At 72.6% G+C, this 56,836-nt stretch carries 50 protein-coding genes (1 of these 50 cut by a window edge); 20 read left to right on the forward strand and 30 right to left on the reverse strand.

What is annotated here, in order from left to right:
- Positions 1 to 320: 320 nt before the first annotated feature.
- From ACZ6R6_RS18460 to ACZ6R6_RS18475, 4 genes are all read left to right on the forward strand, one after another.
- Positions 321 to 746 (forward strand): MerR family transcriptional regulator, encoded by a 426-nt coding sequence (locus ACZ6R6_RS18460; protein ID WP_470094792.1) that lies wholly within the window; start codon positions 321 to 323, stop codon positions 744 to 746.
- Positions 747 to 1,363: 617 nt separating this feature from the next.
- A complete protein-coding gene (locus ACZ6R6_RS18465) occupies positions 1,364 to 3,187 on the forward strand; it encodes an alpha/beta hydrolase (protein ID WP_470094794.1) in 1,824 nt (607 codons plus the stop codon).
- Between the two features lie 194 nt (positions 3,188 to 3,381).
- Positions 3,382 to 3,888 carry an SRPBCC domain-containing protein gene (locus ACZ6R6_RS18470; protein WP_470094796.1) on the forward strand — a complete coding sequence of 169 codons (507 nt, stop codon included), beginning with the start codon at positions 3,382 to 3,384 and terminating at the stop codon, positions 3,886 to 3,888.
- Entirely contained in the window at positions 3,885 to 4,052 is a 168-nt protein-coding gene (locus tag ACZ6R6_RS18475) for a YdeI/OmpD-associated family protein (RefSeq protein WP_470094902.1), read from the forward strand. The genes ACZ6R6_RS18470 and ACZ6R6_RS18475 overlap by 4 nt, the downstream gene beginning before the upstream one ends.
- 187 nt (positions 4,053 to 4,239) lie before the next feature.
- Here ACZ6R6_RS18475 and pip read toward each other — a convergent pair whose 3' ends face one another.
- Complete coding sequence (pip, locus tag ACZ6R6_RS18480; RefSeq protein WP_470094798.1) at positions 4,240 to 5,199, reverse strand: prolyl aminopeptidase; 960 nt, start codon at positions 5,197 to 5,199, stop codon at positions 4,240 to 4,242.
- A 51-nt stretch (positions 5,200 to 5,250) separates the two neighbouring features.
- On the opposite strand from pip, the gene ACZ6R6_RS18485 reads away from it, so the two are divergent.
- Positions 5,251 to 6,549 (forward strand): MFS transporter, encoded by a 1,299-nt coding sequence (locus ACZ6R6_RS18485; protein WP_470094800.1) that lies wholly within the window; start codon positions 5,251 to 5,253, stop codon positions 6,547 to 6,549.
- 215 nt (positions 6,550 to 6,764) lie between these two features.
- On the forward strand, positions 6,765 to 7,433 hold the full coding sequence (locus ACZ6R6_RS18490) for an HAD family hydrolase (protein WP_470094802.1): 669 nt from the start codon (positions 6,765 to 6,767) through the stop codon (positions 7,431 to 7,433).
- A gap of 25 nt (positions 7,434 to 7,458) precedes the next feature.
- Here ACZ6R6_RS18490 and ACZ6R6_RS18495 read toward each other — a convergent pair whose 3' ends face one another.
- Entirely contained in the window at positions 7,459 to 7,608 is a 150-nt protein-coding gene (locus ACZ6R6_RS18495) for a hypothetical protein (RefSeq protein ID WP_470094804.1), read from the reverse strand.
- Positions 7,609 to 7,615: 7 nt separating this feature from the next.
- Between ACZ6R6_RS18495 and ACZ6R6_RS18500 the strand changes: the two genes are divergently transcribed.
- Positions 7,616 to 7,801, forward strand: coding sequence for a hypothetical protein (locus ACZ6R6_RS18500; RefSeq protein ID WP_470094806.1), 186 nt, complete (start codon positions 7,616 to 7,618; stop codon positions 7,799 to 7,801).
- On the opposite strand, the gene ACZ6R6_RS18505 is transcribed toward ACZ6R6_RS18500, so the two are convergent.
- The 3 genes from ACZ6R6_RS18505 to ACZ6R6_RS18515 form a co-directional block, all read right to left on the reverse strand.
- Entirely contained in the window at positions 7,795 to 9,060 is a 1,266-nt protein-coding gene (locus ACZ6R6_RS18505) for a serine hydrolase domain-containing protein (RefSeq protein WP_470094807.1), read from the reverse strand. The genes ACZ6R6_RS18500 and ACZ6R6_RS18505 overlap by 7 nt on opposite strands.
- A 195-nt stretch (positions 9,061 to 9,255) precedes the next feature.
- On the reverse strand, positions 9,256 to 10,356 hold the full coding sequence (locus ACZ6R6_RS18510; RefSeq protein ID WP_470094809.1) for a serine hydrolase domain-containing protein: 1,101 nt from the start codon (positions 10,354 to 10,356) through the stop codon (positions 9,256 to 9,258).
- A 72-nt stretch (positions 10,357 to 10,428) separates the two neighbouring features.
- Complete coding sequence (locus tag ACZ6R6_RS18515; protein WP_470094811.1) at positions 10,429 to 11,100, reverse strand: DUF4097 family beta strand repeat-containing protein; 672 nt, start codon at positions 11,098 to 11,100, stop codon at positions 10,429 to 10,431.
- A gap of 243 nt (positions 11,101 to 11,343) precedes the next feature.
- Between ACZ6R6_RS18515 and ACZ6R6_RS18520 the strand changes: the two genes are divergently transcribed.
- From ACZ6R6_RS18520 to ACZ6R6_RS18530, 3 genes are all read left to right on the forward strand, one after another.
- A complete protein-coding gene (locus ACZ6R6_RS18520) occupies positions 11,344 to 12,078 on the forward strand; it encodes a GbsR/MarR family transcriptional regulator (RefSeq protein ID WP_470094813.1) in 735 nt (244 codons plus the stop codon).
- Between the two features lie 350 nt (positions 12,079 to 12,428).
- Positions 12,429 to 12,932, forward strand: a complete 504-nt coding sequence (locus ACZ6R6_RS18525; RefSeq protein ID WP_470094815.1) for a hypothetical protein — start codon at positions 12,429 to 12,431, stop codon at positions 12,930 to 12,932.
- 84 nt (positions 12,933 to 13,016) lie between these two features.
- Positions 13,017 to 13,256, forward strand: a complete 240-nt coding sequence (locus tag ACZ6R6_RS18530) for an ATP-binding protein (RefSeq protein ID WP_470094817.1) — start codon at positions 13,017 to 13,019, stop codon at positions 13,254 to 13,256.
- 82 nt (positions 13,257 to 13,338) lie between these two features.
- On the opposite strand, the gene ACZ6R6_RS18535 is transcribed toward ACZ6R6_RS18530, so the two are convergent.
- Both ACZ6R6_RS18535 and ACZ6R6_RS18540 read right to left on the reverse strand, forming a co-directional pair.
- Positions 13,339 to 14,076, reverse strand: coding sequence for a hypothetical protein (locus tag ACZ6R6_RS18535; protein ID WP_470094819.1), 738 nt, complete (start codon positions 14,074 to 14,076; stop codon positions 13,339 to 13,341).
- On the reverse strand, positions 14,073 to 14,786 hold the full coding sequence (locus ACZ6R6_RS18540) for an ABC transporter ATP-binding protein (protein WP_470094821.1): 714 nt from the start codon (positions 14,784 to 14,786) through the stop codon (positions 14,073 to 14,075). The genes ACZ6R6_RS18535 and ACZ6R6_RS18540 overlap by 4 nt, the downstream gene beginning before the upstream one ends.
- A gap of 138 nt (positions 14,787 to 14,924) precedes the next feature.
- On the opposite strand from ACZ6R6_RS18540, the gene ACZ6R6_RS18545 reads away from it, so the two are divergent.
- The 3 genes from ACZ6R6_RS18545 to ACZ6R6_RS18555 all read left to right on the forward strand — a co-directional run bounded on the left by ACZ6R6_RS18545 (position 14,925) and on the right by ACZ6R6_RS18555 (position 18,021).
- A complete protein-coding gene (locus ACZ6R6_RS18545; RefSeq protein ID WP_470094823.1) occupies positions 14,925 to 16,106 on the forward strand; it encodes a sensor histidine kinase in 1,182 nt (393 codons plus the stop codon).
- A gap of 3 nt (positions 16,107 to 16,109) precedes the next feature.
- Positions 16,110 to 16,748: a response regulator gene (locus tag ACZ6R6_RS18550; protein ID WP_470094825.1), complete on the forward strand. Its 639-nt coding sequence runs from the start codon at positions 16,110 to 16,112 to the stop codon at positions 16,746 to 16,748.
- Positions 16,749 to 17,334: 586 nt separating this feature from the next.
- Positions 17,335 to 18,021 (forward strand): HAD family hydrolase, encoded by a 687-nt coding sequence (locus ACZ6R6_RS18555; protein ID WP_470094827.1) that lies wholly within the window; start codon positions 17,335 to 17,337, stop codon positions 18,019 to 18,021.
- A 69-nt stretch (positions 18,022 to 18,090) separates the two neighbouring features.
- Here the strand turns inward: ACZ6R6_RS18555 and ACZ6R6_RS18560 are convergent, their stop codons facing one another.
- The gene (locus tag ACZ6R6_RS18560; RefSeq protein ID WP_470094829.1) at positions 18,091 to 18,981 is read right to left on the reverse strand and encodes an NAD(P)-dependent oxidoreductase; all 891 of its coding nucleotides are present in this window, start codon (positions 18,979 to 18,981) and stop codon (positions 18,091 to 18,093) included.
- 267 nt (positions 18,982 to 19,248) lie between these two features.
- Between ACZ6R6_RS18560 and ACZ6R6_RS18565 the strand changes: the two genes are divergently transcribed.
- A complete protein-coding gene (locus ACZ6R6_RS18565) occupies positions 19,249 to 20,274 on the forward strand; it encodes a GlxA family transcriptional regulator (RefSeq protein ID WP_470094831.1) in 1,026 nt (341 codons plus the stop codon).
- 30 nt (positions 20,275 to 20,304) lie between these two features.
- Here ACZ6R6_RS18565 and ACZ6R6_RS18570 read toward each other — a convergent pair whose 3' ends face one another.
- The 8 genes from ACZ6R6_RS18570 to ACZ6R6_RS18605 all read right to left on the reverse strand — a co-directional run bounded on the left by ACZ6R6_RS18570 (position 20,305) and on the right by ACZ6R6_RS18605 (position 29,872).
- A complete protein-coding gene (locus tag ACZ6R6_RS18570) occupies positions 20,305 to 21,417 on the reverse strand; it encodes an NAD(P)/FAD-dependent oxidoreductase (RefSeq protein ID WP_470094833.1) in 1,113 nt (370 codons plus the stop codon).
- A gap of 167 nt (positions 21,418 to 21,584) precedes the next feature.
- The gene (locus ACZ6R6_RS18575; protein WP_470094835.1) at positions 21,585 to 23,234 is read right to left on the reverse strand and encodes a GTPase; all 1,650 of its coding nucleotides are present in this window, start codon (positions 23,232 to 23,234) and stop codon (positions 21,585 to 21,587) included.
- Positions 23,231 to 25,120, reverse strand: coding sequence for an ABC transporter (locus ACZ6R6_RS18580; protein WP_470094837.1), 1,890 nt, complete (start codon positions 25,118 to 25,120; stop codon positions 23,231 to 23,233). Before ACZ6R6_RS18580 ends, ACZ6R6_RS18575 begins: the two co-directional genes overlap by 4 nt.
- A 260-nt stretch (positions 25,121 to 25,380) precedes the next feature.
- Positions 25,381 to 26,085, reverse strand: coding sequence for a response regulator transcription factor (locus tag ACZ6R6_RS18585; RefSeq protein ID WP_470094839.1), 705 nt, complete (start codon positions 26,083 to 26,085; stop codon positions 25,381 to 25,383).
- A 65-nt stretch (positions 26,086 to 26,150) separates the two neighbouring features.
- Positions 26,151 to 26,732: a hypothetical protein gene (locus tag ACZ6R6_RS18590; protein WP_470094841.1), complete on the reverse strand. Its 582-nt coding sequence runs from the start codon at positions 26,730 to 26,732 to the stop codon at positions 26,151 to 26,153.
- Positions 26,733 to 26,760: 28 nt separating this feature from the next.
- The gene (locus ACZ6R6_RS18595; protein WP_470094843.1) at positions 26,761 to 28,005 is read right to left on the reverse strand and encodes an ABC transporter permease; all 1,245 of its coding nucleotides are present in this window, start codon (positions 28,003 to 28,005) and stop codon (positions 26,761 to 26,763) included.
- Complete coding sequence (locus ACZ6R6_RS18600) at positions 28,002 to 28,733, reverse strand: ABC transporter ATP-binding protein (RefSeq protein ID WP_470094845.1); 732 nt, start codon at positions 28,731 to 28,733, stop codon at positions 28,002 to 28,004. The genes ACZ6R6_RS18595 and ACZ6R6_RS18600 overlap by 4 nt, the downstream gene beginning before the upstream one ends.
- Positions 28,730 to 29,872, reverse strand: a complete 1,143-nt coding sequence (locus ACZ6R6_RS18605; RefSeq protein ID WP_470094847.1) for an efflux RND transporter periplasmic adaptor subunit — start codon at positions 29,870 to 29,872, stop codon at positions 28,730 to 28,732. The genes ACZ6R6_RS18600 and ACZ6R6_RS18605 overlap by 4 nt, the downstream gene beginning before the upstream one ends.
- Before the next feature lie 149 nt (positions 29,873 to 30,021).
- On the opposite strand from ACZ6R6_RS18605, the gene ACZ6R6_RS18610 reads away from it, so the two are divergent.
- Entirely contained in the window at positions 30,022 to 31,923 is a 1,902-nt protein-coding gene (locus ACZ6R6_RS18610; RefSeq protein ID WP_470094849.1) for an efflux RND transporter periplasmic adaptor subunit, read from the forward strand.
- A 119-nt stretch (positions 31,924 to 32,042) separates the two neighbouring features.
- Here the strand turns inward: ACZ6R6_RS18610 and ACZ6R6_RS18615 are convergent, their stop codons facing one another.
- From ACZ6R6_RS18615 to lhgO, 3 genes are read right to left on the reverse strand one after another with little or no spacing between them, the layout of a single operon-like run.
- Positions 32,043 to 33,431, reverse strand: coding sequence for a sensor histidine kinase (locus ACZ6R6_RS18615; protein ID WP_470094851.1), 1,389 nt, complete (start codon positions 33,429 to 33,431; stop codon positions 32,043 to 32,045).
- On the reverse strand, positions 33,428 to 34,135 hold the full coding sequence (locus ACZ6R6_RS18620) for a response regulator transcription factor (RefSeq protein WP_306862973.1): 708 nt from the start codon (positions 34,133 to 34,135) through the stop codon (positions 33,428 to 33,430). The genes ACZ6R6_RS18615 and ACZ6R6_RS18620 overlap by 4 nt, the downstream gene beginning before the upstream one ends.
- A gap of 35 nt (positions 34,136 to 34,170) precedes the next feature.
- Complete coding sequence (lhgO, locus tag ACZ6R6_RS18625; protein WP_470094853.1) at positions 34,171 to 35,361, reverse strand: L-2-hydroxyglutarate oxidase; 1,191 nt, start codon at positions 35,359 to 35,361, stop codon at positions 34,171 to 34,173.
- Between the two features lie 406 nt (positions 35,362 to 35,767).
- On the opposite strand from lhgO, the gene ACZ6R6_RS18630 reads away from it, so the two are divergent.
- Positions 35,768 to 36,733 (forward strand): hypothetical protein, encoded by a 966-nt coding sequence (locus tag ACZ6R6_RS18630; RefSeq protein WP_470094855.1) that lies wholly within the window; start codon positions 35,768 to 35,770, stop codon positions 36,731 to 36,733.
- Here the strand turns inward: ACZ6R6_RS18630 and ACZ6R6_RS18635 are convergent.
- Complete coding sequence (locus ACZ6R6_RS18635) at positions 36,717 to 40,565, reverse strand: SCO7613 C-terminal domain-containing membrane protein (RefSeq protein ID WP_470094857.1); 3,849 nt, start codon at positions 40,563 to 40,565, stop codon at positions 36,717 to 36,719. The genes ACZ6R6_RS18630 and ACZ6R6_RS18635 overlap by 17 nt on opposite strands.
- 81 nt (positions 40,566 to 40,646) lie before the next feature.
- Complete coding sequence (locus tag ACZ6R6_RS18640; protein ID WP_470094859.1) at positions 40,647 to 41,663, reverse strand: hypothetical protein; 1,017 nt, start codon at positions 41,661 to 41,663, stop codon at positions 40,647 to 40,649.
- A gap of 290 nt (positions 41,664 to 41,953) precedes the next feature.
- On the opposite strand from ACZ6R6_RS18640, the gene ACZ6R6_RS18645 reads away from it, so the two are divergent.
- Entirely contained in the window at positions 41,954 to 42,922 is a 969-nt protein-coding gene (locus ACZ6R6_RS18645) for an aldo/keto reductase (RefSeq protein ID WP_306862959.1), read from the forward strand.
- A gap of 262 nt (positions 42,923 to 43,184) precedes the next feature.
- On the opposite strand, the gene ACZ6R6_RS18650 is transcribed toward ACZ6R6_RS18645, so the two are convergent.
- The 5 genes from ACZ6R6_RS18650 to ACZ6R6_RS18670 form a co-directional block, all read right to left on the reverse strand.
- Positions 43,185 to 44,090: a LysR family transcriptional regulator gene (locus ACZ6R6_RS18650; protein WP_470094861.1), complete on the reverse strand. Its 906-nt coding sequence runs from the start codon at positions 44,088 to 44,090 to the stop codon at positions 43,185 to 43,187.
- 124 nt (positions 44,091 to 44,214) lie between these two features.
- Positions 44,215 to 44,787: an RNA 2',3'-cyclic phosphodiesterase gene (thpR, locus tag ACZ6R6_RS18655; RefSeq protein WP_470094863.1), complete on the reverse strand. Its 573-nt coding sequence runs from the start codon at positions 44,785 to 44,787 to the stop codon at positions 44,215 to 44,217.
- Positions 44,744 to 45,985: an MFS transporter gene (locus ACZ6R6_RS18660; RefSeq protein WP_470094904.1), complete on the reverse strand. Its 1,242-nt coding sequence runs from the start codon at positions 45,983 to 45,985 to the stop codon at positions 44,744 to 44,746. The genes thpR and ACZ6R6_RS18660 overlap by 44 nt, the downstream gene beginning before the upstream one ends.
- Positions 45,986 to 46,230: 245 nt before the next feature.
- On the reverse strand, positions 46,231 to 46,692 hold the full coding sequence (locus ACZ6R6_RS18665) for a MarR family winged helix-turn-helix transcriptional regulator (RefSeq protein ID WP_470094865.1): 462 nt from the start codon (positions 46,690 to 46,692) through the stop codon (positions 46,231 to 46,233).
- A gap of 349 nt (positions 46,693 to 47,041) precedes the next feature.
- Positions 47,042 to 48,505 carry an NCS2 family permease gene (locus ACZ6R6_RS18670; RefSeq protein ID WP_470094867.1) on the reverse strand — a complete coding sequence of 488 codons (1,464 nt, stop codon included), beginning with the start codon at positions 48,503 to 48,505 and terminating at the stop codon, positions 47,042 to 47,044.
- A gap of 130 nt (positions 48,506 to 48,635) precedes the next feature.
- Between ACZ6R6_RS18670 and ACZ6R6_RS18675 the strand changes: the two genes are divergently transcribed.
- Positions 48,636 to 48,923 carry a DUF2530 domain-containing protein gene (locus tag ACZ6R6_RS18675; RefSeq protein ID WP_470094868.1) on the forward strand — a complete coding sequence of 96 codons (288 nt, stop codon included), beginning with the start codon at positions 48,636 to 48,638 and terminating at the stop codon, positions 48,921 to 48,923.
- Positions 48,924 to 49,051: 128 nt separating this feature from the next.
- On the opposite strand, the gene ACZ6R6_RS18680 is transcribed toward ACZ6R6_RS18675, so the two are convergent.
- Together ACZ6R6_RS18680 and ACZ6R6_RS18685 are read right to left on the reverse strand one after the other, a co-directional pair.
- Positions 49,052 to 52,138, reverse strand: a complete 3,087-nt coding sequence (locus tag ACZ6R6_RS18680; RefSeq protein WP_470094870.1) for a sacsin N-terminal ATP-binding-like domain-containing protein — start codon at positions 52,136 to 52,138, stop codon at positions 49,052 to 49,054.
- A 93-nt stretch (positions 52,139 to 52,231) separates the two neighbouring features.
- Positions 52,232 to 53,050, reverse strand: a complete 819-nt coding sequence (locus tag ACZ6R6_RS18685; RefSeq protein WP_470094872.1) for a DUF3027 domain-containing protein — start codon at positions 53,048 to 53,050, stop codon at positions 52,232 to 52,234.
- 410 nt (positions 53,051 to 53,460) lie between these two features.
- On the opposite strand from ACZ6R6_RS18685, the gene ACZ6R6_RS18690 reads away from it, so the two are divergent.
- A complete protein-coding gene (locus ACZ6R6_RS18690) occupies positions 53,461 to 55,032 on the forward strand; it encodes an MFS transporter (RefSeq protein ID WP_470094874.1) in 1,572 nt (523 codons plus the stop codon).
- A 42-nt stretch (positions 55,033 to 55,074) separates the two neighbouring features.
- Here the strand turns inward: ACZ6R6_RS18690 and ACZ6R6_RS18695 are convergent, their stop codons facing one another.
- Positions 55,075 to 55,473 (reverse strand): cold-shock protein, encoded by a 399-nt coding sequence (locus ACZ6R6_RS18695; protein WP_470094876.1) that lies wholly within the window; start codon positions 55,471 to 55,473, stop codon positions 55,075 to 55,077.
- Positions 55,474 to 55,601: 128 nt separating this feature from the next.
- On the reverse strand, positions 55,602 to 56,231 hold the full coding sequence (locus ACZ6R6_RS18700) for an HAD family hydrolase (RefSeq protein WP_470094878.1): 630 nt from the start codon (positions 56,229 to 56,231) through the stop codon (positions 55,602 to 55,604).
- 229 nt (positions 56,232 to 56,460) lie between these two features.
- On the opposite strand from ACZ6R6_RS18700, the gene ACZ6R6_RS18705 reads away from it, so the two are divergent.
- Positions 56,461 to 56,836: the 5' portion of a TetR/AcrR family transcriptional regulator gene (locus ACZ6R6_RS18705; RefSeq protein WP_306862930.1), read on the forward strand. Its footprint extends 248 nt past the window's final position; the window shows 376 of its 624 coding nt (coding positions 1-376); it begins with the start codon at positions 56,461 to 56,463; the stop codon falls past the right edge of the window.

Below are 56,836 nucleotides of genomic sequence, written 5' to 3' on the forward strand. Positions count from 1 at the left end.
AGGTGAAGGGTCCCGGCCGTGGACGCGCTGCCACGTGGTGAAGAACTAGCAGGGATAAACGAAAGGAGTGTTGAACGCCATCAGGATCGCCCGTTGCCGGCTGAAGTTCGCCGCACGGGTACCGCAGCTCCACGGATTGGACGGTGGTCTACGGTCACGCATTCGCGATCCCCGCATCCCCGCCCCTACCGGGCGGCCTCATGCGGAAGCAAGTAAGTCGGCCAAATGGCCGATAGATGGTGTTGAACCTCGCGGGCCCCGGCGCATCATGGCGCCGGGGCCCCTATTGGCATTCGGGAAGGTATATGGATCAAGCACCGATGGCGTCGGCCGTCCGATCGAGCTCCGCGCTCCGAGACACCGCCGACAGAGTCCACCCGGCCGAGAGGCCCCCCGCCGCCTCCGGTGGCACCCCAGGTCACCGATTCGACGACGAGGACTACCCCGCCTACAGCATGGGCCGGGCCGCCGAAATGCTCGGCGTCACCCCGGCGTTCCTGCGCAGCCTGGGCACCGCCAAACTGATCGAGCCGCAGCGCTCCGACGGCGGTCACCGGCGCTACTCCCGCTACCAGCTCCGCCTGGCCGCCCGCGCGCGGGAGCTCGTCGACCAGGGCACCGCCCTGGAGGCCGCCTGCCGCATCATCATCCTGGAAGACCAGCTCGCCGAGGCTCTGCGCATCAACGCCGAGCTGCAGCAGTCCCGCGACCAGCGGCCTGAGAACGCCGGCCGCCGCTCGGCGTGAGGGCCGGCGATCAGGGCCCTCGTCGGCGATCCAGTGGTCCGCGGCCCCCTGCCCCACAGCGGCAGGGCGGTCGCGCCTGGTGGCGGGGGTCGGAGTGCATCGGAAACGTACGCCAAGCCCGTTCGCGTAGCCGGTTCCGGCTTGCCGCGATCAACGTGACCGGGCCCGGCCCCGGATCGCGCAGCACGCGCAGCGGAAGGCCGGCCAGACACAGCACCGCGCCGTGGCCGAAGCGCCGGCGGGCACCGTCGACCGTTTCGAGTTCGACCTCCATCCCTCGCACCCGGACGATCGCGTCGTGCCACGCGGCCGCGTCGTAGTCACGGACCTCACCACAGGCCAGGACCACCTCGCGCCGCCGGAATCCCGCGCTCACGGCAGGACCAGGGGCAGACCGAACGCGGCGAAGTGACGCGGTTCGAACAGCGTGATCACGGCGATCCGGCCGTCGTCGACCCGCGGCACGTCCAGCACCTGGGCGCGGAACCGTCCGGCCGGGTTCCTGGTCCCGTCCGCCGTGGGGTGTTCGCGTAGTGCACCGGCGTGGCGTGAACGATCATAAGACGGACACCACTGCGAAAAGGAATCGGACTGAGCCTCCCTAGAAGGAACCCCCCATGTCCTTGAGGAACACCACCGGCCTCGCCGCGCTCATTGCCGCCGGCACCCTGGCATTCGCCGTACCCGTCCCCGCCGCCGCGCAGAGCGCGCCGGCGCTGGAGGATCATCCGTGCCCCGTGACGGTTCCGAAGGACACCCGGTGCGGGTATCTGGTGGTTCCCGAGCGGCGTGACCTGCCGGACGGGCCGAAGACCAGAGTGGGCTTCGCCGTGCACCGCTCGACCGCCGCGGACCGCAAGCCGGATCCCGTCGTCTACACCAGTGGAGGCCCCGCCTCGGCGTCGATCCAGCTCACCGGTTACCTCGCCGAGATGTTCCGGGACCGCGACGTGATCGCGCTGGAACAGCGTGGCAGCAGGTGGTCCGAACCGCGCCTCGACTGCCCGGAGACGGTCCGCGCGATGCTGGACACGCTCAGGAGCACCGGCCAGGCCGCCGAGGAGACAGGTGTGATCGCCGCCGGTGCGGCGGCGTGCCGGGAGCGGCTCGGCGTGGACCTCCGAGGTTACAGAACCGGGGAGATCGCCGCCGATGCGGTGGACCTGAGGCGGGCGCTGGGATACGCGCGGTGGAACCTGTTCGGGGTGAGCTACTCGACCCGGTCGATGCTGGCGGCAGCCGCCGCCGACCCCGAGGGCACCCGCTCGGTGGTGCTGGACTCCTTCCTCCCCGCCGAGGTGAACTGGTACGACGACGCCACCCGCGATCTCACCGAGGCGGTCGCGAAGCTGTCCGGCCAGGGCTGGCCGGACCTGAGCGAACGGTTCACGGCGATGGTCGCCGGCCTGAACAGGGACCCGGCGGCCATCACCACCCGTGACCCGCTGACGGGCCGGCCGATCACCGTCCGGCTCACCGGTGACGACACGGCGACGATTCTCGGTGAGGCCATGCACTCGGTCGAGGTGCTCCCGATCGTGCCCGCCCTGATCGACGGACTGGCGGCGGGCCACCACGACCTGCTGCAGCCCCTGGCCGACGCGGCCGGGCCGGGGCTCGCCACCCACGAGTTCGGCCTCTATCACGCGGTCCAGTGCCAGGACGAGACGCCCTACAACGACTTCCCCCAGACGCAGCCCCGGCTGTTCACCGGGGTCCACGACCGGACGGTGTGCGACACCTGGAAGCTGCCCCGCGCCCCTGTCACGGCGGCCACCACCAAGGCGCCCGTCCTGGTGCTCGGTGGCCAGTACGACCCGACCACGCCGAGCCGTACGGCCAGACCCGCCGCCGAGGCGCTGCCCAACTCCCGGTTCGTCGAGTTCGCCGGCGTCGGGCACGCGGTGTTCCTGTCGAGCCGGTGCGGCCGGCAGACCATCGCCGCCTTCCTCTCCGACCCGGCGGCCGCGCCGCCCTGCGACCCCGGACAGGCCGCCTACCGGGCCGTCCGGCCAGGGGAGATCCACCTCACCGCCGCCCCCTACCGGGCACAGCAGGCGCCGTGGACGCTGCTGCCGTTCGGACTGCTGGGGGTGACGGTGCTGGTCCAGCTCGTCGCGGGCGTCCTGCGACCGCGACGCCGCCTGCCCACGCTGGTCGCGGGAGTGACCGGGCTGGCCTTCGTGGGCCTGACGGTCGACGCGGTGTACGGGGTGATCGCGGAGAACGAGACCGTGCTGGCGCTGGGAGTCCCCTCGGTCCTGCGGTGGTACGGCCTCCTCGCCTGGCTCGGCCTCGCCGCCACCGTCGTTGCGGTGTTCCGGCCGCCGCACGCGGACGGGCCCGCCGTGAAGAGACCCCTGAGAAGGCGGGGAACCCACCTTCTGGCGGCGCTCGTGTACGCGGGATTCCTCGCATGGTGGCACGTCTACTTCCTGTGACGGGAGAGGCCCCCGGCGGGGCGCTGCGACGGGGGTGCGGAGCGGGCACGTATCAGGGTCGCGGGGAAGGCCGGCCACGTTCTCCGGCCGGGTCCACGCCACACTCCAAGGAAGCACTATTCAAAATCGAGAGCACCGCTCTTTACATCGGCGCTCAAAAAGGAGATCATTGCTCTCGAAGCCAAGGAGTGATCATGAGCAAGCTGTTCTACCGCGGCCCTTCCCTCGCGGTCCTGCACACCGACTACGCCGCCCGGCACCGGATCGACGCCGAGGCCCCCGTGACCTCCGAGTCCAGCGTCGTCATCGACGCAACCCCCGCCCAGGTCTGGGAGGTGCTGACCGACCTCCGCAACTGGCCCGCCTGGGCACCGGACTACGAGGTCCTGGAGCTCGACGAGATGGCCCCCGGCGCCGACTTCCGCTGGCGGCTCGGCAAGGTCAGGATCAAGTCAAGGTTCGCGGTCGTCGCCCCCGAGCGCGAACTCACCTGGAGCGGCGTGGTCTTCGGCTACAAGGCCGTCGACCAGCAGGTGCTGGAAGCGCTCCCCGACGGCCGCACCCGGGTGACCATGCGGGAATCGCTCGCGGGCCCGCTCGTCTCCCTCGTTTTCGGCGCCGACAAGCTCCGCGCCGGCCATGACCGCTACCTGGCCGCCCTCGAGACCGAGGTGACCATGCGGTCCGCGGCACGGCGCTGACCCGCCGGCACCGCGCCGCGCAGGAGTTCTTCGCGACCCTCGACAGCCGTAACCGCTACGCGGTGCCGTACCGCGCGCAGGACGCCAAGAAGGCCGAGACCCGGGCACGCCGTATCGAGCAGTACGTCACGATGCCGGCCGAGCACAAGAAGATCTATCCCTGACGCGTACGGCGCAGCGGGTCGGCGTGCCGCCCGCCGGCCATCCGGACCTACCCGGGCCGTCCGAACCCCCGGGCCGTCCGAACCCCCGGGCGCTCACGCGGCGGGGACGTGGCGGGCGTGGCGGCCCTCCCCGACGTCAGCTCATCGGGGGTCCGATGTCGGTCCACCGACGGGCCCCGACGTCAGCTCATCGGGGGGCGAACCGGTCGATCGCTCCGAGCACCTCCGCGCGCATCGTGGGGCTGCCCGTGTGCCCCGAGTCGTCGACGATGATCAGTTCGGCGTCGGGCCAGGCGCGGGCGAGCTCCCAGGCGGTGTCGGCCGGGCCGCTCAGATCGAGGCGGCCGTGGATCAGGACGCCGGGGATCCCGGCCAGGCGGCCCGCCTCGCGCAGCAGGACGCCCTCCTCCAGCCACGCGCCGTGCGCGAAGTAGTGCGCGCAGATCCGGACGAACGCCAGCAGGTCGGCCGGGGGACGGTCGCTGTAGGGGTTCGGCTTGCCGTTCGGCTCCATGGAGACCACCACGTCCTCCCAGGTCATCCAGTCGATCGCGGCCTTCTCCCGCACCTTCACGTCGGGGTGCTCCATGAGGCGCGCGTAGGCCGCGACGATGTCGCCGTCACGGTCGGCCTCGGGGACACCGTCCCGGAACCGCTCCCACTCTTCGGGGAAGAACCGCCCGACACCCCGGTAGAGCCAGTCGATCTCCGACTGCCGGGTCATGGTGACCGCGGGGATCACGATCTCCGTCACCCGCTCCGGATGGCGCTCGGCGTAGGCGAGGATCAGCGTGGACCCCCAGGAGCCGCCGTAGAGCAGCCAGCGGTCGACGCCGAGGTGCTCGCGGAGCCGCTCCATGTCGGTGAGCAGGTGCTCGGTGGTGTTGAGGCTCATGTCGGCGGCGGGGTCGCTCGCGTGCGGCGTGCTCCGGCCGCAGTTGCGCTGGTCGAACAGGATGATCCGGTAGCGCTCCGGGTCGAAGGTGCGGCGGTGGCCGGCCGAGCATCCGGCTCCGGGGCCGCCGTGGACGACGAGGGCGGGCTTGCCGTCCGGGTTGCCGCAGACCTCCCAGTAGACGAGGTTGCCGTCGCCGGTGTCGAGCATCCCGTGGTCGTACGGCTCGATCGGCGGATAGTCCGTGGTCACGTCGTGATCCCTTCTTCGGCGGAAATACAACAGCGCTGTTACATTATGGGGGTGGATTCCCCTGATCTCGCCACCCCAGCGACCGGGCGCGCGCCGGCCGTGCCCCGGCCACGGATCCTCACCTGGGCCCTGACCATGGTGTTCCTGTCCACCTTCGGCGCGGGAATGAGTTTCTGCCTGCTGCTGTCGGTCGTCCCGCTGTACGCCTCCTCGATCGGCGCGGGCGGGTTGGGCGCGGGCCTGACCACCGGTGTCCTGATGGCCTCCACCGTGGTCGCCGAACTGTGCACCCCCCGCCTGGCCGCCAGGTTCGGCCACCGGGCGGTGATGGCGGCCGGTCTGGTGCTGCTCGGGGTCCCGGCGCTGGCGCTGCCCGGCTCGACGGGCACGGCGACGGTCATGGCCGTGTGCGCCGTACGCGGCGCGGGCTTCGCGGTCAGCGTCGTCCTCAGCGGCGCGCTGGTGGCCGCGCTGGTCCCGCCCGAGCGCCGCGGTGAGGGGCTGGGTCTGTACGGCGTCGTCGTCGGAGTACCGGCGGTCGTCGCGCTGCCGCTGGGCGTGTGGCTCGCCGGGGAGATCGGATACCCGCCGGTGTTCGTCGCCGGGGCGCTGGCCGCGCTGGCCGGGCTGGCGGCGGTGCCGGCCCTTCCGGGCCGTGCCCCGGGGCGGCCTCCGGCACCGGCACGCGATCAGGCGGCCGCGCCGGCGGCCGCACCCGGGCGACCGCCGGCACCCGAGCACAGGCAGGCACCGGCACAGCAGACGTACGGACAGGAACCGGCACAGCGGGCGCTCGGGGTCCTGGCCGGGTTGCGCACCCCCGCGCTGGTCCGCCCTTCGATCGTCTTCGCGGCCACCGCGATGGCCTCGGGGACCGTCGTCACCTTCCTGCCGGTCGCCGTGCCGCCGGGATCCGGCGACCTCGCCGCGGTGGCCCTGCTCACCCAGGCCGCCGCGTCGACCCTCACCCGCTGGTGGGCCGGGCGGCACGCGGACAGGCACGGCACGGGCCGGCTGCTGGCACCCGGCGTGCTCATGGCCGCGGCCGGCATGACGGGGCTGGTCTTCACCGCCGCCCCGGCCGCGGTGGTGGCGGGCATGGCACTGTTCGGAGCCGGTTTCGGCATCGCCCAGAACGCCAGTCTGACCATGATGTTCGAGCGGGCCCCCGCCTCCGCGTTCGGCACGGTCAGCGCCGTGTGGAACCTCGCCTACGACGCGGGGCTGGGCCTGGGCGCCGTCGCCGCCGGCGTGCTCGCCGTGCGGACCGGCTACCCGCTCGCCTTCGCGCTCACCGCCCTCCTGGTGCCGATCGCGCTCGTCCTCGCCCGTCCCCGGCCGCACCGCTGAATGGCGCGCTGCGCGCGGTGAACGGCTGACGGCACCGTCCGCATCCGGTCCGGCCCCTCAGGCATGGATCCGGACCACCGGGGATAACCGTCATGTCCGGCGGCGCGTGCCCGGCACCGGGAGCCGCCCGCCGTACCGGCGCGTCCGGGACGGCCGGCCGCCGGGCGGCACGTCCCTGCCGGCCGACAACAGGAGGGCGACAACAGGAGGGCGACATGGCCGACACCGCCATCATCGACGTCGACGGCACCCTGGTCGACACCAACTACCAGCACTCGCTCGCGTGGTACCGGGCGTTCGGCCGCTACGACGTGTGGCTGCCGCTGTGGCGCATCCACCGGCACATCGGCATGGGCGGCGACCAGCTGGTGGCGGCCCTCGCCGGTGACGCCGTCGAGCGGCGGCACGGCGACGCGCTGCGCGAGGCGTGGGTGGAGGAGTTCGACAGGTTCATCGACGAGGTGCGGCCCTTCGAGGGCGCCACCGAGCTCCTGGCCGAGATCGGCCGGCGCGGATTCGCCGTGGTCCTGGCCTCATCGGGCAGGCCGCAGCATGTCGAGCGCTTCCTCGACCTCATCGACGGCCGCGCGCACTGCCAGGCGTGGACCACCTCCGAGGACGTCGAGGCGACCAAGCCCGCCCCGGACCTGATGCGGGTGGCGCTGGAGAAGGTCCAGGGCACCTCCGGCGTCGCGGTCGGCGACTCCACCTGGGACTTCGTCGCCGCCGGCAAGCTCGGCCTGCCCGGTGTCGCGGTCCGCACCGGCGGCTTCTCACCCGACGAGCTGCGCGAGGCCGGCGCCGCCCACGTCTTCGACTCCCTCGCCGAGCTGACCGGCGACCTCGACCGCACCCCGCTGAGATCTCCGTCGTCAGGGAGCTGAATCCCGCCCGAAATTCATATAATAATTAACGACGATATACGCAGAGTAAGGAAAAAGGCTGCGCGCTTTCGGAGATGTGCGCGGTCAGGCAGGGCGACAGCTGCGCGATGCCGTCGGCGGTGATGTCCTTGCCCTGCTCGGGCTGCCAGCCCTCGGCCGGCAACCGGCGCAGCACGTCGGTCGTGTCCGGCGCCGTGTGGGAGATCACGCAAATTGGCCGGGCGCGCCGCTCCTACGCGCGGGCCGGGCGCCTGCGGACCGGCCACGCCGAGCTCGGCGTGGCCCGGTTCGCGCTCTACCTGACGCACGACCGTAAGGAGTCCACCTTCGAGATGTACGGGTCCGCGGTGCTCGGCCTGGTCTACTGAACCGGTTCGGCCTCGTCAGCCGTCCCGGTCTGCCCGTCGCAGAACACCTCCTTGACGAGCGTGTCCACCACCTTCGGGAACTTCGATCCCAGGGACCTTGCGGCGTCGTCCACATAGGTCACCGAGGCGGTCAGGGTCCTCTTGCCGTCGGGTGAGCTGTACATCAGCGCCCCGTAGCCGTGCGGAGGGGCGCCGTTGTGCTGGAAGACGGTGCCGCAGTTCGGGCCCAGGTCCTGCGCGAACAGCCCGAGGCCGTAGCCGAGCTTCCCGTACGGCTTGCGCATCTCGGCCAGCAGCTCGGCCGGCAGGAGCTTGCCGCCGTTCAGCGCGGAGATGAACGTCCGGAGATCCTGGGTGGTCGAGATCAGATCCCCGGCGCCGGCCAGCAGGGACAGGTTCTGGCGGGAGACGTCGACCGTCTTCCACTGGCCGGCGTCCTGGTGGCGGTAGTAGCCGTGGGCGTGCGGCCCGGGCAGCTGCGTCCGGTCGCCCGGCACCACGGTGCCCCGCATCCCGAGCGGCCGCAGGATCCGCCGCTTCATCTCCTCGGCGTAGGAGCGGCCGGTGACCTTCTCGATCAGCAGCAGGGCCAGCGTGTAGTTGGTGTTGGCATAGCTCTGGTCCGTGCCCGGCTCGAACCGCGCCGGCTTGGACAGCGCCAGCCGTACCAACTCCTCCGGCCGGTAGGAGCGGAACCGGTTGTCCAGCCACTCGTCGCCGGTGGCGGGGATCCCCGGCACGAACTTCCCGTCGGGGTAGTACTCGCCGGTGTAGTTGAACAACCCGCTGGTGTGCTGCAACAACATCCGCACGGTGATCCGCCGGTCCAGCTTGTACTGGGGCAGGTAGTCGGCCACCGGGGCGTCCAGCCCGATCCTGCCCTCGGCCACCAGCTGCAGCACCAGGGTGGCGGTGAAGGGCTTGATGACGCTGCCCGTCCAGAACCGCCCGTTGGTCGGCGGCTTGGCGGCCTGGCCCAGCTCGCGCACCCCGGCGCTGCCGACCCACTCGCCCCGCTCATCGTGCACGCGCAGCTGCACCCCGGCGAAACCGGCATCGACGAACGCCTGCATGGCCTCCTGCAGCTCCGGGCGGTCCTGCCCGGCCGCGGCCTTCGACACGGCCACCTTGCTGTCCGCGGCGGCCACCCCGGGCGCGGCCACAGCCGCCCCGGCCAGCAGCGCGGTCGCCAGCGCGGTAACCGCCACTCGCCGGAAGGCCTTGGTGGCCGTGATCGCTGGTGGGGATTGGGTTTTCATACTTCCTCGTCTTTCGGTGTCGCGCTCAGGCGAAGAGCTCGTCGAGCAATTCGGGGTCGATGGGGGTGGGGCCCCGGGTGGCGGGCAGGCGGCTGCGTGCCCATCAGCTCGCCTACCGGGAAGTCCCGGGCGCGCTTGCAGACGGTCGATGAAATCGGTGCTCGGCCCCGGCCACGATGAGCCGGCCCGGCTCCGTCAGCCCGCGGCCTTCCCGCCGCAGAACACCTCGTCGACGAGGCTCTGCAGCACTGTCTGGAACGTCTGCGCCAGGGACAGCGCGGCGTCGTCCACATAGGTCAGCGAGGCGGTCAGGGTCCTGCTGCCGTCGGGAGTGCTGTACATCAGCGCCGCGGAGCCCGCGATGCCGCCGTTGTGGTGGAAGACGGTGCCGCCGTCCGGGCCCAGGTCCTGCGCGAACACCCCCAGGCCGTAGCCGATCTTCGGGTGCGGCTCGCGCATCTCGGCCAGCAGCGGGGCCGGCAGGAGCTTGCCGCCCATCAGCGCGGAGAAGAACGTGTGCAGGTCCCGGGTGGTCGAGATCATGTCACCGCCGGCGGAGATCCAGGAGGGGTTCTGGCGGGTGACGTCGACCGTCTTGTCCTGACCGTCCTCCTCGTAGCGGTAGTAACTGTGGGCGTGCGGCCCGGCGATCTCCGTCGAGGTGCCCGGCGCCACGGTGTCCGACATCCCGAGCGGCTCCAGGATCAGCCGCCGCAGCTCCTCGGCGAACGAGCGGCCGGTGACCTTCTCGATCAGCAGCCTGGCCAGCACGTAGTTGGTGTTGGAGTAGCTCCAGTCCGTCCCCGGCTCGAACCGCGCCGGCTTGGACAGCGCCAGCCGTACCAGCTCCTCGTCCCGGTAGGTGCGGAACCGGTCCTCCACCCACTCCCGGCCCTGCCAGGCGATCCCCGGCGCGACCGTCCCGTCGTCGTAGTACTCGCCGGTGAAGTTGAACACCCCGCTGGTGTGCTGCAGCAGCATCCGCACCGTGATCCGCCGGTCCAGCCCGAACTCGGACAGGTAGTCGTCCGCCGGGTCGTCCAGCCCGATCGTGCCCTCGGCCACCAGCTGCAGCACCACGGTCGCGACGAAGGGCTTGGTGGAGCTGCCGATCCGGAACCGCCCGTCCGTCGACGGCTTGGCGTCCTCGCCCAGCTCGCGCACCCCGGCGCTGCCGACCCACTCGCCCCGCTCATCGTGCACGCGCAGCTGCACCCCGGCGAAACCGGCATCGACGATCTCCTGGATGGCCTTCCGCAGCTCCGGGCGGTCCTGGTCGGTAAGAGTGACGGACATGGTGGTGTACTCCTTCAAAACTGGTACGAAATCAACTGAACGGACTGGATCGCCGCGTCTGAGGGGTGCCTCTCACAGGCTGCGGGCGGTGATGTCGCCGTAGGCGGTGGTCGCGTGGATGTTCAGGCCGGCGGCGGCGCCGTCGGTGTTCTTGAGCGCGTTGTGGATGCGGCCGTAGGTGGTGCCGGCGTCCAGGGAGGCGGAGACTCCGCGGGCGGCGCCGACCGAGATCTCGCCGTGCTCGGTGCGCAGCGTGACCGTGCCGCGCACGGCCTCGGTGATGCGGAGGTCGCCCTTTTGGGTGCTGATCTCCGCGGGGCCGCCCAGGCGGCCGACCGAGACGTCGCCGGCCTGGAGGGTCAGGCGAGCGCCTTCGGTCTCGTCGAGCTTGACCGAGCCCTGCGCGCCCTCGAAGGCGACGTCGCCGAGCCGTCCCACGCCCCGGAATTCGGCGCTGGCCGCCTTCGCCTCGACCCGGGAACCTGCGGGCAGCTGGACCGTCACCTCGATGGATCCGGAAGAGCCGAGGATCTGGTTCTTCGCCGCCGGGGCCTCGATCCGCAGGACGCCGTCACGGTATTCGACCGTGGTCTGCTCCGCCGCCTTCACGTCGCGGCTCTTCGAGGTGTTCGCGGGCCGGATCTCGACCGTGGTGTCGGCCCGGTCGGCGGCGATGAACCGGATGTGTCCCGCGGGGATGTCGAGGACGGCGGAGACCGGGGCGGGGGTGTCGAACTTCTGCATGGTGCGCTCCTTCTTCTGCATCGCGCGCCCTTTCGGCCCGCTGTTTCTGACGATGGAAAAGCTACGTTGCACTCAAAGATTTGGCAACAAGACTGTTGCGCATAATCGCCATTTATGCAGGTAGAAGCCGAGAAATCGTTGCACTGACCTTGGATTTAACGCAACAATCCTCACCCTGTTCGTTGCAATGAATCAGGAATGAACGCTAGAGTGGAGACACCACAGACCACGAAGGAGACCGCGATGCCGGGAGGCAGACTCACCCAGCAGGAACGCCAGCAGATCGCGCTGGGACTGGCCGACAGCCTCGCCTACGCCGAGATCGCCAGACGCCTCGACCGTCCGACCTCGACCATCACACGCGAGGTGATGCGCAACGGCGGCCCCACCGCCTACCGCGCCGACCTCGCCCACCGCGCCACCGAACACCGCACCCACCGCCGCAGAAAGGCCGCGCCCCGAGACCCCAACACGCCCCCGCAGGCCCACGGACGCGATGCCGAAGCCGTACGCGAGTACGAGGAGACGTTCACCACCGTCTTCATGCAACAGGGTCTGCCCAAGATGACGGCCCGGGTGCTGGCCGGCCTCTACACCACCGACGCCGGCAGCCTCACCGCCTCCGAACTCGCCGGCCGCCTCCAGGTCAGCCCGGCATCCGTCTCCAAAGCGGTCACGTTCCTCGAAAGCCAGGGCCTCATCCGCCGCGAACGCGACGAACGCCGCCGCGAACGCTACGTCGTCGACGACGACGTCATATACCAATCCACGATGGCCAGCGCCCGCGGCACCGCCCACCTCGGTGAGATCGCCCGGCAGGGCGTGGGCATCCTCGGCCCCGGCACCCCGGCCGCCGCCCGCCTGGAGAACATCGCCCGCTTCGTCGACTTCATCTCCGAGAACATCGCCCGCGCCGCGGACCAGGCTCGCGACATCCTCCACACGAAACCCGGACCGACCTCGGACAGCGCTACCTGAGCCACGTTCAGATCGCGGACAGACAGCCTCGGCGACCACCGCCGGGACGTCGGCCGACGTCGGGACACACCCCCATCGCTGATACGCCTGTGACTCCGTCAGCACCGCGTCCGGCGGACGCGGAAGGACGACAGTTCCGGGTGTAAGCGGTCATAAGAAACGCTGATCGGTGGCCGTTGCCGTGGGGCTGGGCGGACATAGTGGTGCTGGCTGGCGGACAACGGAAATGCTGGTCGATGGTCAGGTAAGTCTCTTGATCAAGGTCGTGTCGGTTACGGACTCTTCCCCGCTTGGCAGCTTGGGTGGCAGATGCAGGGATCTGCTGTTCGAGCTGGTGAAGGGGGCCGCTGGTGACCAAGTCCGACTGGGAGCTGATGGAGATCTTCAGCGCCTACGACCTGACCAAATGCGCCTGGTCGGCCGCGCAACTGGTGGGATGCCACTCCCGGACCGTCCAGCGGTACGTAGCGATGCGCGAGGCCGGCGACAACGCGTATGAACCAGCGCCGCGGCCCAAGTCGATCGACCCGTTCCTGGCGAAGATCGAGGAGAAGATCGAGCGATCCGGCGGCGAAATCCGGGCGGACGTGGTCCACAAGGACCTGGTGGTGATGGGGTTTCGTGGCCGGAGCGCACCACCCGGCGCGCGGTCGCGGCGATCAAGGAGTCCTGGCGGGCGGGCCGGCGTCGGGTTTACCGGCCATGGATTCCTGAACCGGGGATGTGGCTGTAATGGGACTGGGGCGAGGGCCCGCGCATCGCTGGCGGCCGTACTCAATTGTTTTGCGCCTGGCTGGCCTGGTCGAAGTTCCGAGTGGTGCAGCCGGCCTGGGACCAGACGCTCGGGTCGCTGACCGCCTGTCTGGACGCGACGCTGCGGATCATCAGCGGAGCGCCCACCTACCTACTGACCGTCCGGCACCGGCAAGACCCACTTCATGGAAGCCCTCTGCCGCGAAGCCGTCGACGCCGACCTACGGGTCGCCTGGTTCACCCTGGAAACCCTGGCCGTCACCAGCAACATCCACCCGTCAGGGTTCGACACGATCATGCCCAAGGCCATGGCGACGGCCACCGTCGATCGCCTCATGCATCACGCACACATGGTCGAGACCAGCGGCGAATCTCACCACCTGGCCGAGGCACTCGCTGGCAAGGGCGTCATTCCCCTGACCTGACCGACCGGCAAGACTCTGCATGCCCGCCTACCTGGAGAGGTTCCTAGCGGTCCGTAATCCCCACTGCGGACGCGATCCGATGTCAGCCGATCTCCTTCCTCGAGATGCGCAGCATCCCTGCGGCCACCGGAACGACGATCCACACGGACACTGACACGGCCAGCCGAAGGGCGGCGTCGCCGGTGAACCCGCCGTTCATCAGGGGGTTGGTAGTGAGGTTGAGGTCGAGCCAGCCCGCCAGGATCGCGCCCATGTCACCGAGTCGGACGACAGCGCTCCACAGGGCCGTGCTGGCCAGACAGATCACGATCGCCGCCGGCGCGTTCAACAACACCAGACCCATGCCGAGGCCCTGGCCGGTCAGCAGCACCATCGTCACGATCCAGCCCAGCACCTTGGCGGGCGCGACGGTCCACGTGGCCTCGACTCCGTGCACCGCGGCGGCGACGGCGGTCATGGGCAAGGCCGCCAGCAGGGCGAACACGCAGCCCGCCACGGCGACCGTCAGTGGCGGCAGGCACTTGGCCGCCAGCACCCGCCCGCGCCGGGGCTCCAGCGCGAACGTGATCAGCGCGGTGCGATGCCGCCATTCGCCGGTCACCGTGAGAATGGCCAGCACGGGCAGAAGCGTCCCGAGCGGGATGGCGGCGGTCCCGGCCAGGGTGAACCAGCGCGGCTCCGACGTGAGGCCCCGGGCGACGACGGCCACGAGCGCCAGCCCGATCGCGCTCACCGCGAGGATGAGACCGCTGCGCGTGTCGAACAGCTTGCGGGTCTCGACCCGTAGCAGCCTGGTGAACGGAATGTCGGTAGGGGTCATGCGGCGCTCCTGTCGGCTTGGGCAGTCAGTTCGAGGAAGGTCCGCTCCAGGCCACCACCGCGGGCGAGCTCGGCGACGGTGCCCCGGGCGAGCACGCGGCCGCGTCCGATCATCACGATCTGGTCGGCGACCTGCTCCACCTCGTGCAGCAGGTGTGAGCTGAGCAGCACCGCGCACCCGGAGTCGGCCAGGCTGCGCAGCAGCCCGCGCATCCACTGGATGCCCTGCGGGTCGAGGCCGTTGGCGGGCTCGTCCAGTACGAGCGCCTCGGGCCGGCCCAGCAGCGCGTGGGCGATGCCGAGCCGCTGCCGCATGCCCAGCGAATAGCCGCCGACGGCCCGCCTGCCCTCCTTGCCGGTCAGCCCGACCAGCTCTTGGCTCTCCTCGACGCGCGAGCGGGGCAGGCCCAGTGTCATCGCCCCCAGCGTCAGGACCTCCCGCCCACTGCGCCCCGGATGCAGGGCGCTGGCGTCGAGCAGCGTGCCGACCCGGCGGCCGGGACAGGCGAGTTCGGCGTACGGCCGCCCGAATACGGTGGCCGACCCCGACGTCGGCCGCGAGAGCCCGGTCAGGATGCGCAGAGCCGTCGATTTTCCCGCGCCGTTGGGTCCGAGGAACCCGGTGACGCTGCCTGCCTCGACGGTGAAGGACACCTCGTCGAGGGCTTTCACCCCTTTGTATGCCTTGCTGACGCAACGGAATTCGATCATGGGCCTAGTTCACCGGATTCCCCGCCTCGGGTCATCGGACCCAGGTCGATGGCCACCGGCCGAGAAATAGACCCAGGGCTACCCGTTCTGGACCCTGGTAGCTGGGGGCGGCTCCGGCGCTTCCCTAGGCTGTCGGGCGTGAATGAGCCAGGGGTGGATGAGTGGGGCGTCGATGAGTCGGGCGTGAAAGGAAAGAGCCGGGGCGAGGCTCTGCGTTACCTCTGCGCCACTGTGCCTGCGCTGTTCGCCGGCGGGATCTCGATCCTGTCAGCCGTGAACCGCGAGGTCGCCCCCGGCCTCGCCCAGATTGCCCTGGACTTGGCCCTGTTCGGGGCCGGTCTGGCGCTGATGCGATGGCGGCACCGCTTCCCCTGGAAGGTCGCGCTGGCGACCGCACTCCTGACCCTCTACTCGACCACGGCGGCCGGCCCCGCGTACGTCACCTACGTCTCCCTGTGCACGCATCGCCGTTGGCGCCAGATCGTCCCGGTCGCCCTCGCCATGTGGCTGTGCCCGGCGGCGCAGATCCTGTGGCGGAGCGCCGACCGGCTCAAGGTCATCTCCATCACGAGCGTCACCATCGTAACCGGCAGCGTGATCGTCGGCGGGCTGACCACCTTCGGCCTCTACCTGCGCGCGCGGCGCGACCTGGCCGCCTCGCAGCGAGAGGCCGCGCTCGAGGCGCAGGCGCACCGCATCGAGCAGGCCAGACTAACCGAACGGGTCAAAATCGCCCACGAGATGCACGACGTGCTGGCGCACCGGATCTCGCTGCTGGCCATGCTCGCGGGCGGTCTGGCACACCGCACCGACCTCACCGCTGAGCAGACCCGCGAGGCGGCCCAGGCGATACAGGAGAACGCACATCAGTCGCTCAATGAGCTGCGCACCGTGCTCGGCACATTGAGCCGCGACGGCGGCGTCGAGGACCCGCAGCCGAGCCTGGCCGACCTGGACGCCCTGTTCGACGAAGTACGCGTGGCCGGGCAGCAGGTCGAGGTGGCCGACACCATCGACGGGCGCGAGCTGCTGCCGGCGCAGACGGGGCGGCACGCGTACCGGATCGTGCAGGAGTCGCTGACCAACGCGCGCAAGCACGCGCCGGGCAGCCGGGTGAGGGCCGAGCTCTGCGGACGACCGGGCCAGGGCTTACGGATCCGGATGAGCAACCCGGCTCCATACGCCGCCTCGTCCGGCCCCGGCGGGCGGCTGGGCCTGGTCGGGCTGGCCGAGCGGGCCCGGATGGCCGGCGGCACCCTGAGCCACGCGGTCCAGGACGGACGCTTCATCCTCGACGTACGACTGCCGTGGGAGGCTTGATCCGTGATCAGAGTGGTGATCGTGGACGACGACCCGATGGTACGCACGGGGCTGCGCCTCATCCTCGGCGGCGAGCCCGACCTGGACCTCGTCGGCGACGCAGCGGACGGCAGGCAGGCCATGACCGTGGTCCGCGACATGCGGCCCGACGTCGTCCTGATGGACATCCGGATGCCGGTCCAGGACGGGCTCACGACCACCGAGCTACTGCTCGATCGGCCGTCGCCGCCGCGCGTTTTGGTGCTGACCACGTTCGACGCCGACGACATGGTGCTGCGCGCGCTGCGGCTCGGCGCGCACGGCTTCCTGCTGAAGGACACGCCGCCGGCGAAGATGATCGAGGCTGTGCGCGCGGTGGCCAGGGGCGAGCCGGTCCTGTCACCGAGCGTCGCCCACCAGGTGATCGCGGCGGCCACCGGCCGGTACAAGCCGCAGGCGGTCAAGGAGCTGGACCAGCTCACCGAGCGCGAGCGCGAGGTGGCGATCGAGGTGGCCAAGGGCAGCTCGAACTCCGAGATCGCCACGGACCTGTCAGTGAGCGTGGCCACGGTGAAGGCCAACATCACCCGCATCTTCGCCAAACTCGGCACCGACAGCCGCGTGGACGTGGCGAACAGGGTACGCGACGCCGGCCTCCTGTAGTCCGAAATCGGTCGGTGGCTGAGCAGCCGGCAGCGAACCCCGGCGTACGGCAATGCGTCGAGGTTGGTGATCAGGCCGACTCGGTCAGGTGATGGGTCCGAGGATGACGCGATAGCTGGTTTCTGAGAACCGCCTTGCCTGCTGTCCGTATCGCCGCAAGTCAGCACCAAATCCGTTGGATCTTTCGATCAGACTGCTGGGACCCCGAACAGCGAAGACGTGATCCGCTTCGAACGCCCACCATCCGTCTGCGCTTTCCCTGACCGTCCAGCAGCATTTCCGATGACCGGCTGGCCACCTCGTGATGTCCGCCCATCCGCAGATCATCCTGTCCGTCCGCACCGGGCACCATCGGCAGCGGCGTCGGCGCGGACGAGAGGCCGGGCGTGGGACGTGGCTGGATCTTCATCCGCACCGACTCGGCCAACCGACCGCAAGGGCACCGGTGGGGCGTGAACGAGAACGTGAGCACCGGTTGTCACAGCGTGGCCGACCGCCCGATCGCCTTCGGCTGGGTCGGCTACCGCCCCCCGGCCTCCTCACCCCCTCCGCCGATCCTGCCGGGGGGCGTGCCGACAATGGAGTGGTGGACTACCCAGAGCTACCCGGACCCGCGTTCCTGTTCGATCTGGACGGCACGCTGATCGACAGCGTCTACCAGCACGTCATCGCCTGGCGCAGCGCCCTGTCGGGCCTCGGCATCGACCTGTCGGTGTGGCGCATTCACCGGCGCATCGGCATGAGCGGCGGCCTGTTCGTCACCGCGCTGCTGCGCGAGACCGGCCTGTCGCTGACCAGGCAGCAGATCGACGATTTGCAGCAGGCGCACGCGGACGCCTACACCGAGCAGGTCGACTCGGTGCGCCCGCTGCCCGGCGCGTCCGACCTGCTGGCCGAGCTGACCGCCCGCGGGGTGCCATGGGCGATCGCCACGAGCGGCTACGCCAGGACCGCCAGGCTGGCCCTCGGCATGCTGGGGCTGCCCGAGGACACCCCGATGGTCACCCGCGACCTGGTACGGCGGGCCAAACCCGACCCCGACCTCTTCCTCGCCGGGGCGGCGCTGCTCGGCGTCGATCCCAAGTACGCCATGGTCGTCGGCGACAGTGTCTGGGACCTGCTGGCCGCCCGCCGGGCCGGAGCACTGGGCATCGGCCTGCTGTCCGGCGGTTACGGCAGGGACGAGCTTGAGCGCTCCGGCGCGTTCCGCGTCTACGCCGATCCGGAGGACATGCGCAACCGGCTCGACGAGCTGGGTGTCCGCTCCGACTGAACCGCCGCCTCACGTGCCGCGACCGCGTGCGCCACCCGGCCACGGCGGCCCGGCGCGCATGCGGGGCGGTCAGGCGGAGGGCCTGCGGAACTGCTCGATCATCGCCGCGTAACCGTCGCCGCCGCGGCCCTCGGCCACCGCCCGGTCGGCGAGGGTCTTGACGAGCCTGGGCAGCTCGGTGCCGACACCGCCGGACTCACTCTCGTGGATGAGGTGGTCCATCGTCGCCAGGTGGGTGTCGATGGTGGCGTCGAGCGCCGGGTAGGCGCCCTCGTCGATCTGGCCCGCGTAGGCGGACACGAAGCCGGTCACGGCCTCGATCCACCTGTTCGCGAAGGGGGCGAACACCGTGGCGTCCACCTTCGCCGTCCCGACCAGGGCGGCGCCGTGCAGGAAGCTGTTCAGCGTGCCCCACATGATGCCCAGCAGCGCCACGTCGTAGAGCGATGCCAGGCCGTGGTCGGCGCCGAGGTAGGTGGTGCCCGCGCCCAGAGCCTTCAGGGTCGGCTCGTGCGCGTCGTAGGCGTCCCGCGGCCCGCTGTAGAGCAGGAAGGCGTCGGCGGTGCCGATGACCGGCGGGATGGCCATGATCGCGCCGTCGAGGTAGGTGATGCCCTCGCGGGCCGCCCACTCGGCGCTCTCGCGGGCCTGCTCCGAGGTGCCAGAGGTCAGGTTGACCAGGACCCGGCCCGCGAGGGCGTCGCCCAGGGGGGCGAGGAGCCCGTGCACGGCCACGTAGTCCGACACGCAGACGATCACCAGCGGGCTCGCCTCGACCGCGTCCCGGACCGAGGCCGCGAGGGTCGCGCCCCGGGCGACGAGCCCGTCGGCCTTCTCGGCCGAGCGGTTCCACACCGTCGTGGGGTGGCCGTTCCCGAGGAACGTCCCGGCCAGCGCCTGACCCATCAGGCCCAGGCCGATGACCGTCACCGGGGACTGGCCGGAATGGGGGTTGTGCATCGTGTGCTCCTGTTCGGTTTCGCTCCGCGGTCCGTCACCGCCGGAGCAGTCCAAGATCGCTGTAGCCGCCCGGTCCATGCCGTCGCGGCGGTCGGTCCGCGACCACCGCGGCGGCCGGCCGGTCCGTGACCACCGTGGCCGTGGCGGCCGGTCCGGGTCCGTCGTAGCGGTCGATCCGCTCGGTGAATACGCTCGCACCCCGCCCAGGACGGCGACAGTGGCAGGACTGACCGTCTCCGCAAAATTCCTGCCGTACACTTGCCGGCCATGAGTGCTGGAACCGTCGCGATAGCCGTGGTCGACGACACCGACATGCATCTGTGGGACCTGTACGAGCTGAGCATCGCCTGCTCGGTGTTCGGCAAGCCGCAGCCCGACCTGGCCGACCCGTGGTACGACCTGCGGCTGTGCTCGGGGCGGCCGGCCGGACCCGCCGGGCCGGGGTTCTCCCTGCGGACCCGCCACGGGCTGGACGGACTGGCCGGGGCGGACACCGTGATCGTCCCCTCGGTGCCGGAGGCCGTCGTCGAGGAGGGCGCGGCCGTCCCGCCGGACCTGGTCGAGGCGCTGCGCCGGGCCGCCGACGCGGGGGCGCGCATGGTCTCCCTGTGCACCGGCGCCTTCGCGCTCGCCGAGGCGGGGATCCTCGACGGGCGCCGGGCCACCGCCCACTGGATGCACACCGACGACCTGGCCAGGCGCTATCCGAAGGTGACGGTCGACGACTCGGTGCTCTACGTCGACGACGGCGACGTGCTCACCAGCGCCGGCATGACCGCCGGGCTGGACCTCTGCCTCCACCTGGTCCGCCGCGACCTCGGGGCGCACGTGGCCAACCAGCTGGCCCGCCGCATGGTGGTCCCGGCCCACCGGTCCGGCGGCCAGTCGCAGTTCATCGACCTGTCGGTCCCCGCCACCGACGACGACGGCCTCGGCCCGGTGCTCCAGTGGGCGGCCGAGCGCCTCGACCAGCCGCTCACTGTCGACGACCTGGCCCAGCAGGCGGGGGTGAGCCCGCGGACCTTCTTCCGGCACCTCCAGGCGGTCACCGGGACCACCCCGCTGAAGTGGCTCCTCAACCAGCGCCTGGCCCGCGCGCAGTCCCTCCTGGAGGAGACGGACCTGCCGATCGAGAGGGTCAGCGAGCTCAGCGGCCTGGGCACGGCGGCCAATCTGCGCCGCCACTTCACCCTCCACGTCGGCGTCACGCCCACCCACTACCGGCGCGCCTTCGAAACACCCCAGGCCGGCTCCCAGCACGCCCTCGGGGCATCCCGGACCGCCACCGGATAGCCGGCGTCCCCTCCGGACGCCCCGCCCCGGCTACAGGGAGGCCGGTATGGACGGGTTGCGCATGCACATGATCGTGCCCCGCACGATGGCCTCCTTGTACAGCGCCGCCGGCCTGCCGGTGAGCACGGCCTCACGCGGGCTGTCGTCGCCGTGGACGAACTGGATGAGCCCGTCGCGCCGGCCGAGGCTGACGCACTGGTTGAAGTACCGGAAGCGCAGCGGCCGCGGCTCGCGGCCGGCCAGCCGGTCGGCGATCACCCGCGCGGCGTGCTGGGCGGACGGTATCCCGGTCGCGCACGCCATGCGCAGCTCCTGCCCGTCCTGCTTCCGTACGGCCGCCGCGTCCCCGACCCCGTGGACCTCCGGGTGCGAGACCGAGCGCAGCGTGTCGTCCACGATCATGCGGCCCCGGCCGTCGACGGCGAATCCGGCCTCGCGCGCCAGGTCCGGGACCCGGAAGCCGGCGGTCCACACGACGGTGTCGGCGCTGAGGCGTCCGCCGCCCGCCAGCACCAGGCCGTCCTCGCGGACCTCGGTCACCTGGGCGTTCTCCCTGACCTCGATGCCGGAGCGGTGGAAGACCTTCCGCAGGTACCGCTGCGCGCGCCGGGACAGCCCGTCGCCCAGGACGCCGCCGGTCACCAGCCGCACCTTCACCCCCGGGTGGACCTCGGCCAGCTCGGTGGCGGCCTCGATGCCGGTCAGCCCGCCCCCGGCCACGGTGACCGTCCCGCCCGCGCGCAGCCGGTCCCGCAGGCGCGCCGCCTGGTCGGGGGCGGCGAGGGTGTGGGCGTGCTCGGCGACGCCGGGGACGGAGCCGAGGTCGGCCTGGCTGCCCAGGGCGTAGACCAGCATGTCGTAGCCGACGCCCCGCGGCGCGTGCGCCAGCCGTACGGTCCGGCCCGCCGGGTCGATCCCCGTCGCCCGGTCGACGACGAGCTCGACCCCCGTCCCTTCGAGCAGGCCCTTCAACGGCAGGTCCCGCAGCCGCTGACCGGCGGCGAGCTGGTGCAGCCGGACCCGCTCGACGAACCGGTCGCCCGCGTTGACCAGGGTGACCCGGGCCTCCGTCCGCCTGGCCACGAGCTTGGCCGCGACGAGCCCCGAGTAGCCGGCGCCGAGGACCACGATGTGAGGTGCCATTTCCTTCTCCCTTTCCGTCACCCCTCCGAACCGGCGACCGGGAGAATCCGTGACAACGACCGTGTATGAGCTGGGTCACACCCGAGCCGGCTCACACCCGAGCCGGATGGCACTCCGGGCCGGTCACACCGCGTGCGCGCGACGGGGACGCGGCCCCCGACCCGTGATCAGGCTCCGGTGGGACTCCGGTCGCCGTCGCCGTCCCGGGCCGCCGTGACCGCCTCGGTGAAGCGGCGGTAGCGGGACAGCTCCTCGCTCACGGGCGCCAGCACGAGCTCGCGGGCGACCTGGTCCACGTTCGCGCGCAGCGCCCTGCCCGCCCTGCGCGCCCGCCGCCGGCCGCCCAGCCAGGCGGTCCCACGGCACAGCAGCGCGATCACCAGCCCGAGGACGGCCCCGCCGACCAGCAGCGCGGTGGGCCAGGGCAGCTCGCCCGCGGTCGGCAGGTATGGCTGCGGCAGCCGGAGGTAGTCCATCCCGAGCAGGCCGAGCAGCCACAGCCCGCCCGCCAGCATGGCCGCGGTCACCGCCCACTGCGCCAGTCCGGCCACCCGCCACCACGCGGGCCGCCGGGCCGCGCCGAGCGAGGCGGTGGCCACGGCCCGGTCGAGGCCGTCCTCCAGCTCGTCCCCGTGCGAGCGGGCCGCCTGCCGTACGGCCGCCGCCCACGGTGCGGGCAGCCCCGCCGAGGCGGCCCCGGCGGCCTCGCGGATCGCGGTGTCCATCCGGGAGCGCTGCACGGCGGTCGCGACGGGGATCGAGGTCCGCCCCACCAGCCCGCCGGAGCCCTGGGCCTCGGCGGAGCCCAGGCGGAGGCGGCGGAGCGGATCGGGCCGGAGCCTGCGGATCCAGCGGGTCGGCGGCCAGCCGGTGGCGGCGACCGACCGGTGCCGGTGGGCCTTGGCCACGGCCTCGACGACGACCGGCACCCCCGCCGCCTCGGCCAGCGCGGCGGTCAGGGCTCTGGCGGAGGCGTCCGCGGACGCCTCCGGCGCCTGCCCGTCCGCACCGCCGGAGGCCCGCAGGAGGGTGTCGGCGGCCGTGCCGACGTCGGCGGCCAGGCGGGTGGCCCAGGAGCGCCGGTCGGCGACCCGGGAGGCGAGCAGGGAGCGCAGCTCGGACAGGCCGGCGCCGGTGCGCGCCGAGACGCCGACCAGCGGCACCCCGGCCAGCCCGTCCTCGTCGAGCAGCCGCCGCAGGTCCTTCAGGCACCGCTCGGCGGCGGCCGGGGTCAGCCGGTCGATCTGGTTGAGGACGACGACCATGACGCCCCGGTGCCGGGCCAGCGGCCGGAGATACCGCTCGTGCACGGCCGCGTCGGCGTACTTCTGCGGGTCGAGCACCCACACCAGCAGGTCGACCAGCTCGACCAGCCGGTCCACCTCCAGCCGGTGCGCCAGCTCGATCGAGTCGTGGTCGGGCAGGTCGAGCAGGATCAGCCCGGCCGCCTCCCCGTCGGCCGGCACCTCGTGGCGGCGGGGGATCTCCAGCCAGTCGAGCAGCGGCCCGGCCCCGGCGCCCTCCCAGAGGGCGGCCTGGGCGGTCGAGGTGGTCGGGCGGGTGACCCCCACCGTGGCGAGGCCGGTGCCGGACAGCAGGTTGAACAGCGAGGACTTGCCGCTGCCCGTGGCTCCGGCCAGCGCGACCGCGGTGTGGTCGACCGACAGGCTCCGCCGTACGCCGGCGCGGGAGACCACGGAGCGCGCCCCGGCCACCGCGTCGGCGTCCAGCCGCCCCTCGGCCAGGTCGGCGGCCTCCGCCAGCCCCGTCAACCGGTCGTCCAGGGAGAGGGCGCCCGCGCGCCGCAGCAGTTTCACCTGTCGCCTCCCTCCCGGTCGGCCGTCCGGGGGACGGCGCCCGGGGGCCGCTCCAGCGGGTCCGGGGCGGGGTCCGCGCCGCCGGACGGGAGCGTGAGCCTGACGGGCGTGGCGGGCAGCCGCTCCTGCCGCTCCCCGGCCGGCAGCCCGGCCCGGCGGCCCGGGGCCGGGATCTCCCGCTGGTGGTCCCGTACGGCGTGCGCGGCGGCCCGGAGGGCGGGGGCGGCGTCCTCGGGAGGCTGGACCGCGTCGAGGAGGGCGGTGAAGCGGGCCGCCTCGGCGCCGAGGAGGGCGGCGACGCGGGCCCGCAGGTCGGTGCGGGCCTTGACGGTGAGGGTCCGGACGGCCTGGTCGCCGAAGACGGCCTCCAGGAGTTTCTGGCTCAGCACGCTGGTGCCTCCGGCGATGCCGAGCTCGATGCCGGTCAGGCCGCCGGTGGAGGCGAACACCGCGAGCATCAGCAGCAGCCCCGCGCCGTTCACCCCGTAGGAGGTGAGCCGGGCGGTGGTCCGCCGGTCGGCTCCCTCCTCGCGGACCAGGCCGAGCACGTATTCCTGCCAGCCCCGGACCGCCGCCTCCGCCTTCATGGGCAGGTCGGCCGAGGCCCTGCCGAGCCGCCCGGCCCCGGCGACCCCGGTCTCCTCAAGCAGGGCGAGCCCCGAGGGATGCGACGACCACGACTCCAGCACGCGCTCGGCGGCGCCGTCGGCCGAGGCCCTGATCAGCGCCTCCACCCCGCTCTCCAGCGCGACGCGCAGCTCGCTCTCGGGCGCGGGCCGCCCGGTGAACAGCGCCACCACGCGGTCCCTGAACCGGCCGACCCGGTTCTCCAGGGAGCGCATCAGGTCGCCGGTCCCGATGAAGTCCTGCCAGCGGGCCAGCACCTCGCCCCGGAGCAGCGACCCGTCCAGCATGCCCTCGTCGAAGGAGGCCAGCCCCCCGGCGTAGGCGGCCTCGGTCATCGAGCGCAGCTCGGCGGCCACCGCGTGCTGGCGGTCCACGGCGTCGGCGAGGGCGGGGACGCGGGTGGCGAGGCTCTCCAGGGCGCCGGACAGTGTCTGGCGGACCACGTCGGCGCGGGCCTGGGAGTCGGCCGCGATGCCGGTCAGCCAGTCGGCGACGGCCTCGACCGCCTGGCGCGGCAGCCGGGCGTTCTCCTCGGGCAGCACCAGCTCCGGCACCTCGAACAGGAGCGTCCCGCCCAGCCCGTTGGCCTCCAGCAGCCGGGCCAGGTCCCGTCTCACCACGCCCAGCGCCTCCGGCGGGACCCGCGACAGGATGACGGCCAGGGCCGTGCTCCGCTCCCGGGCGGCGCGCAGGAAACCCCACGGCACCTCGTCCGCGTAGCGGGCCGCGGTGGTGGTGAACAGCCAGAGGTCGGCGGCGGCGAGGAGCTGGGCGGCGAGCTCGCGGTTGGCGGTGACGACCGAGTCGATGTCCGGCGCGTCGAGCAGGGCCAGGCCGGGCGGGAGGCCGGGGACGGTGACCACCCGGAGCGTGCCCGGTTCGGCGGCGCCGCCCCCCGTGACCCGGGGCAGGCCGGGCAGGACGTGCTGGGCGGTGAACCAGGCGCTGTCGGCGGGGCCGGTGACCAGGGTGGGGGCCAGCGTGGTGGGCCGCAGGACGCCCGGCTCGGTGACGTCGGCGCCGACCAGGGAGTTGACCAGGGTCGACTTGCCCGCCCCGGTGGAGCCGCCGACGACGGCCAGCAGCGGGGCGTCGATCGCGCTCAGGCGCGGGATGAGGTAGTCGTCGAGCTGGCCGGTCAGCTCGCGCAGGGCGCGCCGGGCACTCCCCACGTCGCCGGCCGCGAGGGGGAACAGGTCGAGGGCGAGGTGGCGCCGCAGCTCCCGCAGCGCCTCAAGCAGACCGTCACTCCCACTCATAGGAGCGATCCTTCCCGCAGGGAAGGCCCCTAGACGTGATTTTGCCCCACCGCTCGACCGGGTCACGGGGGCGAACTCGGTAGAGCGATGGGGCCTTTCCCGAGGCTCCACGTGGAGGCCGTACCGGACTCGTCTCCCCCGCAGCTGGAGGCGAGCCCTGACCTGCCGCGCGGCCGCGGGTGATCGGGGGTCATGCGCTGACCATTGGAACAAGCGAAGCTCAGGGCCAGGTCAGCCGGAGCTGAGTGTTCGCTGAAAGTTCAATCACCACGTGGTAACCGCAGCACGTATCCCACGCCGCGCAGGGTGTGGATGAGCCGCGGCTCGGTCATGTCGACCTTCCGGCGGAGGTAGGAGACATAGGACTCCACCACTCCGGCGTCGCCCCCGAAGTCGTAGTTCCAGACGTGGTCCAGGATCTGCGCCTTGGACAGGACCCGGCCGGTGTTGACCATGAAATAGTGCAGCAGCTTGAACTCGGTGGGCGACAGCCGTACCGCGGTGCCCGACCGCCACACCTGGTGCGCCTCCTCGTCCAGCTCCAGGTCGCCGACCTGGAGACGGGAGGGGAGGTCGAGATCTCCCCTCGTACGGCGGAGCACGGCCCGGATGCGGGCGAGCACCTCCTCCAGGCTGAACGGCTTGGTCACGTAGTCGTCGGCCACGCGCAGGCCCGCGACCTTGTCGTCGGTGGCGTCCCGCGCGGTCAGGAAGACCACCGGCACCTGGCCGCCCATCTCACGCAGCCGCCCCGCGACCGCGAAGCCGTCCATGTCGGGCAGCATCACGTCCAGCACGACGAGGTCCGGGCGGATCCGCTCCGCGAAGTGCACGGCCTCCCGGCCGTCCGCCGCGGTCACCACCTCGAACCCGGACCTGCGCAGGCTGGCCGAGAGCAACTCGCGGATGTTCGGCTCGTCATCCACGACCAGCAACCTGGCCTCGACTCTCTCCAGCACAACCATGAGGCTTGCTCACCCTGCTGGAACGCAGCTCAGCTCAGGCTGAACGTTTCCTGAGAACCGGGCCGTCACCGGCGCCCGCCTCCCTCGTTGATCGCGGTCGCGGTGATCGAGCCGTCCTCGGCCCTGCTCCCCTGGACGACCACCGTGCCGCCGGGCCTGAGGTCGGCGACCTTGCCCTCCCGCGCCACCCGGACGGCCGTCTCGCCACTGGTGTTCACGGTGACGACGGATCCGTCCGCGGTCCTGACGTAGACCTTCTCGCCGTCGACCCGCTGCACCGTGCCGACGGCCGTCCCCCCAGGACCGCCCTGACCGCCCCCCTGGCCGCCCGGACCTCCCTGACCGCCCTGCTGCCTGCCCTCGAAGTCGCCGTAGCCGCCCTGACCGCCGTAGCCGCCGGGGCCCACGCCCTGCCGCACGGCGGCGCCCGGGGCGCCGGAGGCGCCGGCCTGGCCGCCGAGCGCCTTCTGCGCCTGAATGCCCACGATCACTCCGGCGACGAGCATCACCCCGGCGCCGAGCACCAGCGTGAGCGTGGAGAGACCGCGCCGCGGCCGGACCGCCAGCTCGCTCTCCAGGTCACCCGCGAAAGGGGAGGTCTCCAGCACCTTCCCGGCCGGGACCGTCTCATCCGCGTTGCCGCCCATGTCTGTCTCCTTGGGTAAGCCGTACAGGTCACTCGTGGCGCAGGGCCTGGATGGGCCGGAGCTTGGCCGCCCGGTTGGCCGGGTAGCCGCCGAAGAACAGGCCGATGCCCACGGAGACGCCGAGCGCCAGCGCGATCGACGACGGCACGATCGCGGGTTCGATGCCCGCGATCGTGAACCTGCTGCCGACGAACGCGATCGCCACGCCCGACAGGCCGCCCACCAGGCTCAGCACCGTCGCCTCCAGCAGGAACTGGCCGAGGATCGCGCTCCTGGGCGCCCCGATGGCCTTCCTGATGCCGATCTCCCTGGTCCGCTCGGTGACGGTGACCAGCATGATGTTGGTGATGCCGATGCCGCCGACCAGCAGGGAGATGGCGGCGACCGCGCCGAGCAGGGCGGTGAAGACGCCGATGGTCGAGCTGATGGTCTCCTGCAGGGTCGCCTGGTTCAGGATGCGGTAGTCGGCGGTGCCCGTGGGGGTGATGTCGTGCCGCTGGTTGAGGATGGCCGTCACCTCGGCCTGCGCCGACTCCGTCGTGTCGGCGCCGGTCGCCTGCACGACGATCGAGCCGAGCGCGCCGAAGCCGGTCAGGCTCTGCTGTACGGCGGGCAGCGGCACGATCGCGACGTCGTCGGCGTCCTGCATCCCCGCGGAGCCCAGCTCCTTCAGCACCCCGACCACCGTGAACGGCACCCCGGAGACGCTGACCTGCCGGCCGACCGGGTCCGCCGTGCCGAACAGCTCCTCGGCCACGGTCCGCCCGATCACCATGACCTTCCGGGCGGCGAGCACGTCGTCGTTGACGAAGTAGGTGCCGCTCGTGACTGGTCTGTTCGTGGCCTCGAAGTAGCTCGGGTAGGTGCCGACGAGCTGGGAGATCGTGTGGCTGGTCCCCTCGTGGACGGCGGTGGCCGCGGTGGCGGTCACCACCGGGGACACGCTCCTGACCGACGGGGCCTGCTCGCGGTCGGCCAGCGCCCTGGCGTCCTCCAGCGTGAGCTGCCTGGCCTGCGTGCGCGGCCCGCCGCCGCCCTGACCGCCACCGCCGCCGCCGAAACCGCCGCCGGAGAAGGACGCGGAGATGGTGAGGGTGTTGGAGCCGAGCCGCTGGATGTTCTGCTGGATGCTCTGCGAGGCGCCCTCGCCGAAGGCGACCAGCAGGATCACCGCGGCCACCCCGATGAGGATTCCCAGCGTGGTCAGGAAGCTGCGCAGCTTGTTGGCCGCCAGCCCGCGGAGGGCGAAGCGGAGGATCTCGAACCAGCTCACGCGGGGACCTCCGGCATCCGGGGCGGGGGGCCGTCGACGGGGGCCTGGCGGCGGTCCTCGACGAACTCGCCGTCCACCAGGCGCATGACCCGCTTGGCGTGCGCGGCCACGTCGTCCTCGTGCGTGATGATCACGATCGTCCGGCCCGAGGCGCTCAGCCGGTCGAGGATCTCCAGCACGTCACCGGTGGACTTGGTGTCGAGGTTGCCCGTCGGCTCGTCCGCCAGCAGGAGCGCAGGCGAGGTGACCAGTGCCCGGGCCACGGCCACCCGCTGCTGCTGGCCGCCGGAGAGCTCGTTCGGCTCGTGGCGGACCCGGTCGGCCAGGCCGACCTGCTCCAGGGCCGCCAGGGCACGGGCCCGCCGCTCGGCCGCGCCGACCCCGCCGTACGCCATGGGCAGCTCGACGTTGGCGAGCGCGCTCATCTTGGGGATCAGGTTGAACGACTGGAAGACGAAACCGATCTTCCGGTTGCGCAGGATGGCGAGCTGGTGCTCCTCCAACGTCCCGACGTCGGTGCCGTCGATGAGATAGCGGCCGGAGGACGGCACGTCCAGGCAGCCCAGGATGTTCATGAGCGTGGACTTCCCGGAGCCGGAGGCGCCCATGATGGCCACGTAGTCGCCCCGCTCGACGGTGAGGGACACCCCGCGCAGGGCGCGGACCTGGGCGTCGCCCTCGCCGTACACCTTCCAGAGCTCCTGGACGGACAGCACCGGGGCGGTCATCGACCGCCTCCGCCGAGGCCGCCGCTCCGGCCGCCGCCGCCGAGGCCGGGGAACCCGCCCTGCTGCTGGGTGGTGCCGGTGGTCGTCGGGCGGACGACCTGGTCGCCCTCGCCGAGCCCCGATTTGATCTCGGTGAGCGCGTCGCCCTTGACGCCGACCTCGACCTGGGTGGGCACCTGCCGCCCGTCCCGCAGGACGGTCACGGTGCTCCGGCCGCCCGCCGTGGAGATCACCGTGGAGGAGACCGCGAGCACGTTCTCGGCCTGCTCGACGACCACCTCGACCGTGGCCGTCTGGCCGAGCCGGACCTCGTCGGGCACCTCGGTGAAGGAGATCGTCACCGGATACTGGACCACGTTGTTGCTGGTGGCGGCGGTCGGCTGGATCTGGGTGACCTTGCCGGCCGCGGTGACGCCGGTCAGCGCGTCGAACCGGATGGAGGCCGGCTGGCCGACCTTGAGCTTGGTGATGTCGGACTCGGTGAAGTCGCCGACGAGCTGGAGCCTGCGGGTGTCGGCCAGCTCGATGAAGCCGCCGGATCCGCCCGCCGAACCACTGGAACCGCCAGAGCCTCCCGAACCGCCCGACCCCCCGGAGCCGCCCGAGGACGTGCTCGACGAGGAGCCGGAGGCACTGGAGGAGCCGCCGACCGTGCCGTTGACGGCGGTGACCGTGCCGGCGAACGGGGCCTTGATGACGGTGCCCGCCACGGTCCGCCGGGCCGCCCGGTAGGTGTTCCTGGCGTTGACGTACTGGGCGTAGGAGGCGGCCGTCGAGGTGTCGTCGTCCGCGGAGTCGAGAGCGGCGGCGGCCGCCTCCAGGCTCTCCTGGGCGGAGGCGTCGTCCAGCCGGGCCAGGATCTGCCCCTTGGAGACCTTCTGCCCGACCTCGACGTAGATCTTCTCCACCGTGCCGCTCGATCCGAAGCCGAGCGAACGCGCCCGGGCGCTCTCCACGGCCCCCGAGGCGGACACCGAGGCGGCCACCGTGCTCCGGGCCACCGACACGGTCCGCACCGCGGTCTCGGCGGAGGAGACTCCCCCGCCGAGAGAGGAGTAGGCGATCCCCGCGCCGCCCAGCAACAGGACCCCGAGGGTCCCGTTCACGATCAGCGCTCTGCGCTTGGTCGACAGCTTCACAGCGCCGAACCCTGACGCATTTTCCTTGAACACACCCCTGGCTCCGGCTGAAAGTTTGCTGCAGACCGCGTGCCGCGCCCGGAGATACGCAGGAAACCTTCAGGGATTTGTGAGGAGAGAGTGAATCGAGCAGACCAATATGGTCCGTCATGAGATCGACCAATCTCCCCAAGCCTCTGCGGACGGGAGGACTCGCCCTGGCCGCCCTCGTCCTGGTGGGCGCGGGCGTGATCTACACGCTCGACGAGGGCTCGGCTCCGGCGTCCCGGGTGGAGTTGGCCTCCGCCAGGCGGGGAACGGTGACGGCCGAGGTGTCCGCCGCGGGCAACACGGTGGAAGACAGCACCCGTGAGCTGGCCTTCGGCGGATCGGGAACGGTCACGAAGGTCTACGTCAAGGCCGGCGACAAGGTCGGCAGGGGCGACGTGCTGGCCAGGATCGGCTCCGCGCCCGCACGCGAGCGCTACGCCGTGGCCAAGGCGCAGCTCTCGGCGGCCCGCGAGGCACTGGACGGCGCCCAGGACGCGGCGACGTCGCAGGCATCGCAGACGTCGCCGGCTCAGCCCCAGGTCCAGTCCCAGGCCCGGACTCAGGGACAGCAGCCCCAGGGACAGCAGACCCGGCAGCAGGCCCGGCAGCAGAGCACGTCGGGCGACCCCGCCCGGCAGGCGGGCTGCGTCCCCACGGCGACGCCGGGCGCGTCGGCCCGGCCCACCGCCACACCGGGCCCGAGCGGCACGGCCGGCCGGAGGGGCACGCCCGGTCCGGACGGCACCGCGGGACCCGGCGGTCCGGGCGGTCCGACCGGATCCCCGGGTCCGGGCCGCACCTCCGCGGCGGCCACGGCCGAGCGGCCGGTGGCGGTGGCCCCGGCAGGCGGGATCGCGCCCGCCGGCTACTTCCTCGGGCCCGCGCGGACACCGGCACCGGTGCCGGTGCTGTCCCGGGCACGGGCGGAGACACCCGCGCCGACGCCGACACTGGAACCCACGACCACGCCGGCACCCGCCCCCACGCCCACCGAGGGGTCCCCCGAGCCCGCGCCGACGGTGACCGTCACGGTGACGGCGGCCCCGACGGTGACCGTGACGGCCACGGCCACCGTCACCGTGACCGCCACGCCGACGGTGGGCCGCCCACCCGCGAGCACGGGCCCGACCGGGTCCGGCCCGACGGCCCGGCCGAGCGAGCGCCCCGAACCCGGCCCGTCGGCCCGGCCCACGTCCGCCACGACCGCGGAGCCCGGCACGAGTCCCACGCCGACCGTCGGCCGCACTCCCGGGCCGCGGGACACCGCGTGTCCGCGGCAGAGCCCCACCCAGGGCTCCGACCGGCGCTCCGGGGAGGACGGCGGCACCGGCCGGACGGACAGCGGCGGCACCGGCACCGGCGGGGAGCGCGCGCTCAGCGTGGACCAGGCCGAGGCCGAGGTGAAGCGGGCGGAGGCCGACCTGACGGACGCCCGGGAGGAGCTGACGGGCGTGCGGATCGTCGCCCCCGCGGACGGGACCGTCCTGTCGGTGGCCGGAGCCGTCGGCGACAGCGTGGGCACCGGCGCGTTCGTCACCCTCGGGGACCTCGACGAGCTCCAGGTGGAGGCGCTGTTCACCGAGTCGGACATCGGGGAGCTGAAGCTGGGACAGCGGGCGTCGATCACGCTGGCCACCCGGGAGGGCGACGAGCACACCGGTACGGTGACCCGCATCGCGCCCACCGCGACCACCACCGACCGGCTGGTGAGATACGGGGTCGCGGTCGCCTTCGACAAGGCTCCGAAGGGCCTCATGGTCGGCCAGACGGCCACCGTCACGGTGACCGTCGCCGAGTCGGAGCAGGCGCTCTACCTCCCGGCGCAGGCCGTACGGTCCACGGCGGGCGGAGGGTCGGTGGTCACCGTTCAGGGCGGCGTCGAGCGGGCCGTGCGGACCGGGGTCCGCAGCGACCGGTACATCGAGATCACCGCGGGCCTGCGTGAGAACGAGCGGGTGGTGCTCCCCGGTGGCACGGTCACCGGAGGCTTCCCCGACAGCAGTTGGCCGACAGGCGCTTGACGCCCGTCCCCGCGCCGGAGATCGGAGGATCAGCCCGGCCCGGCCACTGGAGGGCAGTCGTCTTCGGCCGCTGAGGATCCGAGGATCACGACCCGGCCCGGCCACCGGGGACCGGGAGATCAGCCGTCTTCGGCCGCCAGGGGGAGGGCCACCCGGAAGGTCGAGCCCTCCCTCGGGACGGAGTCCACCTCGACCGTGCCGCCGTGGGTGTCGACGATGGCCGCGACGATGGCCAGGCCGAGACCGCTGCCGCCGTCCTCGGGCGCGCGGCGCCCGCGGGCGGAGTCGACGCGGTAGAAGCGTTCGAAGACCCGCTCGCACTGCTCGGCGCTGAGCCCCGGGCCCTCGTCGGCCACCTCGATGACGGCCATGCCGTCCCGGGCGGACAGCGCCATCCGGACGGGGGTGCCGTCCGGGGTGTGGGTGAGGGCGTTCGTCATCAGGTTGCCCACGACCTGGCGGAGCCGTACCTCGTCGCCGGAGACGATGAGCGCGGCCCCGTCCACCGAGAGCGTGATCTGGCGGGCGGGGGCGAGGATGCGGGCGTCGTGGATGGCGTCGGCGGCGATGGCGAGCAGGTCCACCGGGCGCATGGCGACCGGCCGCTGCTGGTCCATCCGGGCGAGCATCAGCAGGTCGTCCACGAGCAGCCCCATCCGGACCGCCTCGGACTCCACCCGGCGCAGCAGCGGCGCGGCGTCGACGTCGGGTGCCTGCCGGTAGAACTCGGCGAAGCCGCGGATGGAGGTCAGCGGCGTGCGGAGCTCGTGCGAGGCGTCGGCGACGAACCTGCGCATGCGCTCCTCGGAGTGGCGGGCCGAGGCCTCGGACTCCGACCGGGCGCGGAAGGCGGTCTCGATCTGGGCGAGCATGCCGTTCAGCGACTGGCCCAGGCGCCCGACCTCGGTGCGCGGGTCGGCGTCGGGGACGCGGCGGCTCAGGTCCCCGGCCGCGATCGCCTGGGCGGTGCGTTCGATCTCCTCCAGCGGGCGCAGGCTCCGCCGTATGACCACCACGCCCACCCCGGCGAGCGCGAGCATCAGCCCGCCGCCGCCGAGCAGCTCCACCAGCGCGAGCTGGCCGATGATCTGCCGGACCTCTGCCATGTCCACGGCCACCAGAAGGCTCCTGCCGTTGTCCAGGGGACTGATGTGGACCCGCCACTCGCCACTGTCGAACGGCCCGTGCACCTGTCCGGGCGACACGTGCGGGGTGGGCTTGCCCTCCACGTCACCGCCGCTGAGCTGGAGGATGATCCCGCCCTTGGCGTTGCGGAGCTCCAGCCTGGTGTCGGCCGGGAGCGGCTTGCCGACCAGCGTCACGGCTCCGCGGTGCAGGCGGCGCAGCGTGGCGTCGATGGTCAGGTCCATCTGGCTGTCCACGCGGTCGATCAGGTAGCCGCGCATGATCGAGACGCTGCCGATGCCGATGAGGGTGAGCGCGATGCTCAGCAGGACCAGGATGATCCCGATCAGCTTCACCCGCAGCGGGAACCCATTGACAATCATGAAGAAGGCGGCAGGCGGAGGACGTAGCCGACCCCGCGCAGGGTGTGGATCAACCGGGGATCGGTGTTGTCGATCTTCCGGCGGAGCACCGAGACGTAGGACTCCACGATCCCGACGTCACCCCGGAAGTCGTAGTCCCACACGTGGTCGAGGATCTGGGCCTTGGACAGCACCCGGCCGGCGTTCGCCATGAAGTAGCGCAGGAGCTTGAACTCCGTCGGCGACAGCGCCACGGCCCTGCCCCTGCGCCATACCTCGTGGCTCTCCTCGTCGAGCTCGACGTCGGCGAAGGTGAGCCGGGGCGGCCGGGCCGGCAGGTCTCCCGCGCCGGTACGGCGGAGCACCGCCCGGATCCGGGCCACGACCTCCTCCAGGCTGAACGGCTTGGTCACGTAGTCGTCCCCGCCCGCCGTGAGCCCCCGGATCTTGTCATCGGTGGCGTCACGCGCGGTGAGGAAGACCACAGGCGTGTCGGTGCCGCCGCCGCGCAGGCGCCGTACGACGTCGAATCCGTCCATGTCCGGCAGCATCACGTCGAGCACGATGAGGTCGGGGCGGTGCCGTTGGACCGCGGCGACGGCGTCCGTGCCGTTGCCCGCCGTGTTCACCCCGAACCCGGCGAACCGCAGGCTCGCGGCCAGCAGTTCGAGGATGTTCGGCTCGTCCTCGACGATCAGCAGGCGGGCTTCGGGTGAGTCGGTCACGGGTTTTATCTTCACTCGCCCACATGAAAAAGCAGTTAACGGGTCAACACAGAGGTTAACCCCACGATATGCCTGGCGATCGCCAAACTCGACGTCGCCGCCGGTGAGGGGGCGTTCCGCAGCAGGGTAACCCGGCCGTGCACGTCGATCGCGAAGTCGTCGAGCATGCTCCCGTCCCTGGCGACCGCCTGGGCCCGGACCCCGCCGGCGGTCCTGACCAGATCGGCCCTGGTGAGCTCGGGCACGTAGCGGCGCGCGGCCGCCAGGAAGGACCCCTTGGCCATGGAGCCGAGCACCTCCCTCACCCCGGTCCGCCAGTGCCTGGCCGCCAGCCGCCGGGTGCCCTGCCAGGCCAGGATCCGGCGCAGGTCGGTGAGATCGATGTCACCCCAGGAGTAGCCCTCCAGCGCCAGAGCCATGACCGCGTTGGGTCCGACCAGGACCTCGCCGTCGATCCTGCGGGTCAGGTGCACGCCGAGGAACGGGTAGCGGGGGTCGGGCACCGGGTAGATCAGCCCCCGGACGAGGTCCTTCGAGGCGCCGGCCAGCGCGTAGTACTCGCCGCGGAAGGGGACGATCCGCACGTCGCCGGCCGCCCCGGCCATCCGGGCGACGGTGTCGGTGCCCAGCCCGGCGCAGACGATCAGCCGGTCGAAGCGGAGCCTGCGCGGCCCGGCGAGCACCTCCACCCCGCCCGCGGTCTCCCGCAGCGCGCGGACCGGGTGGGACAGCAGCACCGAACCACCCGTCTCCTCCACGTCCGCGGCCAGGCGGCGGGCGACGGCGGGGAAGTCGGCGATCGCGGTGTGCGGGGAGTGCACGGCCGCCACCCCGACGGTGTGCGGCTCGACCTCCCGCAGCGCCAGCGCGTCCAGCTCGGCGATGCCGGGGACCCCGTTCGCACGGGCGCGCTCGGCGATCCGGCGCAGCCCCGGCCGCTCGGCCGCGGTGGAGGCGACGACCAGCTTGCCGACCTCCTCGTAGGGGATGCCGTGCTCGGCGCAGTATTGCCGGAGCAGGGCCACGCCCTCGCGGCAGAGCCGGGCCTTCAGCGAGCCCGGCTGGTAGTAGATCCCCGCGTGGACGACCCCGCTGTTGTGCCCGGTCTGGTGGGCTCCGACCCGGTCCTCCTTGTCGAGGACGGTCACCGTGGCGCCGCGGGTCCGCGCCACCTCCCTGGCCACCGCCAGACCGACGATTCCCGCGCCGACGATCCCGATGTTCACGGCGCGACCCTACCGGCAGGCATGCCGACCTTCCCAGAGGTGGGATTCCCATCCTCTCCGGGACCGGCCGCGGCTTTCCATGCTTTTTCTGGATCGCACACGGCGAGAAACGGCTCAGGACCGGCGGCGGGGAGCGCGACCGCCACGGGCGAGCCGACGGAACCGGATGCTCCGGCCACCGGGAGGCACATGCCCGAAAGTTAACGGCAATCCTCTCCGGAAAAGAAGGGGATGCCCCGCCTCGTTATTGATCGCACCCATATGTAGGCAATCTTTACCCCCACTGAGCAGGGAATACGGGAATACGTCCGCACGCGGAACGCGATACGGCTATTCATTTCGGGGGAAACATATGAAAAGGTCGCATGCCGGGGCACGGAGCCCTCTGCACGTTCTCCTGACGGGTGTGGCGGCGTCGTTGGCCGCCCCCGCCCTCGTCCTCACCCCGCAGCCGGTCTCGGCCGCGCAGAGCGGCACGGGCGGGGAGTGCACGATGGTGAGCGGGGGCTTCGAGGAGCCGGGCGGCCTGCGCGGGCAGGGGCACCTGCGCGAAGACGTCCCCGGGTGGCGCACCTCTTCGAGTGACGGCCTCATCGAGATCTGGGGCCGGGACAACCGCGCCGCCCCGATGAACTTCACGGTCCCCCCGGACACCGGCGACCAGTTCGCCGAGCTGAACGGGACCTCGGTGGCCACGCTCCGCCAGGACATCAGGACCTTGCCCGGCTCCACACTGGGCTGGAGCCTGGCGCACCGTGGCCGTACCGGGAGCCCGGACAGCAAAGACGTCATGCGGGTCAGGATCGGAGGCGTCGTGCAGACCCCGGCCGGGCAGGACTCGCCCGACATCGCCGACGGCAACGACGGATGGGGCCACTACAGCGGCAGCTACACGGTCCCCCAAGGACAGTGGACGACCCGGATGGAGTTCGTCTCGGTCTCCTCCGGGACGGGTCTGCCCGACCACGGCAACCTCCTCGACTCGGTCTCGATCACCTGCGCCTCCTCACTCGCCGTGCGGAACCAGCCGCCCAGCATGCCGTACCTGGTGCTGTACGGACCGGTGGGGCGCGGCCTCGGCGGCTCCCTCGACTCGGAGGACCCGGAGGGCGACGAGGTGACCTACAGCGCGGGCGCCCCGAAGCCCCGGCTGGAGGTGACGGTCGGCCCCGACGGGACGGTGACCGCCAGGGCCGGCCGGCCGATCCTGTACCAGGTGCCGGTCAGAGCCTGCGACGGGCAGGGCGCCTGCAGCCGGGGCAGGATCGTCGTCGTGGGCTACCGCCGCGCCAAGCCGTCCGCCGGAGCCCGTCCCGGGAGCCGGGCTGAGGGGCGGCCGGGCGGCAGGGGCCGGGTCAGCGCATCCGGCTGACGGCAGCCCGCAGGCGGCGCACGTCCCCCAGCCGCGCCTCGTAGGTCGCGCCGAGCACGACCAGCAGCAGCCCGCCGGCCGCCATCGGCACCCATCTCGGCACCATCACGACGATCTGCGCGATCCATGGCGCCAGCTCGTGCAGGGCGACGACGGCCAGGGTGAGACCGCCGAGCAGCGCGGGCGCCTGGAGCCGGAAACGCGCCCCGGCCAGCAGCACGGCCAGCGAGACCGCGCCGAGCAGCAGCGGCCGGATCCAGCCTGCCCCGGCGAGCAGCGCGATCACACTGGGGATCAGGCTGGAGGCGAGCCCGGAGCCGTAGGCGACCCACGAGGACGTCTCACGGCCCCTCGCCCGCCACCAGCCGAACGCCAGCAGGACCAGCGAGAACGGCACCGTGTACGCCTCGACGACGGTGACGTCGGAGGCGAGCAGGCGCAGCCAGGAGGCCGCCAGCAGGAAACCGGTCCCCACGTATCCGGCCCATCGCCGGTCGGGCCGCAGCGCCGTACCGGCCATCAGCACGCCGACGACCGCGCAGGCCAGCCCGGCCAGCGGCAGGTCGGCGGCGCCGAGCCACAGGCCCACGGCGGCGAGGGCGTAGCCGGCCGTCTCCGCCCCGATCGCGGGCGTCGCCCTCCGGAACCCGCCCGCCACGGCCGCCGCCAGGCAGGCCACGGCGAGCACGCCGAACGCCGCGTACCGTACCGGCCACTCCAGCGCCAGCCCGGCGGCGAGCGCCTCGCCGCCGGTGAGGGCCGTCGCCAGCCCCGCGCCGGCGACCCGCACGGCCCGCGCCCGCCCCCGGAAGGCGGCCGCCGCCGCGACCGCCGCGACCACCGGCAGCGCGATCAGCGTCGCGGGTCTGCTCATGAGCGCCCAGGAGAGCGCGGTCGAGGCCGTCCACAGCGCCGCCGCCCCACCGAGCGCCCAGTCCGTACGGCTCCGCGCCGCCGCCCACGCCGACGGGCCGAGCCCCGCGACGAACAGCCCCACCTCCAGCCCGTACGGCAGGCCGACCGAGACCGGCAGGGTCACCACCACCACCGGCCAGGCCGCCAGCCCGGCCCGGAACGCGCCGCCTCCCCCGGCGACCTGCCAGGAGAGCAGCACCGCCGCCGCCGCGACCACAAGCGCGACCACGACGAGGAGCGGGTGGCGGCCGGCGGGAACGTCCAGCGCGGTCCACGGCAGGGTGAGCGGCCGGTAGAACCTGAGGATCTCGGCGAGGGCGGTATGCATGGGGAGCAGCGCGAGCGCGGCGAGCACGGCCCCCAGCACGAGCCCCGTCCCCCTCCGAGGGTCAACGGCCCCGCCCCCGGCCGTCCCACCTCCGGCCGCCGATCCACCGGCGGCCCCGTCCCCAGCGACCGGTCCACCAACGGCCTCAGCCCCGGCGATCCCACCTCCGGCCGTCGATCCACCGACGGCCCCAGCCTCGGCCGTCCCACGCTCGGCGGCCCCGTGCTCGGCGACCGATCCACCGGCGGCCCCGTCGGGCCCGGGCTCGGCGGCCATCTCACTGTGCCCGGGCTCGGCGACCGTCCCACCGGGTCCGGACACCGTGGCCGCCTCCGGGCCGGGCCACCGGCGGAGAGCGAGGAGGCCGGCCGGCAGCGCGCCTGCGGCCAGCGCCAGCGCCAGCCCCTCGTGTACCGGCAGCCATCCCGTCCCGACGGTCACCGCCCAGATCAGGCCGGTCGCCGACAGCACCGCCATCGCCAGGGCGGCCGCGGCGGCCCGTGGCACCCGTGCGGTGAAGGTCGCCAGGCCGCACGCGGCCAGCAGGACCGCGAGCGCCGCGTACGTGGTGGTCCGCTCGGCGAGCGCGGTGGCCACGGCCAGCGCGGCGACCGCCCCGGCCGTCACCGTGAAGGCCCACGCCCGCCGTGGCCGCCGGGCCAGGGTCAGGCAGGCCACGGACACGACGGCCAGGGCCAGCAGGACCGCGAGATCCACCGCGTGGCTCCAGCCGGCGGCGGCCGGGGTGACGGCCACCGTGACCGTGCCGACGGCCAGGGCAACCGGCCACAGGGACGCGGGTCCCCGGCGGGCCGCCACCGCCAGGGCCGCCGTCAGCAGCCCGAGCACGGCCACGCCTTCGGGGATCGGCGAGGTCCACCAGTCTCCGGCGGGCCCGTGTGCACCCGCCCAGACCCTGTCCAGCCGGTTGAACGGCGCGAGCAGTGTGACGATCACCACGGGCAGGTACGGGAGCGCGGTGATCGCGGCCAGGACTCCGGCGGAGACGGCGCCGGCCGAGCGGACCCGTGGGTCTTTCAGACCCGGCAGACGGAGCGCGGCCACCGCGACGGCCAGCGCGGCGACGGTGTGCGGGACGGTCCACCAGTTGGACGGGAGCAGCGGCCAGACCGAGGTGGCCAGGCCGATGGTCAGCGCGAGCACCGACCCGGCCGTCAGCCCCCTGAGCCGGCCCACGCCCACCCGGGGCGCGACGGCCACGCCGACCACGGCGAGCAGGACCAGCAGCGCCCCCTTGACCGGCGCACCGGTCAGGGGATCGGCGCCGAAGGGGACGGTCAGCCCCAGGTAGGAGTCCAGCGCCCCGTAGCCCACGCCCAGCGTCCACACGAGGCCGAAACAGAACCCCGCCGTCGCCCGGACCCCGGCCACGCGCCCCGGCTCCGCCACGGGCCCCCTCACGCCCGCGCCGGGCGGCCCCGCCGCCGCCCCTTCCGGGCCCACGCCTTCCGGCGCCGCCACGGGCCCGCCACCGCCGGCGCCGCCAGGCATCGCCGTCGCGCCGTTCCCCGGCCCTTCCGGGCCCACGCCTTCCGGCGCCGTCGTGGCCCTGCCCGGCCTGCGGCCGAACACGAGGAGGGCGGCGTCGGCGGCGGCCGTCAGCGCGAGGGCGGGGGTGATCCAGGGGGCCGGCTGGCCCAGGGCGAGCAGCGGGAGGGGCAGTTGGGCGAGCACGACCGCCATCGGCGCCGGCAGCCTCAGCGGGAGCAGCCGCGAGTATCCCGCCAGGAAGAGCGCGGCCAGGCCGGTCAGCAGGGCGGCGTAGTCGAGCCCGCCGATGCCGTCGACCCCGGCCAGGCCGACCCGCCGGGCGGCGTAGCCGTCCAGGAGGATCAGCGTGACGCCGAGCACCGCGACGGTCTCGGCGGTGGCGGTCAGCTCCCGCTTCACCAGGAGCTTCGGCGCGGCGAGAGTCAGCACGGTGATCCCGGCGAGGATCGCCGCCCGCCCGCCGATGCCGATCTGCCCCCAGTTGACCACGGTGAAGACGATGGCCGCCACGGCCAGCAGCAGGCCCCCGAGGACGAGCAGCAGGTTCTGCACGGCCTTCGGCGAGAATTCCCGCCGCGGCGCGACGCCCCCGGAAGGTCCGGGTGACGTGGGCGCGGCGGCCCGGGGCAGGGCGGGCACGGGGACCCCCGGCCGGCCGGGCATCGGGGGGCCGGACTGGGCCGCTGCGGAGGGGACGGGCCGCCCGGGACCGGGCGCGTCCTCCGACGGCGTGCCGGGGAGCCCCGGGGAGGCCGCCCGGGGAGGTTCCGCCGGAGCCCGCCCGGGACCCGCTCCGGCCTCCGCGTGCCGTACGCCCGGACCGCTCCCGGCCGGGCCGGGCCGCTCCGCCCGGAGCAGGCCGAGCAACCGCTCGCGCCTGGCCAGGAGGTCCGCCTCCTGTGCCCGCAGCCCGGCCAGCGCCCTGTCGAGCTGCCACAGCTCGGCCGCCACAGGTCCCCGCAGCGGCAGCGCGCAGCGCGGGCAACGGCCGTGACCGCCGGTGAGGGCCGTGCCGCACTCCGGGCAGTTGACGCCCGGTGGACGGTGCGGGCCGGACGGTGGACTCTGATCGCGCATGGCATGAAGGATGCCGGGCGCGGGTCGCTGTTTGGTTGCGACGCCTCCCCGCCGCCGGCGGCGGGCAGCGGCCCGAGCCGTCTAACGGGTGCGACGGGCGATGAAGGTGATCATGCCGGTGGCCGCCGCCGCGACCGCCAGCCAGACGGCCACGGCCGAGCCCGGCACCCCGGCGTCGGCGTCCTCGTCGGCCTTCGCGTCGGCCACCAGCGTGGTGCCACGGCCGGCGCCCCTGCTGGCCACCGGCGTGGGGGTGGGCTTGGGCGCCGTCTCCTGCAGGACCCTGGCCGGCAGCGGCACCCGGTAGACCGGGCTGCCGGCCCCTTCGCTGCCGGTCAGCAGCGCCTTGCCGTCGGCCGTGTAGGCGATCGACTCGGCCTGCTCCAGAGGCGGCATCGTCACCCGGGCGATCTGGTCTCCCGGAGCGCGGTAGACCGTGGCGGAGAAGTAGGTGCGGATCACGAAACTCGATCCGTCGGGGGCGTAGGCGGCGTCGGTGGCCATGATGGGCGCGGAGCCGACCTTGCGGAGCACGTTGACCTTGTCGGTGCGCAGCCGCTTCGGGGCCGCGTAGACCGAGCCGGCGAACTGCTTGCTCACGATGTAGAGCCGCCCCGTGCGAGGGTGCACCATGACGCCCTCGGCGTTGTGCCCGCCGTCCTCGTAGCGGAACCGGTAGCGCACGGCGGGGATGACGGCGTCGCGCAGCGTGGTGGGCTCCGCCACCTTGTAGACCGAGATGTCGGGCCAGGCTCCGTCGAAGTTGTCGCCGATGTCGGCGAACCAGAGCACTCCCGCCCCGGTCGCCGGGTCCCGGGAGGCGGCCATCCCCTCCCAGTCGCGGGCCTCGGCCCCCTGCAGGGTGAACGTCGCGCGGGTCCGCCCGCTGGATCCCACGGCGAAGAAGACCGGCCCGGCCGAGCTGTCATTGTGGGTGTAGTAGACGTTCCTGTGCGTCGGCGAGACCGCCAGACCGCTCGACTCGTTGATCCGCCTGTCCTTGAAGGTGAACAGGGGCGAGTCATCGTCCGCCCACGCTCCCGACCCGGTGAACACCGCCGTCCCGGCCAGCACGGCCACCGCGAGCACGCGAATCATGACATTGCCCGGCCTACTCCCCATTCAGTCATCATGCCCTGACGGCGGGGGCCGGTGGTGCCGCGGAAGCCTCTTGTCCGCACCAAGGTCACCTCTGCTTTGCCGAAAGCGGGGCGGCGGGCCACGCGGCCGCGATAGGACCGGCGGCCTGACCAGCGCGCCGCGCCGGAGGGAGCAGCGGTCCCGCGCGGCGGCGGGCGGCGGGGCCGCCCCGGTCGCCGGATCCCGTACGGCGCCACTCCGGAAGCCGTACTCGCCTGGAGCGCACTCCAGGTCCTTAGTGTGGGCACATGGAATACACGCAGCTTGGCCGTACCGGCCTGAAGGTCAGCCGCCTGTGCCTGGGCACGATGAATTTCGGCCCCGTGACCTCGGAGGACGACTCCTTCGCGATCATGGACCATGCCCACGAGCTGGGCGTCAACTTCTTCGACACAGCCAATGTCTACGGTTGGAAGAAGGGCGAGGGCATCACCGAGAACATCATCGGGCGGTGGTTCGCCAAGGGCGGGGGCCGCCGGGAGAAGACCGTGATCGCCACGAAGCTCTACGGCGACATGGGCGACTGGCCCAACGACGGCCGCCTGTCCGCGCTCAACATCCGCCGGGCCGCCGACGCGTCGCTGAAGCGGATGCAGACCGACTACATCGACCTCTACCAGGCCCACCACGTCGACCGGAACACCCCGTTCGAGGAGTTCTGGGAGGCCATGGACATCCTCAAGCAGCAGGGCAAGATCCTGTACGTCGGGTCGTCCAACTTCGCGGGCTGGCACATCGCCAAGGCCCAGGAGGTCGCCGCCCGCCGCAACTCCCTCGGCCTGGTCTCCGAGCAGTCCCACTACAACCTGATCGTCCGGGCGGCCGAGCTCGAGGTGATCCCGGCGGCCGAGGACTACGGCCTGGGCCTGATCCCGTGGAGCCCGCTCGCCGGCGGCCTGCTCGGCGGCATCCTCCGGAAGATCGACAAGGGGCGGTCGGCCTCGGAGATGATCACCCAGCAGTTGGAGAAGCACCGCGACAAGATCGAGCAGTATGAGGCGTTCTGCGACGAGCTCGGCGAGGACCCGGCGAACGTCGGCCTGGCCTGGCTGCTCCACCAGAAGGCCGTCACCGCGCCGATCATCGGCCCGCGCACGCTCGACCAGCTCGACAGCACCACCAAGGCGCTGGAGATCGAGCTGGACGACAAGGCGCTGGCCCGTCTCGACGAGATCTTCCCCGGGTTCAAGACGGCCCCCGAGGAATACGCCTGGTAGCGGGCCGGCCAGGGCCTGTGTCGAAGTCGCTGCGCTGTGTGCCGGCTTGATGGTTTCGGGCAGGTCGTAGATCGGCAACGAGTGAGGTCTCCGGTAGGTGGTCAGTCGACCAAGACAGACCACCTACCGGAGACCTCGTGGCCACCTTGACGGCGATGAGGCGGTTCGACCTGACCGATGCGCAGCGGGCGGCGCTGGAGGCGCTGCTGCCGGCGCCGGAGCGGTCGGGCCCTCCCCTGAGCCACGAGAAATCGCCCGAGTTCTACCTGGAGCCCGAGTCGTGGGCGGCCGTGGACACCTCCGCCGCCACCCGGGTGAAGGCCAGGCCCTTGGCGGAGACGCCGGCCGTACGCCAGAGCAGCGCGTACTCGAGGGGCGGAGCGTCCTCGATCGGGACGTAGACCAGGTTGGGTCGAGGGTAGTACCGGGCCCCCTGGGCGGCGGCGATGGTGACGCCCTCGCCCGCTGCGACGAGCGCGAGCAGTTCCTGCCAGTACGTCGTGCTCGTCGAATAGCGGATGGGCCGGCCGCCCGGGGTGCGCTCGGGGAAGTGCCGCTCCCTGAAGTAGCCGGACATACCGTCGATGATCAACACGGTCTCGTCGACGAGGTCTTCCAGCGAGACCGCGGTACGGCCGGCCAGGCGGTGCCCGCCGGAGACCGCGAGCACGGTCAGGTCGCGCAGGAGCACCGGCCCCACGGTCAGGTCGGGCTCGTCCACGGGCAGCTCGATGAGCTGGATGTCGAGTTCGCCCCGGCGCAGGGGGCCGAAGCGGTCCGACAGGTGCACCTCGCGGATCTGCACCTCGCACCGGGGATGCTCGCCGCGGAACCTCTCGATCACAGTCATGACCAGCTCGCTGGCGTGCGGGCTGGAGAAGCCCACGCGCAGGACGCCACCGGTGCCGCGCGCCGTGTCCGCGGCCTTGGCCAGGGCTTCGAGGATCCCGTGATGGTGCGGGTCGAGGTCATCGCGCAACTGCCGGCCGAGCGGGGTCAGCGCCACCCGGCGGCTGGTGCGCTCGAACAGCGGGGCGCCGACGCGCCGTTCCAGGGTCTTGGTCATCTGGCTCACCCGGGCGCGCGACACGTGCAGCCGCTCGGCCGCGCGACCGAAATGCAGCTCTTCGGCGAGCGTCAGGAACGTCTCCAGCTCCTGCCAGTTCATCGGCCCCTTCGAACGACTTCGATACGGGCCCTAGGAGAGCAAGGCGCCGATCACCACGAGCAGCACGAGCAGTGCGAGCACCGTGGGCAGCAGCCAGCGACGGGGACGATCCACGCCTTGGAGCTTAGCTCCGCCCACCGGGTGTCGGCGCCGTGAGGGGGTATTCGGCGACCGTCTCGTAACGGACCACGGCGCCGAGATGGCTTCTCACCAGGTGGACGGCGCCCGCCTCCCAGGGGCTCCCGGCGAACGGCCCGAAGTCCTCGACCAGGCGACGCAGGTCGACGTCGGCGCGGGACCTGGCCAGGGTCAGGTGCGGCCGGAGCCGCCGCCGGTCGGCGTGTACGGCTCCGGCACGCCGCGCCCCGGCCCCCAGGGAGTCGGCCAGCCGGACGAGCTGGGGGCGGGAGCCGTGCACGTCGGTCCAGAAGACGCGTGCCCGGCCGGGCGCGGGGAAGGCGCCCGCGCCGATGAGCGACAGCGTCATCGGCGCGTAGCGCGACGCGGCGCGGGCCAGCCGCGTCTCCAGGTCCGGCAGGACCGTCTCCGGCACCTCTCCCAGGAACGACAGCGTCACGTGCCAGGTCGCCGGATCCGGCCAGCGGATCACCGGCCAGGCGGCGCGGTGGGGTCCCAGCGCGTGGTCGAGCTCGTCACGCACCCGCTGCGGCAGCGGTAACCCCACGAACAGTCGCACGCGACCTCCTGCCGATCGCCCTGGTCAGCATTATCGCCGCACCGGTGCCGGCCAGGGTGAGCACCCCGCCGATCATCACCCCCACGCGGGGACCGCCCAGCTCGGAGATCCAGCCGAGCAGCGGCGCGCCGATCGGGGCGCCGCCGGTGAACACCAGCACGTAGATACCCATCACCCGGCCGCGCATCTCCGGCGAGGAGGCGAGCTGCACGCTGGTGTTGGCGGCGGTGTTGATGGAGATCAACGCGACCCCGGCGGGGATGAGCAGGAGCAGGTAGAGCGGGTACCACGGGGCCAGGCCGGTGGCGATCTGGAACAGTCCGAACGACACCGCGCCGCCGATCAGCAGCTTCCGGCTGGGCCGTACCCGCCGGGCCGCCATGAGGGCGCCACCCAGCGCGCCCACCGCGAACATGCTGGAGGCCAGGCCGAAGGACGACGCGCCCGCGCCGAAGACCTGGCGGGCCATCAGCGCGATGGACATCGAGAACGACTGCGTGAACAGCGACACGAAGGCGACCAGCAGTATCGGCATCAGCAGGTCCGGCCGGGCCAGCACGTAGCGCAGCCCCTCGCGGAGCTGCCCCTTGGCCCTGGGCACCGGGTCGGGAGCGGTCAGTTCCGAGGCGCGCATCAGTGCCAGGCCGCCGAGCACGGCGACGAACGACATCGCGTTGATCAGGAACATCGGGCCCGTGCCGCCGAGCACGGAGATCAGCACACCGGCGACGGCCGGGCCGACCACGCGGGCCAGGTTGAAGCTGGAGGCGTTCAGCGCGATGGCGTTGGACAGGTCCTGGCGGCCGACCATCTCGACCACGAAGGACTGCCGGGTCGGCACCTCGACGCAGGAGATGAGACCGAGGGCGAAGGCCATCACGTAGACGTGCCAGAACTGTGCGGCGCCGGTCACCACGAGCACGCCCATGGTGAGCGCCAGCATGCCCATGAGCGACTGGGCGACCATCAGCAGTTGCCGCTTGGGGTAGCGGTCGGCGAGCATGCCGCCCCAGAGCCCGAACAGCAGCAGCGGCAGGAACTGCAGCGCGGTGGTCACGCCCAGCGCGACGGCGCTGCCGTGCGTCAGGTCCAGTACCAGCAGGTCCTGCGCGGTGCGCTGCATCCATCCGCCGACGTTGGAGACCACTCCGCCGATCGCGAACAGCCGGTAGTTGTAGTTGCGCAGCGACCGGAACATCCCGCCCCGCGCCTCGGGCACGGCCTGGGCCGTCCCGCTCTCGACGGCCTGCAACTCGCTGGCGGCCGCGGCCCGGGCGAGCCGCCGCCGGCGCAGCCTCGCCCGCCATCCCAGGCTCCTGCCGGGTACGGCGCGCACGGCGTGCGGCCGTCGTGTTCTTGCCCGCCACCTCGGCCCCGTGCCCGGTGCGGCGTGCGCCTCGGCGTCCTGCGGGGCCGCCGAGGCCCAGGGTTCCTCAGGCTCGGCTAGATCCGGCTGAGCTTCTCCAGGATCGGAGCCGCCTGCCGGAGCACCGCCCTCTCCTCGGCTGTCAACTCCTTCAGCCGCTGCGTCAGCCACGCCTCCTTGCGGCGGCGCTCCTCCTTCAGCAGCGTTGAGCCCTGCTCGGTCACGCCCACGGTCACCTGACGCCGGTCGGTCGGGTGCGGCGTACGCGACACCAGCCCCCGCTCTTCCAGCGCGGCGATCACGCGCGTCATCGAGGGCGGTTGCACCTTCTCTAGCTCGGCCAATCCGCCGGGGGTTATCCCTGAATGCCGTTCCACGGCGGCGAGCGTCGCGAGCTGGGTGGGGGTCAGCGAGTGTCCCGCGGCCTGCCTGCGCAGGCGCCTGTTCAGTCGTGCCAGTGACACGCGCAGCGCCGAAGCCAGACCCGCGTCGCTTCGCAGGTTCGCGACGGGGTCCTTCCTTGGATTGTTCGTTAGCATAAGTCATTACCTTTGCTAACTATATACGGTCTCACGGGATTCCCTCCGGGCAAAGTTTTCTTGGCGCGAGCCGTACAGCGTGACAGACCGGGCGGCGATCCCCAACCTCGGCGTGACGTCCCCGCAGGCAGGAGCCGGTGGAGGCGGCACGGCGGAGGACCGACCCACAGTGTACGTCCACCCCTTCTCGTCGCCTGGCGCAATGAAACGATCACCTTCCGTGAGGTCTCTGCTGCCGGCAGGGGCTCCGCCGCCGCTCCCGCGCGGGCCGGCGGGCCCGTGGGCGACGCCGGGCACGAGGCCGTCATGGCGATCGGTCCTCGCGGATCGCCATGACGGCCTCGTGCGCTCAGCCCAGACCGAGCAGGGTCTTGATGGGCCCGAGCGCGAAGTACAGGACGAACAGGGCCGCGACCACCCACATCAGGGCGTGGACCTCACGGGACTTGCCCTTGGCCACCTTGATCAGGACGAAGCTGATGAAGCCGGCGCCGATGCCGTTGGCGATGGAGTAGCTGAACGGCATGAGCACGATCGTGAGGAACGCCGGGATGGCGATCTCGTAGTCGGTGAAGTCGATCTCGCGGATCGCGGTCATCATCAGGAAGCCGACGATGACCAGCGCGGGAGTGGCGGCCTCGTAGGGGACGACGGCGACCAGCGGCGAGACGAAGATGGCCAGCAGGAAGAGCACACCGGTGACCACGCTGGCCAGACCGGTGCGCGCGCCCTCCCCGACGCCCGCCGCCGACTCGACGTAGGTCGTGTTGGAGGAGACGGAAGCCGCGCCGCCGACCGCCGCGCCGATGGAGTCGACGAGGAGGATCTCGCGGGTCCTGGGCATGGTCCCGTCCTCCTTGATCAGCCCGGCCTGGCCGCCGACGCCCACGACCGTGCCCATGGTGTCGAAGAAGTCGGTGATCAGCAGGGTGAAGACGAGCAGCAGAGCCAGGATGACCGAGACGGAGCCGAACGCGCCGAACGGGTCGAACTCCTTGAACAGCACCAGCGGGTTGCTGAACCCGAAGATCTCCTTGGGCAGCTCCGGCACGACGAGCCGCCAGCCCGAGGGGTTCGGGCTGTCCGGCGTCCCCGAGCCGCCGATCTTGCCGATGGCCTCGACGACGACCGCGAGGACCGTGGTGCTGAGGATGCCGATCAGGATGGCGCCCTTCACCTTCCGGGCCACCAGCACGGCGATCGTCAGCACTCCGACCACGAACACGAAGATCGGCCAGCTGGTCAGGTTGCCACCGATGCCGAGCTCCAGCGGTACGGCGGGCGCCTTGCGGACGAAGCCGGCGTCCACGAAACCGATCAGGGCGATGAACAGGCCGATGCCGACGCTGATCGCGGTCTTGAGCTGGGGCGGGATGGCGTTGAAGACCGCCGTGCGGAATCCGGTCAGCACCAGGAGCGCGATGATCACGCCCTCCAGGAAGACCAGGCCCATGGCCGACTCCCACGACATCTGCGAGGCGATGCCGTAGGTGACGAAGGCGTTGAGGCCCAGACCGGCGGCCATCGCGAACGGGACCTTGCCGATGACGCCCATCAGGATGCTGAGCAGACCGGCGACGAAAGCGGTGCCGGCCGCGACCAGCGGCACGTTGGGCACGCTCCCGTCGCCGATGAACTGGCCGTCCGCGTCCTTGACGGTGGCGATGATCAGGGGGTTGAGCACCACGATGTAGGCCATCGTGAAGAAGGTGGCCAGACCGCCGCGGACTTCCCGGCCCACCGACGAACCACGGTCAGAGATGTGAAAGAAACGGTCAAGTGCGCTTATTTGGGAGGTTTTGGTGTCACTCACGGACGCAGGGTGGCAGCGAGCATCCGCTATCGGAAGGCCCAGGCCACGATGGTGATGGTTTCGAGATCGATCCGCGCCCTCACAGGGCCGTTTTGCGGGTAGTGAGAGCCCGTCGCCTAGGCTGGATCGTGTGAACCTGCCTAGCCGTCCGGATCTCCGGCCGTTGAAGACCAACGACACGGCCACGATCCTCGCGGGCACGTGCCTGTGGGCGGTGGCCCTGGCCGTGCTCTTGATCGTGCAGCCGGACCCCGGGCACCGCTGGTGGATCTGGACCTGCGTGTCGGGCATCTGCGGCGGCCTGTTCGGCCTGTGGTATGTCCGGCGCCGCGACCGCAGGGAACCGCCGCCCGCCGAGGAGCAGGTCGAGCCCGCGACGGCGATCCCGCCCGTCTCCCCCACGCCGCCGACCCCCTGACCCGGCGGGAACCGCGCCCTCCGACCACCCGGGAGCCGCCCGGTGACCCGCGCCCGGGCCGCCCGGTGACCCGCACCGGCCGCGAGGAGCACGGCCGCGGCCGGGTGACACCGCTCCGCCGGCGGGGCTCAGCCGGTCGAGGCGGTCCAGCTGTCCAGGTCGGCCTCGGCCAGCAGCAGCGGCACCGCGGCCGGGTCGCGCAGCAGCGCCGCGGCGGCCAGCCGGTCGCCCCACTGGCCCGACGCCCACGCGAGCCCGCGGGCCAGGCCCTCCACGCCCGCGGCGTGCACCGCGCCCTCGAAGAACCGCCAGGCGGCGGGGACGCCGTCCACGAGCAGCTTCTCGTGCTCCACGTAGGTCGTGGGCGCGCCCGGCAGCAGTGAGCGCACGGCGGGCGGGACCTCGCGGACCGTGCCCGCGGAGGTCACCTCACCGGTGGCCTCCTCCCCGGCCAGCGGCAGGTCGAGCAGCTCCGACAGCGCCTCGGCCAGGTCGAACGGGGCCAGGACCAGCGGCCGGTCCGCGACCAGCGGGAGCAGGTCGGGCGCTTCGACCACGACCGGCTCGCCCGCCTCGCCCCCGGCCCCGCCGGACAGCAGTCGGCCGTCCTCGACGTCGGCGACGACGATCTCGCCGTCGAGGACGGCGCGGACCGCGCGCGGCGGCGCGACGCGGGCGGGGTCGACAGCGGCCAGCGCCACCCACAGGGCCCGGAGCTGGGCGCGGTCCACCTCGATCGAGGGGTCGGCGAGCAGTTCGAGGAGCTCGTCGGGGCCGCCGTGCGAGGCGAGGAGGTCGGGCAGCGTGGTCCGGACGCCGATCATCGCCAGCGCGGCCTCGTCGAGGCCCGCGGGGGCCTCGCCGTACAGGCCGAACAGCAGCGGGTCGCCGGCCGGGAGCCGCAGTTCGGTGGGGCGCCTGCCGCCCAGCACCGGATGGGTGGACAGCCACCAGGCGGTGTAGGAGGGCACCTCCACGACCTCGCCCGCGACCAGGACCCGCAGCGGGTGCAGGACCGAGCGGAGCGGCGGGCGCGACAGCAGGGCGAGCGCCGCGGGCCAGTCGGCGACGTATTCCAGGTCGCGGATCGCCGAGAACTCCCTGGCGATCGGCGGGACGTCCATCTCCGGCAGCAGGTCGAGGACGGCCTCCAGCCACTCGTCCTCGCGGTCGAGGTCGTGGTCGCACTCGTCCGGGTCGATCATGACGTCGGCGTCGTTCACCACGGCGAAGCCGTCGAGCACCCCGGCCGCGGCCAGCACCCGCGGGCCGTACCGCTCCACCAGCTCGGGCGCGGCCGTGCCGAAGTGCGTCTCCTGGTCCAGCAGCCCGGCCAGCGCCCCGTCGGCCAGGAGCAGCTCACCGGCCGGGTAGAGCTCGCCGTCGGCGCCGCGCAGCGCCAGCTCGGCCAGCCACGGAGCCTCACCGGCGGCCAGCCCGGCCGCCTCCACCAGCGCGAGGACCGCCTGGGCCACCGGCTCCGCGTCGGGGCTGTCGAGGGACTGGGCGACCGCGGCGCGGGTCAGCGGATCCTCCAGGACCGTGCGGGGCGTCGCCTCGCCCGCGCCGAGCCGCAGCAGCAGCGGGTGGGCGGCGTCGCGGTGGACGACGCGCAGCCCCAGCGGGGCGAGCACGGCCAGGTCCAGCGTGGAGCCGTCGCTCAGCAGCAGCGTGCCGCGCGGCCCCCGGACCAGGCGGCCGTCTGCCAGCGGCACCGGCAGCGCGCCGAGCGACTCGGGGTCGTCGGCGGGCAGCACCTCATACAGCGACCGCCACCAGGCCGGGTCCCTGTCCGCGACGGCGTCGCCGGAGAGCATGTCCACGACGTCGGCGAGCTGCACCCGCCGGACGCCGAGCGTGGTGATCGCCGGGTGCCGGGACGGCCATCCCGCGGGCAGCAGGCCGGGCACCATGCCGGCGACCTTCTCCAGCATCTCGGCCGGGCCCGCGACCGCGGACGCCTGCCGGCCCGCCACGACCAGGTCCCCGCCGTCGGCGGGCGGGCCCTCGCCGTCGGCCGGTGGGGAGAGGGCGGGCAGCAGCGGGACGTCGGGGAGCCGGCGCAGGATCGCCCGGCGGACCTGGGCGTCGAGCTCGCCCTTGCCCATCAGCCCGGGGACGAGATCGAGCAGCTTGGGCGTGCGGGGCAGCCCCGTGAGCAGTTCGAGGTAGGCGTCGGCGGCCCGCTCGACCAGGAAGTCGGTCAGCGGCCCCATGGCCACGTGCCGCCGGTCGGTGGCCATCGGGAAGGAGGCGATCAGCAGCGCGGGCAGGTCCAGCGGCTCGTCGCTCGGCGTCGGGGCGTGCACCACGGGCGGCACCCGCGCGGGCAGCGGCCGGGGCTCGCCCTCCTGCGCACCGTCGTGGAGGGCCTGCCCGGCGCCGTCGGCGGACCCGTCGACCGGGACCGCCCAGCGGACCAGCCAGTAGGGTCGGGCCCGCTCCTCGGTCGGCCGGTCGGCGAACAGCTCGGCCACCTGCTCCGGGGTGAACCCGCCGGAGGCAGACACCACCCGCCAGCCGTCCGGCAGGACCGTGCGGACCTCGCCGTCCACGTCGATCTCGATCGACTCGAGAGCGGGCAGGCCGAGCAGCAGCGCGGGCCCGGCCTCGGCCAGCATCCGCCGGACCGCGTCCTCGGCCGCCCTGTCGCGCAGCGGCAGCCGGACGAGCGTGTCGAACCCGCCGGGCACCTCCACCGGGCCGGCCGGGAACGGCAGGCGCAGCAGCGGCACGTGCCGGCCGCGCTCGGACAGCTCCTTGGCCAGCGTGGGCTCGGCGGCCACCAGGGCCGTGGTCTGGTCACGCGACCAGCGGACGACCCCGGAGCCGAGCGAGCCGATCACCGGCTCGTCGGTGACCGACACCACGGCCGCGAAACCGACGCCGAACCGGCCGGCCATGCCGGATTCGTCCCGCTTGTTGGAGACGCGCAGCGTGGACAGGCTCTCGATCCCGGCCGCGTCCAGCGGGGCGCCGGTGTTGGCGGCCGACAGCACGCCCTCGCGCAGCGACAGCCGGAGCCGGCCGGGCACCCCCGCCCGGAGCGCGGCGTCGGCGGCGTTCTGGGCCAGCTCGACGATCAGCCGGTCGCGGTAGCCGCCGAGCGCGAAGTCCTCCTCGGCGTTGGCGTCCTCACGGAAACGGGCGGGCGAGGCCGTCCAGGCCGTCAGCACGGCGGAGCGCAGTCGGTCGGTGCCGAAGATGTCAGTCACAGCGATGAGTCCAAAGGTCGAAGGGCCCGCAGGTCACGTCGCGCGGCAGCCGCCGGGCCGGGAGCCCGGCGGCGTGCGGGGAACAGCGTCAGATCAGGAATGGCCCAGCGGTTCGGCGTCGGCGTCGTCCACGGAACCGGTCAGGTCGGGCTCCGCGGACTCCTCGGTGAGATGGTCGTAGGCGAGATCGTCGAGGATCGGCGAGGTGGGCTCGACCTGGTGCGGCAGCACGGCCGCCTCGGAGTGCGCGCCGCAGCCGTGGTCGGCGGCGACCACGCGCCCGTCGTCGGGGGCGTACTCGTTCGTGCAGACACCGAAGCCGGCCCCCAGCACACCGGCCAGCGGCCAGTAGAAGCCGCAGGTCGAGCACTGGGCGGGGGCGGCGTGCGCGAGCGGGGTGTGCGGGCCGGACTCACCGGAGTGCCAGCGCCGCACGACGCGGTCGCGGCCGATCGGGGAGAGCACCCGGGCCCGGCCGAGGCCGTACTCGAAGATCATTTGACGGTCGGCGTCGTCGGCGGTCTCGGTGTAGCCGGGCGCCAGCCGGTCGTCGTCGGCGGCGGTCGGCAGCAGGTCGCCCACCCCGAGGTCGCCGGGGCGCAGCCGCTCGCTCCACGGCACCCACTCCGGGGGCAGCAGCGCCCCGGCGCCGGGCAGGAGCACGACCTCGCTGACCGTCACGTTGCGCGCCCGGGAGGCCCGGGCGACGGTGACGGCCCAGCGCCACCCTCGGTAGGCGCGGTCGAGACAGACGAAGAAGTGGGTGACGACACGCTCGCCCTCGCCCTCGACTCCGAGGTGTTCGCCCACCTCGTCGGGCCTGACGTTCTCCTCGATGGCGGAGCGGGCCAGGTCGACGGCGGCGACGCACGCCGGGTCGAGCGGCGCGGTGCGGGATCGAGTACGGCTCACGAGTCCTCCTCCGTCGGCCTCGCAACCCGACGGCCGCTGTGCTCTCTGGCTCGCTCGCTGCGCTGACTCACAGTTCATTCTCACCTATGCCCGGAGCGTACTGCACCGGTATCGCCCTACCACGCCGCCCCGGCGCACCGGGCAACCGGCCCGTCACCGGGGTCGCGGGACGCGGACCCCGATTTTAGCGGGGCGGAAAAAACTCCTCGGCCCCTCCTCCCGCCCGCCTGACGTGGCAGGCGCCCGCGGGGCCGGGGCGGGAACGGAACGGGCCCGGCCCGGCCCGAGATACCGGTGAGACGGGAGCGCCGCGGTGTGAAGGGCGGGGTCCCCGAGCCCCAGCCATGGGGATGAGTCAATCGGGTAAGACTGGATGCGTGGCAAATGGGTGGGAACGGGCACGGAAGACAGTGGGCGAGACCTCACGTCTGATCGGCCGTTCGGCCGCCGGGGCGGGACGGGCCACCGCGCGCGCGGGCAGGAGCACGGGGCGGGCGACCGTGCGGGCCGGCCGCGGCGCGGCGAGCGGGACGCGGCGGCTCGGCAGGGCCGCGCGGCGGCTGACCCACGCCCAGGGGGCGGGCCGCACGGGGCTGGGCCAGTTGATCGAGCTGACCGCGACGCAGAGCGCCGGCGACGCGCTGGTCACCGCGGCCCTGGCCGGGACGCTGTTCAAGCTCCCGGTGAACGAGGCCCGCGGCCAGGTCGCCCTCTACCTGCTGATCACGATGATCCCCTTCGTGGTGGTCGCGCCGTTCGTCGGCCCGGTCCTCGACCGGTTCCGCTCGGGCCGGCGCTTCGTGATGGCGGGCACCCTGTTCGGGCGCGGCCTGCTCTGCTTCGCGATGGCGGCGGCGATCGTCCCGGACGACGTGCTCACCATCTTCCCCGCCGCGCTGGCCGTGCTGGTGCTGTCGAAGGCCTACAGCGTCTCGCGCGCGGCGATCACGCCGAACGTGCTGCCCGCCGACATCTCACTGGTCACCGCCAACGCCAGGACGGCCCTGTTCTCCCTGGTCACGGCCGGCGTCGCGATCCCGGTCGGGGCGGGCGTGAGCGCCTGGCTGGGCGCCGAGTGGGTGCTGCGCGGCGCGACGGCGGTCTTCCTGCTCCAGGGGGTCCTGGCCGTACGGCTGCCGCGTCACGTCGACTCCCCCGACCTGGAGGAGCTGGAGGAGGAGGGCGAGCGGCCGCCGCGCTGGCGCACCCTGCTCAACGTCGGCCCGGTGGTCGCCGAGGCGATGAAGGCCAACGTGGCCATCCGCCTCTACTCCGGGTTCCTGCTGTTCTACCTGCTCTTCCTCGTGCAGGACGGGAAGCTGCCCGGACTGGCCCCCACGGTCACGATCGGCGTGCTGGCCGTGGCGGCCGGAGCCGGCGGCCTGGCCGGGACCGTCGTGGCCTCCTGGGTGCGCAGCCGCTCCCCGCAGCTCATCGTGCTGTTCACCCTCGCGCTGTCGGCCGTGACCACCGTGGTCGCGGCGATCGTGTTCAACCTGTGGAGCGTGGTGGCCGTCGCGTTGGTCTCCGCGTTCGCCCAGGGGCTGGGCAAGCTCGCCCTGGACGCGATCGTGCAGCGTGAGATCGGCGAGGAGGTGCGCTCGTCCACCTTCGGCGTGGTGGAGGCGTTCCTGCAGGTCGCCTGGGTGCTCGGCGGGCTGGCCGGCCTGCTGCTGTCGCTGTTCGCCGACGGGCCGGCCGGACTCGCGGTGATGGCCGCGGCGCTGGGGGGCTCGCTCGGCTGGCTGCTGGTACGGCGGCGCGCGGTGGTCCGCGCGAGGGACGCCCGGGTCGAGGCCGCCCGGACCGCCGCCCCCGGCGGCTCCGGCGGCTCCGGCGATCCGGACGACCTCGACGGGCGCTCCCCGGCTCCCCGGGAGCGGCACCGGCCGGAGCCGGCGGGGACGACCACCGCGGTCGTGCGGCGCGAGGACCCCCCGACGGAGCGGCGGACCAAGCCGCTGACCAACCCCCACGGCTAGCCGCGGGGGTCGCTCACCTGCTGTCCGGGCCTGCCGTCAGGGTCAGTCGTCCAGGTCGTCCGCCACGGCGCGGAGCACGGCAGCGATCTTCTTGGCGTGCGCGGCCTCGGGGTGCTTGCCCTTCTGGTAAGAGGTGGAGACCGCGTCCAGGAGCTTGATCAGGTCCTCCACGATGACGACCATCTCGTCGGGCTTCTTGCGTTTGCCCTTCGGCTTGGCGGCCTTGGCGAGCGTGGGGGGCTGGTCGATCACGCGGACCGAGAGCGCCTGCTGGCCGCGGCGCCCCTCGGCGACGCCGAACTCGACCTTCTGGCCCGGCTTGAGGGAGTCCACGCCACCGGGCAGCGCGGAAGAATGCACGAAGACCTCACCGCCGTCGTCGCGGGTGAGGAAGCCGAAACCCTTGTCGGCGTCGTACCACTTGACCTTGCCACTCGGCACAGGGGTGACCTCGTTCAGACTGTCGTGAAAAGGAATGGATGTAGATTATGCCCAGCGGAGGCCGAGGGCGACCGTCTAAACGGCTTTGAATTACACCAGTGCTAATCAGACTGCTAATCGGGACTGAATTACACGAGCGCGGCGGGCGTCCGCCAGCCGTCGAACCACTCGGCGAACTCGGTCAGGTCGCCGAGCACCGCGTCGGCCCCGTAATCGCGGAGCTCTCCCGCCGGGTAGCCGCCGGTCGCCACCGCCACACTGACGGCGCCCGCCGCCCGTGCCGCCTCGATGTCGCCGACGTGATCGCCGACATAGGCCGCCGCCCCGAACTCCGCCAGGGCCGGGCCCTTGGCGGCGCCGAAGACCGCTCCGGCGATCTCGTCCACCTCCAGGCCGAGGAACTCGACCGTCCTGGTCGCGTCGAGGGTGTTCTTGCCCGTCACCACGATGACCCGGCCGCCGGCCCGCCGTACGGCCGCCACGGCCTGGCGCGCGCCCGGCATGAGGGTGGTGACCGGGACGGCGATCGAGGGGTACAGCGACCGGTAGAGGGCGGCGGCCTCGGGGATCTCCTCCGGGGGCAGCCAGTTGGCCAGCTCCCACTCCAGCGGCGGCCCCAGCCTGGCCACCACGGCGGCGCTGTCGATGGGCACGCCGAGACGGAGCGCCACCTCGTCGAAGACGGCGGCGATGCCGGCCCGCGTGTCCGCGAGCGTCAAGTCCAGGTCGAACCCCACCGAGCTCATTCGGTCGATCACCGCTCCTCATCCACTCCGCGGAGTCCCGCCCCGCCGGCCCCTCGAAGCATGCCAAATCTCGGGGAACAGAGGTAATCCTGTGCCGCCGTACGGGTGACGCCCGCCACGGGCCCGCTCCGCCACGGGCCCGCTCCGCCACGGACCCGGCCCGGCGCGGACCCGGCCCGGCGTGCCGAGAGCCGACATGTCCGGCACTGGATAGGGTCATGGGGGAGGTATCGGCAGAGAAATGACCAGATCGACGCGCGAGCGGATCATCGACGAAGCCCTGCGCCTGTTCGCCGAACGAGGCTACGCGGCGACCTCGGTGGCGGAGATCGAGGCCGCCTCCGGGCTGTCCCCCGGCGCCGGCGGGCTCTACCGGCACTTCAAGTCCAAATACGAGGTGCTGGCGGCGGCGGTGAACGAGCACGCCGCCCGGACCCGGGCCCAGATCGCCGAGACCCTGACCGAGATGAGCGCCGTCGACCCCTCGGTCGACATCGAGGAGCGCCTGGCGCACCTGTGCAAGGCCGGGCTGGCCAAGGTCCGTGAGGAGAGCGAGCTGACGCGCGTCTTCTTCCGCGACCTGAGCCAGTTCCCCGAACTGGTGGCGATCGTCCGCG

This window comes from Streptosporangium sp. NPDC048886 (genome assembly GCF_055586905.1).

Excerpts from the sequence above, each read along its gene's own strand:
- ACZ6R6_RS18535 (WP_470094819.1), bottom strand. The coding sequence starts at position 14,076 with ATGACCCCTACCGACATTCCGTTCACCAGGCTGCTACGGGTCGAGACC.
- ACZ6R6_RS18615 (WP_470094851.1), bottom strand. The coding sequence starts at position 33,431 with ATGATTGTCAATGGGTTCCCGCTGCGGGTGAAGCTGATCGGGATCATC.
- ACZ6R6_RS18565 (WP_470094831.1), top strand. The coding sequence starts at position 19,249 with ATGAGTGCTGGAACCGTCGCGATAGCCGTGGTCGACGACACCGACATG.
- ACZ6R6_RS18470 (WP_470094796.1), top strand. The coding sequence starts at position 3,382 with ATGAGCAAGCTGTTCTACCGCGGCCCTTCCCTCGCGGTCCTGCACACC.
- ACZ6R6_RS18640 (WP_470094859.1), bottom strand. The coding sequence starts at position 41,663 with ATGATTCGCGTGCTCGCGGTGGCCGTGCTGGCCGGGACGGCGGTGTTC.
- ACZ6R6_RS18570 (WP_470094833.1), bottom strand. The coding sequence starts at position 21,417 with ATGGCACCTCACATCGTGGTCCTCGGCGCCGGCTACTCGGGGCTCGTC.
- ACZ6R6_RS18515 (WP_470094811.1), bottom strand. The coding sequence starts at position 11,100 with ATGCAGAAGTTCGACACCCCCGCCCCGGTCTCCGCCGTCCTCGACATC.
- ACZ6R6_RS18530 (WP_470094817.1), top strand. The coding sequence starts at position 13,017 with ATGGAAGCCCTCTGCCGCGAAGCCGTCGACGCCGACCTACGGGTCGCC.
- ACZ6R6_RS18580 (WP_470094837.1), bottom strand. The coding sequence starts at position 25,120 with ATGAGTGGGAGTGACGGTCTGCTTGAGGCGCTGCGGGAGCTGCGGCGC.
- ACZ6R6_RS18540 (WP_470094821.1), bottom strand. The coding sequence starts at position 14,786 with ATGATCGAATTCCGTTGCGTCAGCAAGGCATACAAAGGGGTGAAAGCC.
- ACZ6R6_RS18505 (WP_470094807.1), bottom strand. The coding sequence starts at position 9,060 with ATGAAAACCCAATCCCCACCAGCGATCACGGCCACCAAGGCCTTCCGG.
- ACZ6R6_RS18635 (WP_470094857.1), bottom strand. The coding sequence starts at position 40,565 with ATGCGCGATCAGAGTCCACCGTCCGGCCCGCACCGTCCACCGGGCGTC.
- ACZ6R6_RS18520 (WP_470094813.1), top strand. The coding sequence starts at position 11,344 with ATGCCGGGAGGCAGACTCACCCAGCAGGAACGCCAGCAGATCGCGCTG.
- ACZ6R6_RS18460 (WP_470094792.1), top strand. The coding sequence starts at position 321 with ATGGCGTCGGCCGTCCGATCGAGCTCCGCGCTCCGAGACACCGCCGAC.
- ACZ6R6_RS18600 (WP_470094845.1), bottom strand. The coding sequence starts at position 28,733 with ATGACCGCCCCGGTGCTGTCCGTCCAGGAGCTCTGGAAGGTGTACGGC.
- ACZ6R6_RS18645 (WP_306862959.1), top strand. The coding sequence starts at position 41,954 with ATGGAATACACGCAGCTTGGCCGTACCGGCCTGAAGGTCAGCCGCCTG.
- ACZ6R6_RS18610 (WP_470094849.1), top strand. The coding sequence starts at position 30,022 with ATGAGATCGACCAATCTCCCCAAGCCTCTGCGGACGGGAGGACTCGCC.
- ACZ6R6_RS18490 (WP_470094802.1), top strand. The coding sequence starts at position 6,765 with ATGGCCGACACCGCCATCATCGACGTCGACGGCACCCTGGTCGACACC.
- ACZ6R6_RS18560 (WP_470094829.1), bottom strand. The coding sequence starts at position 18,981 with ATGCACAACCCCCATTCCGGCCAGTCCCCGGTGACGGTCATCGGCCTG.
- ACZ6R6_RS18585 (WP_470094839.1), bottom strand. The coding sequence starts at position 26,085 with ATGGTTGTGCTGGAGAGAGTCGAGGCCAGGTTGCTGGTCGTGGATGAC.
- ACZ6R6_RS18665 (WP_470094865.1), bottom strand. The coding sequence starts at position 46,692 with ATGCTAACGAACAATCCAAGGAAGGACCCCGTCGCGAACCTGCGAAGC.
- ACZ6R6_RS18660 (WP_470094904.1), bottom strand. The coding sequence starts at position 45,985 with ATGTTCCGGTCGCTGCGCAACTACAACTACCGGCTGTTCGCGATCGGC.
- ACZ6R6_RS18650 (WP_470094861.1), bottom strand. The coding sequence starts at position 44,090 with ATGAACTGGCAGGAGCTGGAGACGTTCCTGACGCTCGCCGAAGAGCTG.
- ACZ6R6_RS18465 (WP_470094794.1), top strand. The coding sequence starts at position 1,364 with ATGTCCTTGAGGAACACCACCGGCCTCGCCGCGCTCATTGCCGCCGGC.
- ACZ6R6_RS18510 (WP_470094809.1), bottom strand. The coding sequence starts at position 10,356 with ATGTCCGTCACTCTTACCGACCAGGACCGCCCGGAGCTGCGGAAGGCC.
- ACZ6R6_RS18590 (WP_470094841.1), bottom strand. The coding sequence starts at position 26,732 with ATGGGCGGCAACGCGGATGAGACGGTCCCGGCCGGGAAGGTGCTGGAG.